The 57,671-nt window shown below is 69.3% G+C and carries 46 protein-coding genes (2 of these 46 running past the window's edge); 24 read left to right on the forward strand and 22 right to left on the reverse strand.

Annotated elements, in window-relative coordinates; genetic code table 11:
* Both BIX52_RS16950 and BIX52_RS16955 read left to right on the forward strand, forming a co-directional pair.
* On the forward strand, positions 1-2,067 hold the 3' portion of the coding sequence (locus BIX52_RS16950) for a cellulose biosynthesis cyclic di-GMP-binding regulatory protein BcsB (protein ID WP_075222272.1). It extends 648 nt beyond the left edge of the window; only the last 2,067 of its 2,715 coding nucleotides appear in the window; its start codon lies beyond the left edge, outside the window; its stop codon occupies positions 2,065-2,067.
* A gap of 246 nt (positions 2,068-2,313) precedes the next feature.
* Entirely contained in the window at positions 2,314-5,223 is a 2,910-nt protein-coding gene (locus BIX52_RS16955) for a hypothetical protein (RefSeq protein ID WP_075222273.1), read from the forward strand.
* Between the two features lie 66 nt (positions 5,224-5,289).
* Here BIX52_RS16955 and BIX52_RS16960 read toward each other — a convergent pair whose 3' ends face one another.
* Positions 5,290-6,141, reverse strand: a complete 852-nt coding sequence (locus BIX52_RS16960; protein ID WP_075222274.1) for a PhzF family phenazine biosynthesis protein — start codon at positions 6,139-6,141, stop codon at positions 5,290-5,292.
* Between the two features lie 91 nt (positions 6,142-6,232).
* On the opposite strand from BIX52_RS16960, the gene BIX52_RS16965 reads away from it, so the two are divergent.
* Complete coding sequence (locus BIX52_RS16965; RefSeq protein WP_075222275.1) at positions 6,233-7,036, forward strand: lytic murein transglycosylase; 804 nt, start codon at positions 6,233-6,235, stop codon at positions 7,034-7,036.
* Between the two features lie 29 nt (positions 7,037-7,065).
* Here BIX52_RS16965 and uvrC read toward each other — a convergent pair whose 3' ends face one another.
* Both uvrC and BIX52_RS16975 read right to left on the reverse strand, forming a co-directional pair.
* The gene (gene uvrC / locus BIX52_RS16970; protein WP_075222351.1) at positions 7,066-9,096 is read right to left on the reverse strand and encodes an excinuclease ABC subunit UvrC; all 2,031 of its coding nucleotides are present in this window, start codon (positions 9,094-9,096) and stop codon (positions 7,066-7,068) included.
* A gap of 170 nt (positions 9,097-9,266) precedes the next feature.
* A complete protein-coding gene (locus BIX52_RS16975; protein WP_075222276.1) occupies positions 9,267-9,758 on the reverse strand; it encodes a YbaK/EbsC family protein in 492 nt (163 codons plus the stop codon).
* 122 nt (positions 9,759-9,880) lie between these two features.
* On the opposite strand from BIX52_RS16975, the gene BIX52_RS16980 reads away from it, so the two are divergent.
* From BIX52_RS16980 to BIX52_RS16985, 3 genes are all read left to right on the forward strand, one after another.
* Positions 9,881-10,660 carry an SDR family NAD(P)-dependent oxidoreductase gene (locus BIX52_RS16980; RefSeq protein WP_075222277.1) on the forward strand — a complete coding sequence of 260 codons (780 nt, stop codon included), beginning with the start codon at positions 9,881-9,883 and terminating at the stop codon, positions 10,658-10,660.
* Positions 10,661-10,762: 102 nt separating this feature from the next.
* Positions 10,763-10,990, forward strand: coding sequence for a hypothetical protein (locus tag BIX52_RS22955; protein ID WP_139312796.1), 228 nt, complete (start codon positions 10,763-10,765; stop codon positions 10,988-10,990).
* A 302-nt stretch (positions 10,991-11,292) separates the two neighbouring features.
* Positions 11,293-11,523 carry a hypothetical protein gene (locus tag BIX52_RS16985; protein WP_075222278.1) on the forward strand — a complete coding sequence of 77 codons (231 nt, stop codon included), beginning with the start codon at positions 11,293-11,295 and terminating at the stop codon, positions 11,521-11,523.
* Between the two features lie 70 nt (positions 11,524-11,593).
* Here BIX52_RS16985 and BIX52_RS16990 read toward each other — a convergent pair whose 3' ends face one another.
* Positions 11,594-11,857, reverse strand: coding sequence for a BolA family protein (locus BIX52_RS16990; RefSeq protein WP_075222279.1), 264 nt, complete (start codon positions 11,855-11,857; stop codon positions 11,594-11,596).
* 422 nt (positions 11,858-12,279) lie between these two features.
* Here BIX52_RS16990 and BIX52_RS16995 point away from each other — a divergent pair, with 422 nt between their 5' ends.
* Both BIX52_RS16995 and BIX52_RS17000 read left to right on the forward strand, forming a co-directional pair.
* Positions 12,280-13,995, forward strand: coding sequence for a D-alanyl-D-alanine carboxypeptidase family protein (locus BIX52_RS16995; protein WP_170126429.1), 1,716 nt, complete (start codon positions 12,280-12,282; stop codon positions 13,993-13,995).
* A gap of 90 nt (positions 13,996-14,085) precedes the next feature.
* A complete protein-coding gene (locus BIX52_RS17000; protein WP_083660409.1) occupies positions 14,086-14,565 on the forward strand; it encodes a YraN family protein in 480 nt (159 codons plus the stop codon).
* Positions 14,566-15,271: 706 nt separating this feature from the next.
* Here BIX52_RS17000 and BIX52_RS17005 read toward each other — a convergent pair.
* Positions 15,272-16,915 carry a long-chain fatty acid--CoA ligase gene (locus BIX52_RS17005; RefSeq protein ID WP_075222281.1) on the reverse strand — a complete coding sequence of 548 codons (1,644 nt, stop codon included), beginning with the start codon at positions 16,913-16,915 and terminating at the stop codon, positions 15,272-15,274.
* 270 nt (positions 16,916-17,185) lie between these two features.
* Here BIX52_RS17005 and BIX52_RS17010 point away from each other — a divergent pair, with 270 nt between their 5' ends.
* The 3 genes from BIX52_RS17010 to BIX52_RS17020 are packed head-to-tail and all read left to right on the forward strand — an operon-like array spanning position 17,186 to position 19,800.
* Positions 17,186-17,896 carry an aspartate/glutamate racemase family protein gene (locus BIX52_RS17010; RefSeq protein WP_075222282.1) on the forward strand — a complete coding sequence of 237 codons (711 nt, stop codon included), beginning with the start codon at positions 17,186-17,188 and terminating at the stop codon, positions 17,894-17,896.
* Between the two features lie 56 nt (positions 17,897-17,952).
* Positions 17,953-19,005 (forward strand): NADP-dependent oxidoreductase, encoded by a 1,053-nt coding sequence (locus BIX52_RS17015; RefSeq protein ID WP_108676596.1) that lies wholly within the window; start codon positions 17,953-17,955, stop codon positions 19,003-19,005.
* 30 nt (positions 19,006-19,035) lie between these two features.
* Positions 19,036-19,800, forward strand: coding sequence for an SDR family NAD(P)-dependent oxidoreductase (locus BIX52_RS17020; RefSeq protein WP_075222353.1), 765 nt, complete (start codon positions 19,036-19,038; stop codon positions 19,798-19,800).
* 51 nt (positions 19,801-19,851) lie between these two features.
* On the opposite strand, the gene putA is transcribed toward BIX52_RS17020, so the two are convergent.
* The 3 genes from putA to BIX52_RS17035 form a co-directional block, all read right to left on the reverse strand.
* Positions 19,852-23,325: a bifunctional proline dehydrogenase/L-glutamate gamma-semialdehyde dehydrogenase PutA gene (gene putA / locus BIX52_RS17025; RefSeq protein WP_075222284.1), complete on the reverse strand. Its 3,474-nt coding sequence runs from the start codon at positions 23,323-23,325 to the stop codon at positions 19,852-19,854.
* A gap of 154 nt (positions 23,326-23,479) precedes the next feature.
* A complete protein-coding gene (locus tag BIX52_RS17030) occupies positions 23,480-24,382 on the reverse strand; it encodes a D-alanyl-D-alanine carboxypeptidase family protein (protein ID WP_083660411.1) in 903 nt (300 codons plus the stop codon).
* 185 nt (positions 24,383-24,567) lie between these two features.
* Positions 24,568-25,440, reverse strand: coding sequence for a LysR family transcriptional regulator (locus BIX52_RS17035; RefSeq protein WP_075222285.1), 873 nt, complete (start codon positions 25,438-25,440; stop codon positions 24,568-24,570).
* Positions 25,441-25,859: 419 nt separating this feature from the next.
* Between BIX52_RS17035 and BIX52_RS17040 the strand changes: the two genes are divergently transcribed.
* Positions 25,860-27,458 carry a calcium-binding protein gene (locus tag BIX52_RS17040; RefSeq protein WP_108676595.1) on the forward strand — a complete coding sequence of 533 codons (1,599 nt, stop codon included), beginning with the start codon at positions 25,860-25,862 and terminating at the stop codon, positions 27,456-27,458.
* 33 nt (positions 27,459-27,491) lie between these two features.
* Here BIX52_RS17040 and BIX52_RS17045 read toward each other — a convergent pair whose 3' ends face one another.
* A complete protein-coding gene (locus BIX52_RS17045; protein WP_075222287.1) occupies positions 27,492-28,901 on the reverse strand; it encodes a dihydrolipoyl dehydrogenase in 1,410 nt (469 codons plus the stop codon).
* A gap of 157 nt (positions 28,902-29,058) precedes the next feature.
* Between BIX52_RS17045 and BIX52_RS17050 the strand changes: the two genes are divergently transcribed.
* Positions 29,059-29,574 carry a CAP domain-containing protein gene (locus BIX52_RS17050; protein WP_075222288.1) on the forward strand — a complete coding sequence of 172 codons (516 nt, stop codon included), beginning with the start codon at positions 29,059-29,061 and terminating at the stop codon, positions 29,572-29,574.
* A gap of 60 nt (positions 29,575-29,634) precedes the next feature.
* Here the strand turns inward: BIX52_RS17050 and BIX52_RS17055 are convergent, their stop codons facing one another.
* Entirely contained in the window at positions 29,635-30,444 is an 810-nt protein-coding gene (locus tag BIX52_RS17055; protein ID WP_075222289.1) for a hypothetical protein, read from the reverse strand.
* A gap of 222 nt (positions 30,445-30,666) precedes the next feature.
* Between BIX52_RS17055 and BIX52_RS17060 the strand changes: the two genes are divergently transcribed.
* From BIX52_RS17060 to BIX52_RS17070, 3 genes are all read left to right on the forward strand, one after another.
* Complete coding sequence (locus tag BIX52_RS17060; protein ID WP_108676605.1) at positions 30,667-31,413, forward strand: ComF family protein; 747 nt, start codon at positions 30,667-30,669, stop codon at positions 31,411-31,413.
* Positions 31,414-31,549: 136 nt separating this feature from the next.
* Positions 31,550-31,816 carry a glutaredoxin 3 gene (grxC, locus tag BIX52_RS17065; protein WP_075222290.1) on the forward strand — a complete coding sequence of 89 codons (267 nt, stop codon included), beginning with the start codon at positions 31,550-31,552 and terminating at the stop codon, positions 31,814-31,816.
* 85 nt (positions 31,817-31,901) lie between these two features.
* Positions 31,902-32,447 (forward strand): DUF1178 family protein, encoded by a 546-nt coding sequence (locus tag BIX52_RS17070; protein ID WP_075222291.1) that lies wholly within the window; start codon positions 31,902-31,904, stop codon positions 32,445-32,447.
* Positions 32,448-32,462: 15 nt separating this feature from the next.
* Here the strand turns inward: BIX52_RS17070 and metW are convergent, their stop codons facing one another.
* Positions 32,463-33,086, reverse strand: coding sequence for a methionine biosynthesis protein MetW (metW, locus tag BIX52_RS17075; protein ID WP_075222292.1), 624 nt, complete (start codon positions 33,084-33,086; stop codon positions 32,463-32,465).
* A gap of 7 nt (positions 33,087-33,093) precedes the next feature.
* The gene (gene metX, locus BIX52_RS17080; protein WP_075222293.1) at positions 33,094-34,317 is read right to left on the reverse strand and encodes a homoserine O-acetyltransferase MetX; all 1,224 of its coding nucleotides are present in this window, start codon (positions 34,315-34,317) and stop codon (positions 33,094-33,096) included.
* Between the two features lie 154 nt (positions 34,318-34,471).
* Between metX and BIX52_RS17085 the strand changes: the two genes are divergently transcribed.
* The 3 genes from BIX52_RS17085 to BIX52_RS17095 are packed head-to-tail and all read left to right on the forward strand — an operon-like array spanning position 34,472 to position 37,252.
* Positions 34,472-35,122 carry a chorismate mutase gene (locus BIX52_RS17085; protein ID WP_170126428.1) on the forward strand — a complete coding sequence of 217 codons (651 nt, stop codon included), beginning with the start codon at positions 34,472-34,474 and terminating at the stop codon, positions 35,120-35,122.
* On the forward strand, positions 35,119-36,237 hold the full coding sequence (hisC, locus tag BIX52_RS17090; protein ID WP_075222295.1) for a histidinol-phosphate transaminase: 1,119 nt from the start codon (positions 35,119-35,121) through the stop codon (positions 36,235-36,237). The genes BIX52_RS17085 and hisC overlap by 4 nt, the downstream gene beginning before the upstream one ends.
* Positions 36,230-37,252, forward strand: a complete 1,023-nt coding sequence (locus tag BIX52_RS17095) for a prephenate/arogenate dehydrogenase family protein (protein WP_075222296.1) — start codon at positions 36,230-36,232, stop codon at positions 37,250-37,252. Before hisC ends, BIX52_RS17095 begins: the two co-directional genes overlap by 8 nt.
* Positions 37,253-37,298: 46 nt before the next feature.
* On the opposite strand, the gene BIX52_RS17100 is transcribed toward BIX52_RS17095, so the two are convergent.
* Positions 37,299-38,312 carry a DUF2125 domain-containing protein gene (locus BIX52_RS17100; RefSeq protein ID WP_075222297.1) on the reverse strand — a complete coding sequence of 338 codons (1,014 nt, stop codon included), beginning with the start codon at positions 38,310-38,312 and terminating at the stop codon, positions 37,299-37,301.
* 130 nt (positions 38,313-38,442) lie between these two features.
* Between BIX52_RS17100 and BIX52_RS17105 the strand changes: the two genes are divergently transcribed.
* Positions 38,443-38,970 carry a gamma-glutamylcyclotransferase gene (locus BIX52_RS17105; RefSeq protein WP_075222298.1) on the forward strand — a complete coding sequence of 176 codons (528 nt, stop codon included), beginning with the start codon at positions 38,443-38,445 and terminating at the stop codon, positions 38,968-38,970.
* Here the strand turns inward: BIX52_RS17105 and BIX52_RS17110 are convergent.
* The 8 genes from BIX52_RS17110 to argH all read right to left on the reverse strand — a co-directional run bounded on the left by BIX52_RS17110 (position 38,952) and on the right by argH (position 49,278).
* Positions 38,952-39,758: a lysophospholipid acyltransferase family protein gene (locus BIX52_RS17110; RefSeq protein WP_083660415.1), complete on the reverse strand. Its 807-nt coding sequence runs from the start codon at positions 39,756-39,758 to the stop codon at positions 38,952-38,954. The two genes, BIX52_RS17105 and BIX52_RS17110, sit on opposite strands and share 19 nt — an antisense overlap.
* Positions 39,755-40,855, reverse strand: coding sequence for a cell division protein FtsX (locus tag BIX52_RS17115; protein ID WP_075222299.1), 1,101 nt, complete (start codon positions 40,853-40,855; stop codon positions 39,755-39,757). The genes BIX52_RS17110 and BIX52_RS17115 overlap by 4 nt, the downstream gene beginning before the upstream one ends.
* Before the next feature lie 974 nt (positions 40,856-41,829).
* Complete coding sequence (locus BIX52_RS17120; protein ID WP_075222300.1) at positions 41,830-42,078, reverse strand: hypothetical protein; 249 nt, start codon at positions 42,076-42,078, stop codon at positions 41,830-41,832.
* Entirely contained in the window at positions 42,075-42,734 is a 660-nt protein-coding gene (ftsE, locus tag BIX52_RS17125) for a cell division ATP-binding protein FtsE (RefSeq protein ID WP_075222301.1), read from the reverse strand. The genes BIX52_RS17120 and ftsE overlap by 4 nt, the downstream gene beginning before the upstream one ends.
* 547 nt (positions 42,735-43,281) lie before the next feature.
* Entirely contained in the window at positions 43,282-45,957 is a 2,676-nt protein-coding gene (locus BIX52_RS17130; RefSeq protein WP_075222302.1) for a TIGR02302 family protein, read from the reverse strand.
* A gap of 383 nt (positions 45,958-46,340) precedes the next feature.
* Positions 46,341-47,645, reverse strand: a complete 1,305-nt coding sequence (gene lysA / locus BIX52_RS17135; RefSeq protein ID WP_075222303.1) for a diaminopimelate decarboxylase — start codon at positions 47,643-47,645, stop codon at positions 46,341-46,343.
* Complete coding sequence (locus tag BIX52_RS17140) at positions 47,645-47,872, reverse strand: hypothetical protein (protein ID WP_108676594.1); 228 nt, start codon at positions 47,870-47,872, stop codon at positions 47,645-47,647. The genes lysA and BIX52_RS17140 overlap by 1 nt, the downstream gene beginning before the upstream one ends.
* Positions 47,869-49,278, reverse strand: a complete 1,410-nt coding sequence (gene argH / locus BIX52_RS17145; RefSeq protein ID WP_075222305.1) for an argininosuccinate lyase — start codon at positions 49,276-49,278, stop codon at positions 47,869-47,871. The genes BIX52_RS17140 and argH overlap by 4 nt, the downstream gene beginning before the upstream one ends.
* A gap of 53 nt (positions 49,279-49,331) precedes the next feature.
* Here argH and BIX52_RS17150 point away from each other — a divergent pair, with 53 nt between their 5' ends.
* Both BIX52_RS17150 and BIX52_RS17155 read left to right on the forward strand, forming a co-directional pair.
* Positions 49,332-49,970: a TlpA disulfide reductase family protein gene (locus tag BIX52_RS17150; RefSeq protein ID WP_139312797.1), complete on the forward strand. Its 639-nt coding sequence runs from the start codon at positions 49,332-49,334 to the stop codon at positions 49,968-49,970.
* Between the two features lie 266 nt (positions 49,971-50,236).
* Entirely contained in the window at positions 50,237-50,680 is a 444-nt protein-coding gene (locus BIX52_RS17155) for a L,D-transpeptidase (protein ID WP_075222307.1), read from the forward strand.
* Positions 50,681-50,689: 9 nt separating this feature from the next.
* Here the strand turns inward: BIX52_RS17155 and BIX52_RS17160 are convergent, their stop codons facing one another.
* Positions 50,690-51,559 (reverse strand): ion channel, encoded by an 870-nt coding sequence (locus tag BIX52_RS17160; protein ID WP_245803224.1) that lies wholly within the window; start codon positions 51,557-51,559, stop codon positions 50,690-50,692.
* A 99-nt stretch (positions 51,560-51,658) separates the two neighbouring features.
* Between BIX52_RS17160 and BIX52_RS17165 the strand changes: the two genes are divergently transcribed.
* Both BIX52_RS17165 and pbpC read left to right on the forward strand, forming a co-directional pair.
* On the forward strand, positions 51,659-57,046 hold the full coding sequence (locus BIX52_RS17165; RefSeq protein ID WP_075222308.1) for an alpha-2-macroglobulin family protein: 5,388 nt from the start codon (positions 51,659-51,661) through the stop codon (positions 57,044-57,046).
* 119 nt (positions 57,047-57,165) lie between these two features.
* On the forward strand, positions 57,166-57,671 hold the start of the coding sequence (pbpC, locus tag BIX52_RS17170) for a penicillin-binding protein 1C (protein WP_083660417.1). Its footprint extends 1,453 nt past the window's final position; 506 of the gene's 1,959 nt are visible here — the first part of the coding sequence; the start codon lies at positions 57,166-57,168; its stop codon lies beyond the right edge, outside the window.

Raw genomic sequence — 57,671 nt, forward strand, 5'->3', positions numbered from 1 at the left:
CGCCTGACCCTCAACGGTCAGCAGATCATGGAAACGGCGATCGATTCGCCGGACCGCACCAAAGTCATCACGCTGCCCGTCTCCTCCAGCCTGCTGCGGCCGGGCGAGAACACCTTCCGCATCGAATCGGAGATGCGCCACCGCATCGACTGCTCGGTCAACGCGACCTACGAGCTGTGGACCCGCATCGACACGCGCCTGACCGGCTTCTCGGCCCAGGGGCTCGAGACCCCGGTGTCGGGCCTGCCGGACATCCCGGCGATCGGCGTCGGCACCAACGGCGCCACGCGGCTTCGCGTCATCATGGACCAGCCGTCCAACCCGACGCAGATCGACCGCATGTTGAAGGTCGTGCAGGCGGTTGCCATCCGCGGCCGCTTCCGCCAGCCGCTGGTGGAGATCGTCGCCCCCGGCACCGACCTCGAGCCGGTCGTCGGCACGCTCAACATCGCCATGGGACCGGCGGCGACCATCAACCGCGTCATCTCCGATGCGCCGTCCGCGGCCAATATCGGCCCCACCGTGGAGCTGGTGAACGACGAAATCGGGCCGACGATCGTCATCTCCGGCCCCACGGCCCGCGACGTCGACAGCGCGCTTCGCGAGTTCACCACACTGGAAGACGCCGGCCCGATGGGCTCCACCAACGGACCGCTGATCGACGGCCGCACGTCGATCACCCTGTCCCAGCTCGGCTTCGATACGATCGACTTCAGCGGGCGCCGCTTCCGCGCCGGCTTCAACGTCACGCTTCCGCCCGACTTCTACGCTGCCGCCTACGGTGAGGCGCAGATGCTCCTGGACGCGGCCTATTCGGAATCGATCGACCCGAACAGCCAGATGGTGATCTACGTCAACGGCGTGTCGTCGACGTCGGTCAACTTCGTGCAGGCCGACCGGAGGCGCTTCGAGCAATATCCGATCCAGCTCGGCATGCAGTCCTTCAAGCCGGGCGTGAACCGGATCGAGCTCGTCGCCGAACTGCGATCGGTGGACGATACGGCCTGCCTCCCCGGCGCCACCGCCCAGTCGGACGACCGCTTCGCCATCTTGTCCTCCACGCGCCTCAACTTCCCGGACTTCGCGCGGATCGGCCAGCTTCCCAACCTCGCCTCCTTCACGGCGGACGGCTTCCCCTATGCGCTGCGCGGCGACCCCGTGCGCGTGATGATCGGCGGCACCGCGCTCGACACGGTGGGCGCGGCGGGCACGCTGCTCAGCCGCATCGCCATCGGCCACGGCACGCCGCTCAACACCAACGTGGTCGATCAGGTGGAGCCGGCGCGGGACCAGGGCCTCATCGTCGTCGCGCCGATGCAGGACGTTCCGAGCCAGGTGCTGCAGGCGACCGGAACCGACAACGTGATCCCGTCGAGCTGGGACTCGCCGCTGGCCGGTGGTGCGAGCGGGGTCGAGGCGCAGGGGCTGGAGCAATATGACGAGGTGCTGCGCCGTCTGCGCCGTCAGCTTCGCCAGGAGGACGCCCAGCTCAACCGTGCCGCAACCAACCTCGGCGACACGGACACCACCAGCACCCAGCGCGGCGGAAGCTGGTTCGACACGGGCGAGCAGGAAAGCACCGGCGGCATCAGCGATATCCTCCGCCCGCTGCGCAATGCCTTCAATCTCAACTTCGACTTCGACCTCAACATCTTCGGCAACGGGACCGACGAGCTGACCCCCGGCTCGATCCCCGACAGCGCCTCGTTGTTGATGGTCCAGAGCGTCGCCCCGGACAACAACTCGGCGGCCTGGACCGTGGTGACGGCGCCCAATGCCGGCCTCCTCTCCACCTCCATCGCCGCCGTGACGATCCCGGAGGCGTGGGACCAGATCAGCGGGCGCGCCGCCGCCTTCACGCTGGAGACCAACGCGGTAGACACCGTGCGGGCGAACAAGGTGAGCTACATCGCGACCCTCCCGCCCTCCTTCACCAACATGCGCTTGATCGCCGCCAACTGGTTCTCGATCAACAACGGCGTCTATGCCATCGCCCTCGTCATCGCCGCCGTGCTCCTCGGCTTCGTCACCTGGCTCCTGGTTCGGCCGATGGGTCGAATGAACTGAGCGACGAACGAGCCGTGGGCCGCCTCTTCGGCGGCGGCTCGATCCCATGATCCTCGCCCCGCTCCGGCGGTGCGGGGTCCTTCGACGGAAGCCACCCGCAAGAGTGGCAAAAGCAACAAAGGCCTGGTCCGCTCACACCAATCATTAACCGTATTCGTTCAGGGTTACGCCGAAGAGTAGACCCAGGCTTCGGTCAGAATGAGCCTGGCTGGCAGTTGGGTGGCGGCTGAAGCTTCGCGAGGGTGTATGGTTAAGGACAAGACCAAGTACCAGGACATCGAGCCGCCCTTCGCGCTCCGTCCGACACAGACTATCCCGGTGAAGACGGCGTCAGACAGACTGTTGTCCGCATTCCGCCGTAAAAGTCCCACGGCCTCCTGGGCCACGGCGCCGGCGTTCAAGCCGGTCGCACTCGGAACCGCTGCGGCCATCGCCTTCAGCTTCGTCTTCGACATCGGCCCGTGGGACGCGCTGACCGGGCGAATCAACGGGTCCGCCGACGCGCAAGAAGCACCGCAGACCTCGGCGAACGCCTTCGCCGAGCCGTCGGAAGCCGACCGCGCGGCGCTCCGCTACTTCGCCCGCGAAGGCGCGACCGAGCGGCTTGAGGCCGAATTGCGCCGTCTGCGCGTGCTCTATCCGGGCTGGACGCCGCCGCGCGACCTTCTCGACCCCGACGGCGAAGACGTCGAGCTGCAGCGCATCTACGACCTCGTGGGCGACCAGAATTTCGAGGAGGCGCGGCGGCTGATCGCCGATCGCCAGCGCCGCGACCCGACCTTCCAGACGCCGCCCCGCCTGCAGGCGCTGCTCGAACTCGCCGAAGCGCGCGCCACCCTCAGGACGGCGTCGGACGCACGCAACTTCGCGCAAGTGCTGCAGATCGCCGAGGCCAACGAGCAGATCCTCACCTGCGAAGACCCCGATTCGATCTGGCGTGTCGCCGAAGCCTTCGCCGAGACCGGCCGGCCGCAACGCGCGTTCGACGCCTACGTCTATGTGATCGAGACCTGCGACGAGCAGGGCATTCGCGCCGCGTCCTTGCAGAAGGCGTCCGAGGAGCTGGACCCGAGCTACGTCACGCAACTCTTCAGCTATGTAACGCAGAGCGAGGACGGCCAGCTCACGGCGATGGGCGAGGCCCAGCTCGACATCATCCGCGGCCTGATCGCCCAGGCGGGTCAGGAAAATGCGCAAGGCATGCTGGTCCCGCAGGATTGGATCACCATCCTCGCCAACTTCGCGCGCACCGGGGAAAACCTCGATGACGCGATGCTGATCGGGTACTACCTCTACCGCCAGGGCGCCCCGGCGGACGCGGCCCAGTGGTTCCGCTTCGCGCTCGACAACGGGCTCGGCTCGGACGCGGCGGAGGGCTACATCATCGCCCTGCGCGCGACCGGCGACCGCGAGGACTCCTTCCTCGCCCGCGAGGTGGCCTACCAGTGGCGCGAGCAGACGCCCGAGCTGATGGAAGCCTATCTCGACGCGGTGGCGACGATCCTCACCGCGGACGAATATGGCGAAACCTCCATCGAGGACGTCGAGCAGACCGCCGTCGACCGCTTCGCGCCGATCGTGATCGAGCAGCGCGACGCCAACGGCGCGCAGGCGCTCGGCTGGTACGCCTTCAACACCTGCCAGTTCATCATCGCCGAAGAGTGGTTCATCTCCTCGGCGAACTGGGTGCCGACCGAAGCGGCGATGTTCGGCCTCGCTCTGTCGCGTCTGCGGCTCGGCGACATGGCCGGCTTCCAGGAAGTCGTCGACGAGTGGGGCCCGCTCTACCCGGCGGTGCAGAACCTTGCGACCGGCCTCGGCCCGGACCAGCCGGAAGACCCGGTCTCCGGCGCGCTCGACGATCCGAGCGACGAGGTCGGCGTCGACAGCCTCATCTGCGATCCCGAGGAGCGCCGCCGCCTGCGTGCGCTCATCGTCGAACAGCAGGAGCGCACCCAGGGCGGTGACCGGCTGAGCTTCACCCAGGCCGGTTCGCTGACCGCCGCGCAGGTCCGCCCCATGACCTCGCGTCCCGAGGGCGCCGTGCGTCCGGCGATCCCCCGCCGCTCGGTGGTGATCGATCCCACACGCCGCTCGCCCGAAAGCATCCTGCGCAGGGTCCAGCTCGAACTTCCTCTGCCGACGCCCGGGCAGCAGCAGATCGAGCCGGTGCCCGTGCAGCCCTCCCCGTCCACCGTTGCGCCGCCGCTGACGGCAGCGCCGCCGGCCGGGGTCCGGCCGCAGCCGATCACGCCGGCTCCGGTGACCCAGGCGCCCGGCCTCGGCGCCCCGGTGACCGCGACGCCGGGCGCCGGCCAGCCGGTGCGGATCACCCGCTCGCCCACCGCTCCGGCCCAGGCGGTCTCACCGCGCACGGCGACTCCGGCGCGCATCCGCACCGCGAGCCCGTCCACCGCGACCCTCTACGGCGATACAGTGGAGCGCCGCGTGCGCGCCGGTCTGCCGACCGCGACGGATGATCAGGTGATGCAGATCATCAACGCCCCCGTGCGCACCAGAACCGTCGGCGGCGGGGGTGGCGGCGGCGGTGGCACAGCCGCCCAGCGGGCGCTGACAGCACGCAATTATTCGCGCTGCATCGCCATCACCGATGCCGGCATCCGCGACGGCCGCCTGTCGGCCGAGGACGCCTCGGCGCGCGGTTTCTGCCTGTTGCAGCTCAACCGTCCGGTGGAGGCGGCGCAGGCCTTCCAGCTCGCCAAGCTGCGCACCCGCGTCGGCACCAGCGAGAAGGCGGACGCGGTCTACGGGTCGACCCTCGCCTACATCGCCGCCAACCTCACCAAAGAGGCGGCCATCGCGGCGACCCAGTCGCCCCTGTCGCGCCCGCGCCGCACGGAGCTGCAGACGCAGATCCTGACCCAGCGCGCGCTCGCCGCCAACCGCGACGGCCGCTATATCGAGGCGCTCTACTTCCTCGACCAGCGCAACAAGATCGCGCCGCTGCAGAAGGACCTGATGCTGCTGCAGGGCTTCGCCTACCGTGACGCCGGCAACTACCGCGCCGCCCAGCAGATCTTCGAGGCGCTGGACAAGGCCGGGTCCACCAAGGACACCCGCGCCGGGCTCTACGCCAACGCGGTCTCCAACCGCCGGCCGATCGGCGGGGCGATCATCAGAGTGCAGGCCGAATAATCAGCGCCTCGCGTTGCATCCAAAGCCGCCTCGCGGATTCCCGCGGGGCGGCTTTTTCGTGCCCGCTCAGTCGAGAAGCAGCGTGCCCTGGGCAACGATCACCGCCTCGCCGGCGAGGCGCACGCGGGTGAGCGCGCCGCCCGATACCTCGGCCACCAGCTCGATCGCGGACGGGCGCCCCATCTCGATCCCCTGGGCGATGGAGATGACGTGGCGCCCCTCGCCGAGCGGCGCCGACTGCAGCGCAACGGCGGCGAAGGCGACCGCCGCCGCGCCCGTCGCCGGGTCTTCGGCGATGCCGAAATCGGGGGCGATCATCCGCGCCTGGTAGCCGCCGGCGGTGGGCGTCACCGGATAGATGGCGCGCGGCGCATCGCCCAGCGCCGCCTCCCCCGCCGCGTCGTAACGCACGCGCCCCAGCGCCTCGACGCTGGCGAGGGGGATCGCCGTGAAGGCCGGACCGCTCGACATGCGCATCGCCGGCCCGGCGATGTCGGCGGGGGTGAGGCCGAGGAGCCTTGCGAGGTCGGCCGCGGAGACGGCAAGCGGTTCGGCGGTCGGCAGAACCGGCGCGTCGAACTCCGCCCGCCGCACCGTGTCACCGGTCAGCGTCACGTCCACCGGCCCGGCGGGGAGAGACAGCGCGACATGGTCGGTGCCGGAGCGAAGGCCGAGCGCGATGGAGCCGCCCACCGTCGGATGGCCCGCGAACGGCATCTCGTGCGCGGGGGTGAAGATGCGCGCCGGGGTGCGGCCGTCCACCGCCGCGTGCATGAAGATCGTCTCCGACAGGTTGAACTCGCGCGTGATGGCCTGCATCCGCTCGATCGAGAGGCCGTCCGCCTCGTAGACCACGGCGAGCGGGTTGCCGGTCAACGGCGTGTCGGTGAAGACGTCGAGAATGTCGTAGGGTCGCATGGCGCTCCTCATCCGTGCGGGCCCTTTCCGGCCCCGTCAAATCGCCACACATGTACGAAGAGCGTCAGGCCGGGTCACGGAGGTTTCGGACATGTTTCGCATCGCTTGCGCAGTTGTGATGGCCCTGGCGCTGGGAGGGACGGCCACCGCCGCCACCTGCGGCGACGGTCCGGGCGGCTTCAACCGCTGGATGGCCGAGTTCAAGGCCGAGGCGGTGGCGGCCGGCATCCGCCCCGCGACGGTGGAGAGTTCGCTCGCGGGCGTCACCTACTCCAGCCGCATCATCGGCTACGACCGGAACCAGAAGTCGTTCAAGCTATCGTTCGACCAGTTCTGGGCGCGGCGGGTGAACCAGGCGATGATCAACCGCGGCCGCAAATATCTGCGCGACAATGCGGCGATGATGGGCCGGATCGAACAGCGCTACGGCGTGCCGGGGGCGCTGGTGGTGGCGGTTTGGGCGCTGGAGTCGGGCTTCGGGCGCGACAGCGGCAACCTTCCGATCATGCGCTCGCTGGCGACGCTTGCCTACGACTGCCGGCGCTCCGAGTTCTTCACGCGCGAGCTGATAGCGGCGCTGAAGATCGTCGATCGGGGCGACATGCGGGCCGCCGACATGAAGGGCGCCTGGGCGGGCGAGATCGGCCAGACGCAGTTTCTCGCCGAGCGATACCTCAACTACGCCGTGGACTTCGACGGTGACGGACGGCGCGATCTGATGCGCTCTGTGCCGGACGTCCTCGCCTCCACCGCCAACTGGTTCGCCCGCAACGGCTGGCGCACGGGGCAGCCCTGGGGGCCGGGGACGGCGAACTACAACGTCATCGGCGAGTGGAACAGGGCCGAGGTCTACAAGCAGACCATCGCCCGGCTGGCGAGCGAGCTGGCGCAGTAGAGGCCGCCCGCGCCCTCAGCGCCGCCCCCTCAGCGTGACGAGGGGGCGTTTTCGGCGTGGAAGTGGTCGTAGACCTTCTGCGCCACGCTTTCCGAGATGCCGTCGACGGCGACGAGATCGTCGATCCCCGCCTTCGCCACGGCCTTGGCCGTGCCGAAGTGCTTCAGCAGAGCGCGCTTGCGGGCGGCGCCGATGCCGGCGATCTCGTCCAGCGGGTTGGCGGTCAGCGCCTTCTTGCGCTTGGCCCGGTGCGCGCCGATGGCGAAGCGGTGCGCCTCGTCGCGCAGGCGCTGGATGAAGTAGAGCACCGGGTCGCGCGGCGGCAGGCGGAAGGGCTGGTGGCCGCGCTGGTGGAACTCCTCGCGCCCCGCGTCGCGGTCGACGCCCTTGGCGACGCCGACCATCGGCACATCGGTGATGCCGAGCTCGTCCAGCACCGCGAGGGCGGCGGCGAGCTGCCCAGCGCCGCCGTCGATGAGGACGAGGTCGGGCCAAGGGCCGAGCGTGTCCTCGGCGCCCTCGACGTCGCCCGCCTCATCGTCCGGCGGCGCGCCCGTTATGGCGTCGGCAGACGCATCGCGCGGGTTCTCCTTCAAGAGGCGCGAGAAGCGGCGCGTCAACACCTCCTTCATCATGCCGAAGTCGTCGCCGGGGGTGAGGTCCTCGGACTTGATGTTGAACTTGCGGTAGTGCGGCTTGGAGAAGCCCTCCGGACCCGCCACGATCATCCCGCCCACCGCGTTGGTGCCCATGATGTGCGAGTTGTCGTAGACCTCCACGCGCCGGGGCGGCCGCTCCAGCCCGAACGTCTCGGCAAGGCCGGCGAGGAGCTTGTTCTGGCTCGACTTCTCGGCGAGACGCCGGCCCAGCGCCTCGCGCGCATTGGCGAGGGCGTGGTCCACCAGCTCCCGCTTGCCGCCGCGCTGGGGCACGGCAACCTCCACCTTGCGCCCCGCCTTCTCGGCGAAGGCGAGCGCCAGAAGCTCGCGGTCCGGCACCTCGTGCGACAGGAAGACGACGCGCGGAACCGGCTTGTCGTCATAGAACTGCGCCACGAAGGCCTCCAGAACCTCGCCCGCCTCGAGCCCCTCGTCGCGCGGATGGTAGGCGCGGTTGCCCCAGTTCTGGCCGGTGCGGAAGAAGAACACCTGAACGCAGGTCTCCCCGCCCTCCTGGTGGACGGCGAACACGTCCGCCTCCTCCACCCCTTGGGTGTTGATGCCCTGGTGGCTGTCCACATGGCTGAGTGCGGCGAGACGGTCGCGGATGCGCGCGGCCCGCTCGAACTCCAGCGCCTCGGCGGCGGCCTCCATCTCGGCGCCCATGTGCTTGCGGATCGCTTGGCTCTTGCCGGACAGGAAGGCCTTCGCCTCGCCCACCAGCGCGCCGTAATCCTCCACCGCGATCTCCTTGGTGCAGGGGCCGGAGCACCGCTTGATCTGGAACAGCAGGCAGGGCCGCGTGCGCTGCTCGTACACCGCATCGGTGCAGGAGCGGATGAGGAAGGCCTTCTGCAGCGCGTTGATGGTCCGGTCCACCGCCCCCGCCGAGGCGAAGGGGCCGAAATAGTCGCCTTTGCGCGAATGGGCGCCGCGGTGCTTCAGGATCTGCGGCGCCTCGTGGTCGCCGGTCAAAAGGATGTAGGGGAACGACTTGTCGTCCCGCAGCAGCACGTTGTAGCGCGGGCGGAAGCGCTTGATGAGGTTGGCTTCCAGGAGAAGCGCCTCGGTCTCGGTGTTGGTGCGCACGAACTCCATGGCGACGGTGCGGTTCACCATCGACATCAGCCGCGATGACAGGCCCGTCGGCCGCGAATAGCTGACCACGCGCTTCTTCAGGCTGCGCGCCTTGCCGACGTAGAGCACGTCGCCCGCGTCGTCGATCATCCGGTAGACGCCGGGCGCGTTGGGAAGCCGCTTCACCGTCTCGGCGATCAGCTCGAAGCCGGTCTTCTCGATCTGCGTGCGGCGGAATCGGACCTCCTCGGCGCCTCCCCCGGCCCGCCGCTCGGCTCCGGACTGCGGCACCGCGCGCACGCGGGTCGGCACGCCGGCAGGCATGTCCACCTCGACCAGCGCGTCGGTAAAGGCATCCGTCTCCAACTCCTCACCGGGCAGGATGTCCTCGCCGGGCTGGCCGTCCTCTCCCGGATGAGCGTCCTCGCCCGAATAACCGTCCTCGCGGGGCTCGATGTCGGCGAGGATGGTTGCCTCACCGTCGCGGCCCGCCATCAGTGCGGCCCCACGGGGACGACGGTGGCACCCAGCGCATCCCTCAGCGCCGAAGGGTCGACGCTGAAGATGCTGTCCGGCCGGCCGGCGGCGCACCACACCACCGGGAAGACGAGAAGCGCCTCGTCCATCACCACCGGAAGCGGCGTCAGGTGGCCGATCGGGGCGACGCCGCCGATGGCGAATCCGGTCACGTCGCGCACGCGGCGGGCGTCGCAGCGGTCCAGCGGCCGGCCGATGCGGGCGGACACGGCGGCAAGGTCCGCGTTGTGCGCGCCGGAGACGAGGACGAGGATCAGCCCCTCACCGCTGGCGAAGACGAGCGATTTGACGATCTGCGCCACATCGCACCCGGCGGCCGCCGCGGCATCGGCGGCGGTGCGGGTGGAGGCGTCCATCCGCCTGATGTCGATGGCGAGGCCGAGGCGGGCCGCATCGGCCGCCACGCGGTCGATCGAGGCTTTGGGGGGCGATGGGGCGGGTGCGTTCATGGGCCCAATCTGGCGTCTCACCCGGCCGGCTGCAATCCGCGCATGGGCGCCCCGCTGGAACGAACCACCGCGCATCGCTCTTTTTGCACAAACGCAAAATCACTCGCCTCGAAGGACAGAGCATGGATCTGAAGATCAACGGCAAGCGCGCCCTCGTCACCGGCGGCAGCGGCGGACTTGGTGCAGCCGCCGCCGCGGTGCTGGCCGACGCCGGCGCCGAGATATGGCTGACCGACATCGACGAAGAGAAGGTGGCCGAGACCGCCGCGAAGATCGGCGCGAAGAGCGTGGCGGCGGACCTTTCGACCACCGAGGGAGCGCAGGCGCTGTTCCAGGCGACGGGAGAGGTGGACATCCTCGTTCACGCCGCCGGGGTCACCGGCGCCAAGGGCGACCCGCTGGAGATGACCGACGAGGATTGGAACGAGGCGCTTCAGGTCGACTTCATGTCGGCGGTTCGGGTCGCGCGGCTCTACGGCCCGGCGATGCTGAAGGCCGGCTGGGGGCGGATGGTGTTCGTCACGTCCGAGAACGCGGCGCAGCCCTACCCGGACGAGACGGTCTACAATGTCGCCAAGATCGGCGTGGCGAGCTTCGCCAAGTCGATTTCGATGGCGCACGCCGGCAAGGGGCTCCTCGCCAATTGCGTGGCGCCCGCCTTCATCGAAACGCCGATGACGGACGGGATGATGGAGAAGGAGGCGAAGAAGCGCGGTGTCAGCCGCGAGGAGGCCGTGAAGGCCTTCCTGGACGAAGAGCGTCCCTACCTTGCGTTGAAGCGGCGCGGACGCCCGGAGGAGGTCGCGCCTGTCATCGCGCTCCTCGCGTCGGAGCTGGCCAGTTTCGTCGCCGGAGCCAATTGGCGCGTCGACGGCGGGTCCGTGGGAAGTATTGAAATATAAAACCACAGAATGTTAAGCAGGCATTGCAATCTGTGATTGACAGTCGGCGTATTTTTTTGTCTGATATATGTGCGCGCAAAGTTTAACAAGGCAGATTGCATAATGACGGATGACAATGGTGACCGGCACGAAAAATTTCGCGACGCTGCCGTTCGACGCGTGCGAAATGTTGAAACAACGTTGCGTCGTGTTCGCAATTTATCCAACCCCCATTCCTATGCCTACACAGAGGAAGAGGTGGAGCGGATCTTCAGCCATCTGCAAACGGTGCTGGACCGGACACGGGAAAGTTTCATCCGCCCGCTCGACCGCAGCGAGTTCACGCTGTGAGTCGCCGCGCGCGAGCGGGGGCGTGCCGGCATTGAGTGACCGTCTTCCGGGCTGACCGACTTCCGGCCTCACCGTCTTCTGGTGCGCCGATCGCCGCCCCGCCGCGATGAAGGGGCGGCGGTAGCCCGGCCTGAGCGTGACGGTCGCCCTCGCGACCTTACCCGTCGTGGCCCGCATTGCGCGGCGGGTCATTATGGCGCCGAAGCGTGTCTCCGGGCGGTGCGGGGCGCCGAGGTGTGATGGCGATCACAGGGCGCTCGCAGCCGCCGTCTTATCTCCGGCTCATCGCAGGAGAACGAGACATGAAGACCCTCATCGCCGCCATCATCGCCATGGCGCTCAGTTTGATGGCGGTTGTCGCCCAAGTGGCGGCCCACGCCGCCCCGCTCCCTTCACAGCGGACAGCAACGTCGCTCCGCGCTGCAACCGGAGTGCCGATCGACCGCCGCGCCCTCGCGGCGGAGTCGGCGATCGCACTCGGCGCTCATCCGCTCGGGCTGGTTTTCACCGCCAGCGCCGCGGGGGTGAAGTAGGCCCGTCTGGTCCCGACCGGCCGGCGTCGATGCCGCCGGAGCCGGATGGAGCCGACCCGAGGTCTGTCGATCAGGGCGCGTCGGCGTGGATGGCGAGGGCGTGGACCGGCCCGGCCAGCTCGTCGGCGACGGCGCTGTTCACCATCCTGTGACGTTCCAGCCGCGTCTTGCCGCGAAAGGCGTCCGCGACGATGCGCACGCGAAAATGGGTCTCGCCTTCTGGACGGGCGCCCATATGTCCCGCGTGGAGGTGGGACTCGTCGCTGATTTCGAGCGCGGCGGGCTGAAATTGAGACGTCAGCGCCTGACGCAGACGCTGTTGCACTGGGCCCATGGTCACCTTGCCGACCTTTCTTCGTTGGTCTCGGTTGGAGCGGGGCCGGACCGGCCCCTGACTTGGATCGGGGCCGAAGCGGCCCCTGAGTTGGATCGGGCCGGAACGGCCCTGGCTTGGATCAAGGCCGGAGCGGCCCCTGGCGCGGCCGGCCCTTCTGCCGCAGGGCCGCCCCCATTGACATCGGTGCTGTTCAGCCGCGACCACAAGAGGGCTGCCATCCTTTTGCGCCCGTGTCACCTTCGACAGTGTCACATCGTGGTGGTGTCACTGGTCGCGGATGCTTCGATGGCACCCCGTCCGTTTCCTTGCGGGAGCTTTCGATGCTTTTTTCGCGTCTCGCCCCACTGCTGTCCTCCTCGCTGCGGCCGTCCTCTTCGCGGTCGTCCTCGTTGCGGTTCGCTATGTTGCGGCTCTCTTCGTTGCGACGGTCGTTCGGGCGCTTCGGCCCTGCGCTTCTGCTGGCGCTGGCGGCGATCCTCGCGCGACCGGAACCGCTGCGTGCCGAAATCGGCTCCTACCTTCTCTTCGACATGGCTGACGGCCGGATCCTCGCCGCCCACGAGCCGACGGCGCTGTGGTACCCGGCCTCGATCACCAAGTTGATGACCGCCTACGCCACCTTCCAGGCGGTGAAACGGGGCGAGATCAAGTTGACGTCGCCGGTGACCATTTCGCCCCAGGCCAATCAGCAGCCGCCGAGCCGCATGGGATTTCCCGTCGGGACCGTTCTCACGGTGGAGACGGCGCTACGTATATTGATGACCAAGTCGGCCAACGACGTCGCCTTTGCGCTGGCCGAGGCGGTCGGCGGAACGCTCGCCGGGTTCATCGACCGGATGAACGCCGCCGCGGCCGAGATCGGCATGACGGCGAGCTTCTACGACAATCCGCACGGCCTGCCGAACGAGAAGCAGGTGACCACGGCCCGCGACATCGCCCTTCTGATGAAGGGGCTGGCCGAGGATTTTCCCGAGCGCGCCGACTTCTTCTCGATGAATGCGGTGCGGCTCGGCTCGCGCAACATCGTCAACCACAACGCGCTGCTGCGCCAGGTGCCAGGGGCGGACGGGTTCAAGACGGGCTTCATCTGCGCGTCCGGGTTCAACGTGGCGGCGTCCGCGACGCGGAACGGCCGGAGGCTCGGCGCCGTGGTTCTCGGCGGCCTCACGACGCGGGAGCGCAACGAGCGGACGGCCGAGCTTCTGGAGAAGGGATTTGAGGCACTCACCGAAGGCGGCTCGGTTGCGCTCGACGGGTTCGACGAGCCGGACGGGCGGCTCGATCTGCGCCCCGTCTCCGGCACGACGCTCCCCCTCGGGACGGTCGAGGATCTCGGAACGGTGAGTGGTCTCGTCAACCCGGCCGACGCCGAGGCGGTGGATCGCCGGGCGGAGGTGTGCGGCGCCCGTCGGCCGATCACCCGCTACTCCGACGGGACGGTCGGCTCGGTCGCGGAGGTGGAGGCGCAGCGGGCCAAGGTCGCAGCGTACCGCCTGAAGGCGGCGGCACGTGAGAGCCTGCGCGCCGAGGTCCTGTCCGCCCCGCGCCCCGCCCCGGTCGCCTTCGCGGCGCCCGCTGAAGGTTCCGCTGCCGCCCCCCGCCGCCTCGCCGACGCTGCCTTCATTCCCGCCGGCTGGTCCCCTGCGGCCGATGGCAGCCTCCCTCCCCTCCACCCGTCCCGTCCGCTCGCGGCCTCTTCCGACCCGAACGCGGACGCGGCGGCGCCTCCCCCAACGCAAGCCGGGACCGTCTTTGCCGATGCGTCCGGCACGTCGACGCCTCCCGCTGCAACGGCTTCGGCGGGTGCAGCGCCGTCCGGTTCGCCGAACCCCGATCGTCTCGCGCCTGCGGACTGGGTCCCCTCCCCCGCCTTCCCTATCCCGAACCCCCTCGAAGTCGCCGACCTGCGCAGCGCCCCGACGCCGCCTGATGCCGAGATGCCCCTGACCTATCTCAGCGCGACCGTTCAATTGAACCCTTTCCCGATCGCGCTCGGCGGTGCGGACACCGAGCGCCCCGAGCCCCTCTCCGGCACCATCGTCGGCGGAGGAAGAGCCCCGATCCCCCTGCTCCGCCCTCTGCGAGAAGCAACACCCGCGGAGGGTGAGACGGACCGACAAGGGAACACGGGTTAGAGAAATTTGAGCGGTTTGCCGCCGGGGCCTTGTGAATCGGCGCGAGAAATGCAACCATAACGGGAGTTTCAGGCGTCACGGAGCTTCAAGATGTTGGGATGCACGGCTCAACTTGTCGGTTCGCCGCAGATTCACCGCCCCGTTGCCGCCTCTGCGTCCCCCGCGGCTCCTTCGCGGCGCATTCGCACCCATCGCTCACGCACCGCCGCCTATGATTTCGGCGTCGAGGCCGAACGCCATGTCGCGTTCTATCTGAATGCCGGCGGCTACCAGATCCTCGGACGCCGGGTCCGCGTCCGTGGAGGCGAGATCGACATCGTTGCCGTGCGGGACGATACGGTCGCCTTGGTCGAAGTCAAAGCTCGCCGCCAAGGGTGGGACGGCCTTCTGTCCGTCGATATGCGAAAGCAGCGCCGCCTCTCGCGCGCCGCAGACTCCTGGCTCTCCCAGAACGAGCACTTCGCCGGCTTTTCGATCCGGTTCGACGTCGCTCTGGTCTGGCAGAACCGCGAGATCGAGTATCTGGAAAATGCGTTCGACCATATCGAGGCGGACGATTTCGTCTGGTAGCAACGAGGCGGTGTCGATCGGCGAGGCATGTCGGGGAGCGCGCCGTGGGGCGGCGGCGCACCTCATCCACGGATCTCTTCCATCGCCAGACTATCGCATCATCCACCTGCTGTATGGACGATGCACGGTCGCTTGAGGTTGCTTCACCCACGCGCTCCGTTGCCTGGGTGAAGCACCGCCCACGCGGCTCGTAGTCTGCTGCTTACTTCACCTGCAGGTGAATTCGCCTGCAGGACACCTCGCCCGCTGGTCGGCTCGCTCCCGCGCCACGGCGCCATCTCGCGGGACTGGTTGCGTGCGCCTCGCCTGCACGTCGCGGCACCCGCCCACCTCATCGCCGAACGTGGCGGAGGGGGCGAGGCCTGCCGAATGTCACCGCGCGGATTGGTCAAGTGTGACGGATAGGGCGCAACTTTGGCACGGTCTATCGCGGAACCGGATGACCTCCACGTTGTGCACCCAATTGGCTGTGCCGATAATCCGCATTTAGTGCAGCGGCGCGGAAGCGGTGCAGCAGCGGGGGAAGGGGTCCAGCGGCGAGTGAGCGGTTAAGTGGTTAAGCGGCGCAACATCGGTGCGGCGCGTCGCCTTGCAGCGACACAACAGCGGTTCAGCGGCGCGACAGCCGTGCAGCGCCACGGGAGGAATGCAGCGCCGCAACGGTGCAACAACGGGACATCGGCGCGCCGCCGCGCCGCACGCAGCGTCAGCTTGCCCGCGCGGGCACCGCATCGGGCAAGGCGTAGTCCTTGAACTCCTGCCGGAGCGTCAGCTTCGAGACCTTGCCTGTCGCCGTCAGCGGCAGGGTCTCCACGAACACAACATCATCCGGAAGCTGCCACTTGGCGAGGTGCTGCGCCAGAAGCGCGATCAACTCCTCCTTCGCCGGCGGCTCCCCCTGAGGCGTCACGATCAACAAAGGCCGCTCCTCCCACTTCGGATGCGGCACCGCCACAACCGCGCAGTTGGCCACCTTCGGATGCGCCATCACGATGGTCTCGAGGTCCAGCGACGAGATCCACTCGCCGCCCGACTTGATGAGATCCTTCGCCCGGTCCGTGATCGTCAAAATTCCGTCGGCAGAGATGTGCGCAACGTCGCCGGTGCCGAACCAGCCTTCCTCGTCGACCGCCTTCGCCGTCGCCGCGTCGTTCTTGAAATAGCCGGCGACGATCGTGTTGCCGCGAACGTGGAGCTCACCCACGGTCTTGCCGTCGTGGGGCAGGCGCTTGCCCGCCTCGTCGACGATCTTGAACTCCACGTTGAAGACACGCCGCCCCTGGCGCGCCTTCCAGTCGAGCAGCTTGTCCTTCGGCCAGGCCTCCATCCCAGCGATCTGCTGGCCGGTGGTGCCGATCGGGCTCATCTCCGTCATGCCCCACGCATGGCAGACGTCGACGCCCAGGTTCTCGAACTTCTCCACCATCGGCCGCGGCGCCGCCGAGCCGCCGACCACCATGTGGCCGAACCCTTCGGGAGGACGGCCCTGCTTGTCGATCTCGTTGAGGAGGCCCAGCCACACGGTCGGCACGCCCCAAGCGGACCAGACCTTCTCGCGGTCCATCAGCTCGAACAGGCTCGGCCCGTCGAGCTTCGGCCCCGGATAAACCAGCGTGGCGCCCGAGATCGGCGCGGTATAGGGCGTGCCCCAGGCGTTGACGTGGAACAGCGGCACCACAGGCAAGATCTTGCGCCCCGGCGCGAACACGCCCGGCATCGAAAGGGGCACGATCAAGGTGTGAAGCACCGTCGAGCGGTGAGAGTAGAGCGCGCCCTTCGGATCACCCGTGGTGCCGGACGTGTAGCACAGCCCCGCCGCAGTGTTCTCGTCGAACTCCGGCCAGTCGAAGGTCGCCGGCTGCCCGTGCAGAAGCTCCTCATAACACAGCGCATTCAAGCTGTTCTCGGGCATGTGGGCCCGGTCCGTCATGATGACGAAGGTGAGGTTCGCCGGCAGCGCGTCCTTCAGCTTCTCCAGGATCGGCACGAAGGTCAGGTCCACGAAGATGACCCGGTCCTCCGCATGGTTGACGATATAGGTCATCTGCTCGGCCGAGAGGCGCGGATTGATCGTATGACAGATCGAGCCTATGCCGGAGATGGCGTAGTAGAGCTCGAGATGGCGGTAGCCGTTCCAGGCGAGCGTTGCGACGCGCTCACCGAAACCCACCCCCATCGCCTGAAGCGCGTGCGCCAGCTGCGCCACGCGGCCGGCCGTCTCTCTATAGTTTGTTCGGTGAAGATCGCCTTCGGTGCGCACCGAAACGATCTCGCTGTCGGGATAGACCTCGGCGGCGAAGGTCAGAATGTCCGCGATGCGCAGCGGACGGTGCATCATCATACCCTTCATCGGGCTCTCCCGTACTTTCTTGTCTTGTGGCCCCATATCGGAGGGTATCCGCCTCAAACACAAGGATGAAATTAAGCCTGCGGCCCTCCCGGCTCCGGTGTCGGCACGGCGAGAGGCGAACCGCCCCCGGCACCCGCGATCAGGTCCAAGCCGCCGCCCTTGACCGCGACACCGCCGCGCAGCCCAGGGCCGAACGCCGCCCCGGTTTGCGCCTTGCTGTTGCCCGAACGATCACTTACGCGTTTCGTGACAGAATGCGGGGAGCGCACCATGCATATCGGCCTCGTGGGTGGTGTCGGCGTCGCGGCGACCGTCGTCTATTATCAACGTCTTACCGCGGCAGTGGCGGCGATGGACGGCCCGCCCCTCGACCTCACCATTTCCCACGGTGACATTCAAACGCTGATCCGCAATGTTCAGGCCGGTGCGAAACGACCCCAGGCCGAGGTCTTCGCCGCCCAGGTGGCACGCCTGAAGGCGGCCGGCGCCGACGTCGCCGCGGTCACCTCGCTCGGCGGCCACTTCTGCTTCGACGAACTCGCCGCCATCAGCCCTCTGCCCCTCATCTCGGCCGTAACCCCGGTCGACTCCGCGCTGGGCGCAAGGGGAATCCGCCGCGTAGGGCTCCTCGGCACCCGCGTCGTGATGGATAGCCGGCTCTACGGCCAACTCAAGGCGACCGTGCCCGTGGTGCTGGACGACGAGATCGAGGAACTGGGCCAGACCTACCAGGACATCGCCGTCGCCGGCCACTGCACGACGGGCCAACGTTCCGCCCTCGTGGATGCCGGGCAGCGCATGATCGACGAGCTGGGCGCCGACGCCGTGCTTCTCGCCGGAACCGACCTCAACCTCGCGTTCGACGATGCCGATCCGGGCTACACCGTCATCGACGCGCTCGATGTTCATGTCGACGTTCTCGCCCGGCTGGCGACGGGGCGCTTGACGCTCGACGCGGTGGCGGTCGGTGGCGGCTTGTGACGGACAGTCCCGGACCGTAGCTTCAGCCCAGATATTATAAACGCCGGGAGACTTCCTTGCTCATTCCCATGCAGCGCATCGTGCTCGCCCGCCGGCCGGACGGGGCGCCGAGCGAGGCCGACTTCCGCCTCGAAGACACCACGCTCCGCGAGCTCGGCGAGAAGGAGGTGGCGGTCGAAAACCTCTACCTTTCGCTGGACCCCTACATGCGCGGCCGGATGGACGACGCGAAGTCCTACGCCAAGCCTGTGCCGATCGGCGGCACCATGGAGGGCGGCACGGTGGGGCGTGTGATCGCCTCGACCTCGCCGCGCTTTGTCGAGGGCGACATCGTCGTCGGCCAATTCGGCTGGGCCACCCATGGTGTTCTCCCCGCGCGCGAGGTGCGCAAGGCGGCCACCGATTACGCCCCGCCGTCCGCCTCGCTCGGCGTCCTCGGCATGCCGGGCTTCACCGGCTGGTACGGGCTGAAGGAGCTGGGCCGGCCGCAAAAGGGCGAGACGCTGGTCGTCGCCGCCGCAACGGGCCCGGTGGGGCAGATGGTCGGCCAGCTCGGCAAGGCGCTCGGCCTCTACGTGGTCGGCGTCGCCGGCGGGGCGGACAAGTGCCGCTTCGCCGTGGAAACGCTCGGCTTCGACATGTGCGTCGACCACCGCGATTACGACGACGCCGCGGCGCTGCGCGTGGCGCTGGCGGAAGCGTGCCCGGACGGCATCGACGTCTACTACGAGAATGTCGGCGGCATGGTGCTGGAGGCCGTCATCGGCCTCATGAACCCGTTCGGGCGCATGCCGGTGTGCGGCACCATCGCCTACTACAATCTCGGCGGCCTCGGCGCGGGCGATGCCCCCGGCCCCAACATGCTGCCGCGCATGATGCGGGCGATCCTCGTCAACAAGCTGAACGTCCACGGCTTCATCATCATGGACCATTGGGACCGCTACGGCGACTTCCTCGCCGAGGTGGGGCCGATGGTGAAGGACGGGCGCATCCGCTACCAGGAGGACGTGGCCGACGGCCTCGCCGCCGCCCCGGCCAATTTCCTCGCCATGCTGAAGGGCGGCAACTTCGGCAAGACCATCGTCAGGCTGGCCGGAGATGGCGCATGAGGAGGAATGGCGCATGAAAAGGGTCGGCGCATGAGGCTGTTCGACCTTTCGGGCAAGACGGCGCTCGTCACCGGGTCCACCAAGGGGATCGGCAAGGCGATCGCGGTGGCGCTGGCGGAGGCCGGCGCGCGCGTCGTCATCTCCAGCCGCAAGGCCGAGGCGTGCGAGGCGGTGGCTGCGGAAATCGGCGCCACCGGGGCGACGGCGGTGGCGATCCCGGCTAACATCTCGCGCGACGAGGAGATCGACGCGCTGGTGGCCCGCACGACCGAGACGCTGGGCGCCCCTGACATCCTCGTCTGCAACGCGGCGGTGAACCCCTATTATGGGCCGTTCCTCGACACGCCGGACGATGCGTTCGAGAAGACGATCCGCGTCAACGTCCGCTCCAACATGCGGCTGTGCAAGCTGTGCATCCCGGCGATGCAGGAGAAGCGCGACGGGGCGATCGTCGTCGTCTCGTCCATCGCCGCATTCAAGGGCTCGGATTATCTCGGCATCTACGCGCTGACGAAGGCGGCGGACGCGCAGCTCGTGCGCAACCTCGCGGTGACCTACGGCAAGGACAACATCCGCGTGAACGGGATCGCCCCGGCGCTGGTGAAGACGGATTTCGCGCGCGCCCTGTGGGAGGACCCTGAGCGGGCGGACAATGTGGCGCAGCATTACGCCCTGCAGCGCCTCGGCGAGCCGGACGACATCGCGGGCGCCGCGGTCTATTTCGCCTCACCCGCGGGCGCTTGGACCACGGGTCAGGTGCTCCTGATCGACGGCGGCCGCTCCGTTCAGGAGTAGCCGCCCGCCGTCCTCCGCCCGGATCGGACCGCCACGGTTCAGGCGGCCCGGTCAGGCCGCCATGTCGTCCTCGGTGGAGGACATGAGCTGCGCGTTGCCGCCGGCCGCCGCGGTGTCGATGCACAGATGCCGCTCGATGACGATCTCGTCGGCGGCGCACACCACGGGGATGATCGGCCCGGCGCGGGCGGCGAGCGCGCGGCGGACCGGCCCCGCGTCCTCGCCCTCGTAGGCCACCGCGTCGATGCCGGTGAGGGTGGTGAGGGCGGTGGGGTCCAGCACACCGTCGATCCCCTCGCCCGCGCCCTTCACCACCACCACGGCGCCGTTGCCGGACGCGCGCGCGGCGGCGGCCTGCCGCTCGGCCAGCGGCCAGGTGGGGCCGAGGCAAAGGACGACGCCCCGCGGCAGCACCGAGAGGCGGTTGGATTCGCCCGTCGGTCCCGGCATGTCGTCCACCCGCAGCGGCTCCTCGGACGGGCGCGCGGCGGTGATCAGCGCCTGCACCTCGGAGACCGGTGCGGCGGGGCCGGTGTCGGCCGGCAGGCGGCGCGCGGCGCGACGGGCGACACGGGCGACGGTGCGTGGCCCGCCCGCCTTGGGCCCCGTGCCGGACAGCCCCTCGCCGCCGAAGGGCTGCGAGCCGACGATGGCGCCGATCTGATTGCGGTTCACATAGATGTTGCCGACCTTCACCTGGCTGACGATCTCTTCCACGCGGTCGTCGATCCGCGTGTGGAGGCCGAAGGTGAGGCCGAAGCCTTTCGCATTGATCGCCGCGATCACATCGTCGAGCTGATGCGATTTGTAGGTGGCGATGTGGAGGACGGGGCCGAAGATCTCCTCGTCGAGCGCGGCGATGCCCGGAATGTCGATGATCGTCGGCGGCACGAAGAGGCCGTCACCCTTCACGGGAAGGCCGTTCGCCTTCACGTGCTCGTCGATCCTGGCGCGGGCTTCGGCGTCGATCACCGGGCCGATATCGGTGGAGACGGCCCAGGGGTCGCCCATCTGCATCGCGGCGACGGCGCCCTTCAGCATGGTGACCACCTTGGGCGCCACGTCCTCCTGCAGATAGAGGACGCGCAGCGCCGAGCAGCGCTGCCCCGCGCTCTGGAAGGCGGACGCCACGATGTCGCGCACCGCCTGCTCGGGCAGCGCGGTGGAGTCGACGATCATGGCGTTGAGCCCGCCAGTCTCGGCGACGAAGAAGGCGTCCGGCGAGGTCTGCGCCAACTGCTTGTCGATGATCTTCGCCGTTGACGTTGAGCCGGTGAAGGCGACGCCTGCGAGGCCCCGCACGGCGCACAGCGCGCCGCCCACCTCGCCGCCGCCCGGCGTCAGTTGCAGCGCGGCATGGGGAACGCCCGCCTCGTGCATCAGGTGCGCGGCGCGGCAGGCGATCAGCGAGGTCTGCTCAGCGGGTTTGGCCACCACGGCGTTGCCCGCCGCGAGCGACGCCGCGACCTGGCCGGTGAAGATGGCGAGCGGGAAATTCCAAGGCGAGATGGCGACGACGACGCCCGCCCCGTTCGGCGTCAGGCGCTCCGCCTCGGCGGCGTAGAAGCGCAGGAAGTCTACCGCCTCGCGCAGCTCGGCGATGGCGTCGAGCGCGATCTTCCCCGCCTCGCGGGCGCAGAGCGCGAAGAGCTCGCCGGCGTGGACTTCGTAGAGGTCGGCGGCGCGGCGCAGGATGGCGGCGCGCTCCTTGGGCTCAGCCCAGTCCACCGCCTTGCGGGCCGCGTCCACCACCGCGGTTGCGGCGGCGGGGTCGAGGTCGGTCACCGCGCCCACCGTGTCGCCGGGTTTGGCGGGGTTCATCACATCGCGCGAGGCGCCGCCGGTGCCGGTGGGCACGGTGAGGGGCGCGGCGGTCCACGTCGCGTTGCGGAAGGGGGCGCGGGCGTCCTCGAAGGCGTCCAGCACCACGGGGTCGTAGATGTCCCAGCCGGCGGAGTTGCGGCGGGCGGCGCCGTAGAGCTTCGGCGGCTGGCGTAGCCGCGGATTGACCGCAGGGCCAGAGGCGAGAGTGATGAACGGGTCTTCGGCGACCTTCTCCGGCGGCACGCGCTGGTCCACCACTTGGTTGGCGAAGGAGGAGTTGGCCCCGTTCTCCAGCAGCCGGCGGACGAGGTAGGCGAGCAGGTCCTCATGGGCGCCGACCGGGGCGTAGATGCGCACCGGCACCTTCTTGCCCCCGCCCTCCGCAGTCTCGGCGCGGATCGTCTCGTAAAGCGCCTCGCCCATGCCGTGCAGGCGCTGGAATTCGAAATTCTCGCCGTTCGCCATCGCCAGCACCGAGGCGACGGTGTGGGCATTGTGGGTGGCGAACTGCGGATAGAGCCGGTCCGCCCGGTCGAGCAGCGCCCGCGCGCAGGCCGCGTAGGAGACGTCGCTGGAGCACTTGCGGGTGAAGACCGGGAAGGTCGGCGTGCCGGTGACCTGGGCGCGCTTGATCTCGGTGTCCCAATAGGCGCCCTTCACGAGCCGGACCATGATGCGCCGGCCGGTCTCCTGCGCCAGCGCGTCGAGCCAGCGGATGACGGGGAGCGCACGCCGCCCGTAGCCCTGGACGACGACGCCGAAGCCCTGCCAATCCTTCAGCGCCGGGTCGGCGGCCACCGCGGCGATGATGTCGAGCGAGATGTCGAGCCGGTCCTGCTCCTCGGCGTCGATGTTGAAGCCGAGGTTGCCGGCCGAGGCCTTCTTGGCGAGGTCCGTGACGATGTCGATGAGGGCGGGAACGCAGGTCGCCTTCTGCAACGTCTCGTAACGTGGGTGGAGCGCGGAGAGCTTGATGGAGATGCCGGGATTTTCCTCCGGCATGACGTCGGACCGGGAGCGCTTGGCGATGGCGGCGATCGCCTTCTCGTAGTCCTTGCGGTAGCGGGCGGCGTCCTCGAAGGTGCGGGCGGCCTCGCCCAGCATGTCGTAGGAGTAGGTGTAGCCCTTGGCCTCCATACCGGCGGCGCGCTTCATGGCCCCGTCGATCGTCTCGCCCAGCACGAACTGGCGGCCGAGACGGCGCATCGCCTCCCCCACCGCGGCGCGGATCACGGGTTCGCCGAGCCGCTTCAGCGCCCCGCGGAGGGACTTGGCCATGCCGGTGCCGCGCTCGTCCAGCACGCGCCCGGTGAGGAGCAGCGCCCATGTGGAGGCGTTGACGAGGGAGGACGACGAGCGGCCGAGGTGCTTGCCCCAGTCGGACGGGGCGATCTTGTCCTCGATCAGCGCGTCGATCGTATCGGCGTCGGGCACGCGCAGGAGCGCCTCGGCGAGGCACATCAAGGCGATGCCCTCGTCCGTCGACAGGCCGTATTCTGCGAGGAAGGTCTCCATCAGGCCCGGCGAAGCGTCGGCGCGGACCTTGCGCACGATGGCGGCGGCACGGTCGGCGGCCCGCCTGCGAGTGGTCTCGTCAAGTCGGGCGGCGGACACGAGCCGGTCCAGCAGCGCGGCCTCGTCCGCGAAGGTGTGCTCGCGAATGTCGACGCGGGCGATCGACAGGGTGGTCGAGGCGGTCATTCGGTCCTCCAAACGCGCAAGGCCGACAATATTATCGAGATTTCAGCCCCGCGCGAGGGGGTGGGGCCGGACCAAAGGGTCGCGCGGCGCCCAATTGATGCGCACGTCACTCAAATATAAGGCAATCGCCACCCCAGCCGATTGCATGACGCAACTAGAAGCCGAACAGGCCACCACCGGATGCCTCGGGCATATAAGTCTCGATCAGCTTCTCCATCTGCGCATTGCGCGTGGCGCCGGAGCGGCCACCGATGATGCAGGCGATGAGATGCTTGCCGTCCCGCTTCACCGACGTGCAAAGATTGTAGCCGGAGTTGCGGATGTAGCCGGTCTTGATGCCGTTCATCCCGCGCACTTTGGTGAGCAGCTTGTTGGTGTTCTTCCAGGTGCGCCCGCCGTACGAGATCTCCTTGGTGGAGAAGTAGCCGAACCAGCGCGGGAAACGATCGGACAGCGCCTTGCCGAGGATCGCCATGTCGCGGGCCGAGGTATATTGCCGGTCGTCCGGCAGGCCGGAAGCGTTGACGAAGCTCGTCTGGCTCATGCCCAATGCACGCGCCTTGGCGGTCATCTGCCGCGCGAAGGCGTCTTCGGACCCGGCGATGTTTTCGGCGATCACCACCGCCACATCGTTGGCCGAGCGCACGGCGAGCGCGCGCACGGCCGTGTCCACGGTGATCGACGTTCCGGCCTTCACGCCGAGCTTGGCCGGCGGGCGCCCGGCGGCCTCCTCGCTGACCGTCAGCGCCGTGTTGCGGCTCCACTGCCCCGAATCCAGCTTCTCGAACACCAGATAGAGCGTCATCATCTTGGTGAGGGAGGCGGGATAGCGCAGCCCGGTGGCGTCCTCGTCGTGCAGCACCTTGCCGGTCTTCGCGTCGACGACGATGGCCGAGTAGGCCCGCTGCGGGACGATCGGGACCTGATATTCGTTCAGCGTCGGCTGCGGCGCGGACAGCGCGACGGGCGCGGCGGCAAGTTGCGGCTCGCTCCCCGTGCTCCCGGAGGAGCACCCCGCCAGCATCGCGACACACAACAAAATAACTAAGCCACGCATGGCGTCCTCCGGAACGCGAACGTGGCAGTTATGGCGCGGCACAGGGTTGGTGTCGCGGGCACGCGCCGGGGTTGTGAGGGGGTGCCGAAGCGAATGTTCGGGAGCGTTGCAGGAATGCCCCGCCCCGCTCGGGCGGCCGCTCAGACGCAGATCAGACGCGGTTCAGACGCCCGGTCGACCGCGGCTCAGAGCGGCGCCATCTCGTTCACCACCGCCAGGAAACGGTGGGCGATGGTGGGCGCGGAGTGGGACAGGTGGAAGGCATATTCGTCCCACGGCTTGTGCATTTCGCGCACCTTCACGCGGCGGATATTCTCCGTGCGCGAGCTGCCGTTGTTCCACACGAAGCCGACGCCGAGATTGTTGGCCACCGCCTCCAGCATCGAGTCGCGCGTGTCCACCACGACGGACGCCGACGGCTCCAACATGGCCGCGGTGAAGGCCGCGTCGACGACCCGCTGCACGTAGGACTGCTTCGTGCGGAAGATCAGCGGCTGCTCGATCAGCTCGCCGATCTCGATCTCGTCCTTGTTGGCGAAGGCATGGTCGGGATGAACCAGCGCCACCACCGACTGGCTGGAGCAGCGCGCGCGGGTGAAACGCGGCTCGTCCGGCACCTCGGGAATGATCGCGACGTCGATGTTCTGCGTCAGCACCGACTCCATCAGGCGGCTCCAGGGGCCGGTCTCGATGTTGAGCGCAACGGTGGGATGCTTCGCGCGAAAGGCCGATATGTAGCGCATGGCCGGCATCGCATTGCCGATGCCGATGCGAAGCGGACCGAAGTCCATCTCGTCATGACGCGCGAGCAAGCGCAGCGCATCGTCTTCACGGCGGCGGATATCGGATGTGATCCGGTATAATTCACGGCACAGCGGCGTAGGAACGATGGCGCCGCGGCGCTTCTCGAACAGGGCCACCTGGAACTCGGTCTGCAGTTCGCGCACATGCTGCGTCACTGCAGGCTGGGACACTCCGAGCCGCCGCGCGGCCGCCGTAAATCCGCCCTCCTCGACTACCGCATTCAATGCGCGGATTTTGGAAGAGGTCAGACTCATCGGGGTTCTACTCCTGTTGTGTGGGCGGTTCGGGACTAGCGGCTCGGGCTGATATAAACGAATGTTTTAATTCACGGTTTTGGCTATGGCAGTTTGCCATCAGCAGCATGAGGCTGTGTTGTCCGTTCCGGATATTGAAACACGAATTTACGCAGCCTGAACGCCAGCGCACATGTCGTGCGGGGGCTCATGCCGCGTCAGCGCGATCAGTTCAAGCCTGAACGACGAATCTGCCGCGGTTATTTATGGCATTCCGTTTGCCACGCAAGAGGCGCGATCACGGATCCGTCAGATAGACGTGTTAACCACACGCATAGAAAAGCGTCGCTTTCAGCTATAAATGCGCGCAGTCATGGAGCGTGCGCGACGGCTGCCAGTCGTCGAGGTGCGCCCAACAACCGCGGAGCTGCTTGTAGATTATGGCGCGCGCTACTTCATTCTCGATGGAAAGTTTCACCGTCGCCGGTGGTTACGCAATCACCGAAATCAATGAGACGGTAAACCGCTTCGCGTTCCGCCAGTTCCTCGAGAACCTCGAGGATGCGCGCGGCGGAATTTACCTCGGCTTTCCGCAGCCCATCGGCGGGGACGCCCTCTATCAGATCTTTTCGCAGATCCGAGGCGTGCCCATCACCGACGGCACGGTCGCCATCGACATCGGCGGCGTGATCCCGACCATCGACTACGTCAACGCCAACGGCGGCTGGGGCGAGACGTGGGTGATCGGCAACGATCGCGGCGGCGGTCTGCGCGGCACCACGGGTGACGACGTCATCCTCGGCGGGCGCGGTGACGACGTGGTCCTCAGCCGCACCGGCAACGATTTCGTCAATGCCGGCGACGGGGACGACCTCGTCGGCGGCGGCAACGGCGCGGACACCCTGTTCGGCAGCGACGGCGACGACCGAATCCGCGGCCGCGGCGGCGACGACATCCTGCAGGGCGGCGCGGGCGAGGATACGCTGGTGGGCGGCCCCGGCGCCGACACCTTCATGTTCACCGACCTCGACTTCCAGGGCCCCCGCACGGTCGACGTCATCCGCGATTATCGCCCGCAGCAGGGCGACCAGATCGTCGACACGACGGCGCTCCTCGAAGTGGTCGAGTTCGGCCGCATCGAGGGCTACGGCCGCGCGACGCTGTTGGAGAACAGCCTCACCGGCCATCAGGTCGTTGTCTATGGGGCCCGCGTCTTCGACAAGGCGATCCTCAACGCTTACGAGGAGCCGAGCGCCAACCCGCCGTCCGCCCGCTCCGAGCCCGCGAAGGGCATCTATGTCGGCGGCGAGGTCGCGCAGATCAATCCGAACCTCTCGTTCCGCGTCGAGCGGATCGACGGCATCCAGGACGGCGACCAGTTCATCGAAAGCTTCCGCGTCTTCGTGACGAACGGCAGCGAGAAGACGCTGATCAACACCAACGACCTCGACCTCAAGCTGGCGGGCGGCTCGTTCGACGTGCTGCCGGGCAGCGTGTTCGGCGGCAGCTATGCCGGGGGCAGCTTCGACCTGTCGTCGGGCGGCCGGCGCGCGTTGCCGGCGGGCGAGGAAGTCAGCGTCCTGCAGTTCTCGGTCGCCAATCGCCCGGTGTTCGAGACCGTCACCATCGACCCGACCAGCACGCAGACCTTCCGCCCCGAATATGCCGGGGGTGGGACGCAATATTATCAACCCGCCTTCCAGATCGAGGTGCGCTTTTCGGATACGGAAGGGGACACCGGCGACGCCGAGATTTTCATCACCAACATCGGCACCGGGCAGCTCAAGAACCTCGACAATCTGGAGTTCAGCTTCAACGATCCGGACGTGGCGGTTCAGAACAACCCCTGGGGCGCGGTGTTCTACAACGACACCTTCGCTGTGGAGCCCTGGGGCACTGATGCGGCGCACGCCGACCTTGCCGCCGGCGAAACCATCAAGCTGTTCGGCTTCTCCTACGAGATCGCACCGACGAGCGACGCGGAAATCACCGTTTCCGATTTCCGCCTCACGAGCCCCTTCGCCGACCTCATCGCCTAAGCGGGCACATCGCCCTTCCCCGGCTCGCCACCCTCACTCGGCGGCGAGCCGCTCGCCCGACAACTGACTTGCTGCGTCTTCCAGCGCCGTGCCGAGCCCCTCCTCGAATGTGGGATGGTAGAGCGGCGCACGCAGCATCTCGGTGACGCCGAGGCGCGCGGTCATCGCCAGCGCCAGATGGTGGCCGATATGCTCGGCGCGCGGGCCGATCATCTCCGCGCCCAGGATGCGCCCGGTCGATCCGTCCGCATAAAGGCTGAGTGTGCCGGCGGCCTCACCCATGATCCGCGCACGCCCCTGCGCGGCCCAATCCACCTTGCCGGTGACGAACGCCGCCTTGCGCTCCTCGAGCTCGCGGAAGGTCTCGCCCACCATGGCGATCTGCGGTTCGCAATAGACGACGGAGAAGGGCACCGTGCGTTCGGCCGACGGTGCCGTGTCGTCGGCGGCGCGGCGCCCGGCAAGGCGCCCGGTCGCGCTCGCCTCGTGGAGAAGCGGCGCATCGTTCATCGCATCCCCGGCGATGAAAATGGGACTGTCGCCGCATCGCCCGGTGGTGCGGTCGAAGGACGGCACGCCGCCCTCCCCCAGCTCCAGGCCCGTCGTCGAAAGATCGAGCCCCGCAACGTTCGGCGTGCGCCCGATCGCCACCAGCACCCGCTCGAAAGTACCCGAATAGGCCCGCTCCCCGTCCGCGTAGTCGACGGTGATCCCGGTGCCCTTGCCGCGCAAAGCCGCCAGCTCATAATGCGGCACGAAGTCGAGCCGCTCGCCCATCGTGTCGCGCGCGGCGCCGAGCACGGCGGGGTCGGTCAGCGGACCGACGAGGCCGTCCTTGCCGAACAGGCGCACCCGCACGCCGAGCCGCGCCAACGCCTGGCCGAGCTCCAGGCCGATGATCCCGTTGCCGAACACCGCCGCCGAGGACGGCAGGCGCGTCCACTCGAACAGGGTGTCGCTGGTATCGGGGCGCACGGTCTTGAAGGTGTCCGGCACCAGCGGTTCGGAGCCGGTGGCGATGACGATGCGCTTCGCGCGGACACGGGTGCGTCCCTCCGGCCCGTCGACCACGAGCGCGTCGGCGCCCTCGAACCGCGCGTGCCCGCGCAGCTTGGTCTGCGCCGGCAGGTTCGCCACGTCCTCGAGGATCGCCGCGACGAAGCTGTCGCGCATGCGGCGGACGCGCTCCATCACCGCGGCGCCGTCGATGTCGGGAAGGCTGGCGTGGATGCCGAACTCCGGAGCGACGCGGACGGCCTCTGCCGCGTTGGCGGCGGCGATGAGGAGTTTGGACGGCATGCAGCCGACCCGCGCACAGGTGGTGCCATAGGCGCCGCGCTCGATGAGGAGGACATTCTCCGTCGAGGCGCGGGCCGCCTTGTAGGCCGCAAGTCCGGCCGTCCCAGCGCCGATGATCGCGACATCGACGATCCGTTCCGTCATGGGGGTCTCCAGCTGAGGCTCCGGGCAACTTGGAGAACAACCCGCGACGCGCCTCCGCCGTTCCGCTGCTGCACGGCGCGCTGCCACACGAGCGCCGGAATCGAGCTGCGGCGCGACGCCGCTTGAAGTGCCGTGACGCGCCCGCTAAGGAGCGCCCATGCTGAAGCCCGTCTCGGTCGTCCTCGCCCTTTCGCTCGCTTTGTCCGGCTGCGGCATGCTCGGCTTCGGCGGCAACGAGGACGCGCCCGCATTGACCGTGCCGCGCGTCGCCCGTGAGCGGACGGTGAACCCGGCGCAGGCGGCCGAGCTCATCAACGCCCACCGCCGCGCCAAGGGCCTGTCCGCGCTGACGGTCGACCCGCGGCTCAACGCGATCGCCGCGGACACAGCGCGCGAGCTTGCCCGTCGCGACCGGCTGAAGACCGAGATGCACACCGCGGGCGGCCTCGGCGCGCGCCTTTCCAAGGCCGGCTATTCGGCGAGCCGCGCCGCCGAAAATCTGGGCGCCGGCTACCCCACCTTGGCGATGACCGTGGAGGGCTGGGAGAACTCGCCCGGCCACAACAAGAACCTCCTCAACGGCGAGATGACCCACATGGGCATCGGCCTCGCCCTCACCGACAAGGGCAAGTTCCACTCTTATTGGGTCTTGCTGCTGGCGCTTCCCGACTGAGCCGCCCGCCGACGCGCGGCGGGACCGCGGCCCTCGCCCCACACGGTCGCCGTACCGGCTTCAGGGCTTCAGCGCGTCCACCAGGCTGACCTTGCCCGACCCGCGCCGCGCCGGCTTCTGCTGTCCCGGATCAGGCGCCCAGCCGGAAAGAAAGGCGAAGACGAAGGTCGCCTTCAGCCGCCCTTTCGGGTCGGCGTGGTGGGCGCGGTAGTGCGCCTCCGCCGCCGCGAACAGGCCGCGCGGTGCGGGCACACGGCTCGCCAGAATGCCGCGCAGGCCCGCCGCCTTCAGGTCCGCCATCAGTCCGCCCAGGCTGCGATAGGTGACCGGCACCGCAACCTCGTCCACCACCGGGAGCGCGAATCCGGCGCGGGCCATGGCGTCGCCCCACTTGCGCACGTCGCCGAACGGGGCGACGCGCATCGCCGCTCCGCCGGTGAGCTCGGCCTCCGCATGGAGCAGCGAATCGGAGAGTTCGGCCAAGGTGCCGCTCGACGCCGCCGCCCCGAGGAAGAGGCCGTCCGGCTTCAGCGTGCCGCGCATCTGGCCGAGCGCCGCGACGGGATCGTTCGCGAGCGCGAGGTCGTTGATGGAAATGGCGAGGTCGAACGCGCGCAGGAAGGGCTGGTCGATGTCGGCGACCACGTCCGGTCGCTCCGCCGCCGCGGGGGAAACGCGCACCGCCGGCACGCCCAACCCCTGCCACACCGCGTCGATGTCCGGCGTCACCGGCCCGGCGATCAGCGCGCGCGTGAACGAGCGGTTCACGAGGGCGAGGCGCGCGGCGATCTCGTCGGCGAGGCGGGCGTGGACGATGTCGGCCTCGCCGAAGCGGGCGCGCGTGCGGATGCGGGTGCGGTCGAACAGCATAGGCGAGTGGTACAGCGATCCGCGAGATTCAACTACACTCTTAGATTGAAACGGTTTACATTGCCGCGCATGTCGATCACCCACCCGCCTCCCAGCACCGTGGATGTTCCCGCCCCCGCCGCGCCGCGGGGGATCGGCGCGCGCGCTTCGGCCGCGGCGGGATCGCGGCTCCGCGCTGCCGTGGGACGGCTCGGCGCTACCGGCGCAACGGTCCGCGCAAAGGTGGGCGCCGCCGGCACGCGGCTCGGCGCGGCGGCGGCCGACCTCGTCGTTCCGCCGCTCTGCCTCGGGTGCCGCCGGCCACTGGTGGATCCGCGGACCCTGTGCGGCCCGTGCCGGCGCGGGCTGGAGGTCATCGCCGCGCCTTTCTGCGACATCATGGGGACCCCCCTCGCGTTCGACGCGGGGCCTGGCGCCCGCTCGCCCGAGCTGCGCTGGAACCACCCGCTCTACGACCGCGCCAGAGCCGCCGCCGTGTTCGGCCCGGTGAGCCAACGCCTCGTCCACCAGCTCAAATATCACGACGTGCCCGGCGTGGCCGCATTGATGGCCCGCCTGATGGCCCCGGCGATGGCCGACCTCTTGGCGGACGGCGACATCCTCGTCCCCGTCCCGCTCCACCGGCGCCGGCTGCTCTCAAGACGCTACAACCAGTCGGTGCTGATCGCCGATCGGCTGGCGCCACTCGTGGGGCTGCCCGTGGCGCGCGACGCGGTGCGCCGGGTGCGCAACACCCCGCATCAAGTGGGACTGAGCCGCGAGCAGCGGGCGGACAATCTCTACGGCGCCTTCCGCGTCGTGCGGCCGGAGGCGATCGCCGGACGCGGCGTCATCCTGGTGGACGACGTCTTGACCTCCGGCGCGACGGCGGACGCGCTCGCGGTCACACTGCGCGCGGCGGGGGCACGGGCGGTCAGCGTGGCGGTGTTCGCGCGCGTGGTGGGCGAGGCCAACCGTGAACCGGCCTGACCCCGGCCGCGCCTGCAAAAAAGCGGCGCGGTCCCATCATCCGGCCAACACTTCACCGGCAAAACATTGCCCGATCTGTTGCGACGCTTGGCCGCCTGCCTATATCCTTTGCCTTGAGCCTGAAGGAGTTCGCTCAATGGTCAAGGTTGAAGTCTATACTCGCGATCTTTGCGGTTTCTGCACGCGGGCAAAGCGCCTCCTCGACGAGAAGGGCATCGCCTACGTCGAGCACAATGCGTCCGTCGATCCGCAAGCGCGCGAGACGATGATGAAGCGCAGCGGCGCGCGGACCTTCCCCCAGGTCTTCGTGGGCGACATCCACATCGGCGGGTGTGACGATCTTTTCGCCGCCGATCGCTCCGGCAAGCTTGACGCCGCCCTTGCGGGTGAAGTTGCACATTAGGCCGCGCCCGGTCCGAAGCCTGGTTTCGGAGCGCCGCAGCCACGACGTTCCGCGCTGACGGCGCGCCCGACAAGGTGAGCGAGAGTTGATCCACTACACGGTACGCTGCGAGAACGGCCACGCCTTCGACGGCTGGTTCGCATCGTCGAACGCATTTGACGACCAGGTCGCGCGCGGCCTCGTGACGTGCCCGTCCTGCAACTCCGCCACGGTGGAGCGCGGGATGATGGCCCCCGCGGTACAGTCCGCCCGAAAGGCCGACGTCCGCGCCGCGGCGGCCGCCGCCGAGGCGAGCGCACCGACTACCGGCACCGCCCCGACCGGAAGCGCCGCAACGGCGGGCGCGCCCAACGCGAAAGGCGTTCCATCCGTGCCCAAACCCGCCGACGTCGCGCTGGTGGACGAGAGGACGCACAAGCTGCGCGCCTTGATCAGCGCTATGCACGAGGCGGTGAAGGCGAACGGGGTCGACGTCGGCACCCGCTTCGCCGAAGAGGCCCGGCGGATCCACTATGGCGAGGCCGAAGCGCGCGGCATCTACGGCCAAGCCGACATCGACGAGGCGCGGGCCCTCATCGACGAGGGGATCGACATCCTGCCGCTGCCGATGCTGCCCGACGACCAGAACTGACGCGACGACGCGCCCTCAGCGGCGCAGCAGAAACACCGCCTGCTCGCCGAACAGGTTCCAGAACCACCACGGCGCGTTGAGCGGAATGCGACGGCCGGACGAGTTCAGCGCGATCTGCGCCTCCACCGTCACTCCCATCTCGTCGCACAGCTCCACGAAATCGCGGATCGTGCAGAAGTGGATGTTGCTGGTCCGCCACCACGGCTCGGGCAGCAGGTCCGTCTTCGGCATCTTGCCCGTCGTCAGAAGCTGCAACCGCATGCGGTAGTAGGCGAAGTTCGGGAACGAGACGATGCCCCGCTCGCCGATGCGCAACATGTTCTCCAGCACCTTGTGCGGATCGCGCATCGCCTGCAGCGACTGGCTGAGGATCACGTAGTCGAACGACTTGTCCGTATAGGCGTCGAGGTCGGTGTCGGCGTCGCCCTGGATCACGGAGAGGCCGCGCGCCACCGCGTCGTTCACGCCGGTCTGCGACAGCTCGATCCCCGAGGCGCGCACGCCGAGCGTCCTGCGCAGCAGCGACATCAGCAGCCCGTCGCCGCAACCGACGTCGAGAATGCGCGTGCCGGGCTCCACCAGCTCGCGGATGATACGGAAGTCGACCCGCTGTTCAGCGGCTGGAATCACATCGCTCATGGTAATCTCAGGCCGCGGGCGCGGGGACCGCGATGCCGCGCGAGCGCGCCGCACCGGTGAGGAATCCGCGCACGACACGGTGGAATTCGGGTTCCATCAAGAGGAAGGCGTCGTGGCCGCGGTCGGTCTCGATCTCCACGAAGGAGACCTCCGCCCCGGCCGCGTTGAGGGCGTGGACGATGCGCCGGCTTTCCGAGGTCGGGAACAGCCAGTCCGACGTGAAGGAGATCACGCACCAGCGGCTGGGCGACCCTTTGAAGGCATGCGCAAGCTGCCCCTCGTGGTCCGCGGCGAGGTCGAAATAGTCCATCGCGCGGGTGACGTAGAGGTAGGAATTGGCGTCGAAGCGGTCGACGAAGGTGGACCCCTGGTGGCGCAGGTAGGACTCGATCTGAAAATCGGCGTCGAAGCCGTAGGACAGCCCCTCGCGATCCTGGAGCTGGCGGCCGAACTTGCGGTGCAGCGCCGCCTCGGACACGTAGGTGATGTGGGCGGCCATGCGCGCGACGCCGAGCCCCTTGCGCGGCTTCACCCCCTCGATCATGTAGCGCCCGCCGCGCCAATCGGGATCGGCCATGATCGCCTGCCGCCCGACCTCGTGGAAGGCGATGTTCTGCGGCGAGTGGCGCACCCCGGTGGCGATCGGCAAGGCGCAGAAGACGCGCTCGGGATAGCTGACGCCCCATTCCAGCACCTGCATGCCGCCCATCGATCCGCCGACCACGGCGAACAAGGTTTCGATGCCGAGCGATTCCACCAGCATCGCCTGGGCGCGGACCATGTCGCGGATGGTGAGCACCGGCATGTCGAGCGCGTAGGGCTCGGTGCCGCCGGGGCGGATGGAGGCGGGGCCAGTGGAGCCGGAACAGCCGCCGATGACATTGGCGCAGATGACGAAGAAGCGGTCCGTGTCGACAGGCCGGCCGGGTCCGACCATCGCCTCCCACCAGCCGGGGCGTCCGGTCACCGGGTGACGGTTGGCGCAGTGCTGGTCGCCGGTGAGGGCGTGGCAGACGATGACAGCGTTGGTCTTGTCCCGGTTCAGCTCGCCATACGTCTGGTACGCGATCTGCCACGGGTTTAAGCTTTGACCCGCCTCCAGCTTGAGGGGCGAATCGAAACGCGCGACCGCGCTCGACGGTTCGTCCACCTCAGCGCGGCGGCGCTGCTCACGGATATCGATGGCGTCGTCGGCCGCGATGCCGGCGTCGTCCACGAAATCGGAAGGCATAGTAAAATCCTCACTGCGCCGTCGGGCGCATCGGTAAGGTGTGCGACGCTAGGGGGCGCCGGTCCGGGCGGTCAACGTTTTCTTTGCGTCTTGTGCCCTGTCAGTCTATCCAGCCCAGTCTGTCAATGTTGTGAAGCCCATGGTGTCGCCGGTCTTGTCTCCAACGCCTGAGGATCTGTCGTCGCTGCGCGACAGGCTCGATATCGTCGATCGCGAACTGCATCGCCTTTTGCAAGAGCGCTTCGCCATCGTCGAGGCGATCGGCCGAACAAAAGGTGCGGACGAGGCGATCATCCGCCCCGACCGCGAGGTCGATGTGGTGACCAACCGCCTCGCCCTGCACGATGGCGCCATGCCGCAGGAAACGCTGATCCACATCTGGCGCGTGCTGATCGGCGGCGCCTGCGCGGTGCAGCGCCCTTACCGGATCCACGTCACCGACACGCTGGACGCCGCGCGTTACCTCTACGGCCCGGTGGATGTGGTGCGATGGCCCACCGCGTCCGACGCCATCGCCGCGCTGGCCGACAAGCCGGACGACGTTGCGGTGCTGCCGGACGCTTCGGCCTGGTGGGTGGACGGGGCGATCGCCCCGGCGGCCCACGCCTTCGCCCGCTTCACCCAGTCGGACGGGACGAAGATCACCATCCTCGGCGGCGCCCGCGTCGGCGCCAGCACCGGCCCGAAGGTGCTCTGCCTGCGCCACGGCGCCTTTTACGAGTGCGACGCATCCGACCTCGCCGGGACCGACACCGTCCTCGGCCGCTACGCCCCCTCCCCCTTCACGATCCCGGTGGCCCAATGAGTGCTCCGCTCCCCACGCGCCCGCAACCCCGTGACGCGATCATGCGCATCGCCCCTTACGTGCCGGGCCGCGCCACCGCCGGCAGCACGGGGAAGCAATACAAGCTCTCGGCCAACGAAAACCCGCTCGGCCCCAGCCCTGCGGCGCGCGAAGCCTTCATCGCCGCCGCCTCCAACCTCGAGGCCTATCCGGACGGCGGCGCGTCGCTGCTGCGCGAGGCGATCGCCGCGACCTACGGCCTCAACGTCGACCGGCTGATCTGCGGCAACGGCTCGGACGAGATCCTGTCGATGATCGGCCACGCCTTCCTCAGCGAAGGCGACGAGGCGATCTTCACCGAGCACGCTTTCCTCATGTACCGCATCGTCACACTGGCGGCGGGCGCGACCCCGGTGGTGGTGCCCGAGCCCGGCATGCAGTGCGACATCGACCTGATCCTGGGCGCCGTCACCGAGCGCACGAAGATCGTCTTCCTCGCCAACCCGAACAATCCGACCGGCTCTTACACTCCGGCCTCGGAAGTGAAGCGGCTGCGTGAGGGCCTGCCCGGCCACGTGCTCCTCGTCATAGACGCGGCCTACGCCGAGTATGTGCGCAAGAACGACTATGAAAGCGGGATCGAGCTCGTCGCGACGCGCAACGACACGATCATGACTCGCACCTTCTCCAAGATCCACGGTCTGGCGGCGATCCGGCTCGGCTGGGCCTACGCCCCGGCGGCGGTGATCGAGGCTCTGCACCGCGTGCGCGGCCCGTTCAACGTCAACGCCCCGGCGATCGCCGCCGGTGTCGCCGCGCTCGCCGACCGCGCCCATGTGGAGACGGCCGTCGACCACAACCAATATTGGCTGCCCGAGGTGTCGCGCCGGATCCGCGAGATCGGCTTCGGCGTGCCGGACTCGGTCGGCAATTTCATCCTGATCGACTTTTCCACCGTCCCCGGCGCCGATGCGGCGGAGGCCGACGCCTTCCTCGGCGCGCGCGGCTGCGTCCTGCGCAGCGTGGCGGGCTACGGCCTGCCGCACATGCTGCGCATGACCATCGGCGACGAGGAGGCCAACGCCGCCGTCATCGCCGCACTGACCGCTTACAGAGAAGGACTTTCCGGTGCCTGACAGCGAGTTTGCCAGCGAGGATGCCGGATTTTTCTTCGACAGCGTCGCCATCATCGGCATCGGCCTGATCGGATCGTCGCTGGCTCAGGCGCTACGGGCCAACGGGTTCACGGGACCGATCGCCATCGCCGACCGCAACGGCGATGCGCTGCGCGACGCGGAGGCGATGGGCCTCGGCAACAGCTACCACGTCAGCGCCGCGAAGGCGGTGACGGGGGCGGACATGGTCATCCTGTGCGTGCCCGTCGGCGCGATGGGGGCAACGGCACGCGCAATCGCCCCGGCGCTTGCCAAGCACGCCGTCATCACCGATGTCGGCTCCGTCAAAGGCGCCGTCGCGCGGGCCGTCTCCGCAGCGATCCCAGACCGCACCCGCTTCGTGCCCGGCCACCCCATCGCCGGGTCCGAGCAGTCCGGCCCGAAAGCCGGTTGGGCGACGCTCTTTCAGCACCGCTGGTCCATCATCACCCCCACCGACCACAGCGCCGAAGACGCGATCGAGAAGGTCGCCGCCATGTGGCGCGCCATGGGCGCCGAAGTGGAGTTCATGGACATCGAGCGGCACGACCTGGTGCTCGCCATCACCAGCCACGTGCCGCACCTGATCGCCTACAACATCGTGCGCACCGCGTCGGACATGGAGTCGGTGGCCGAGTCGGAGGTGATCAAGTTCTCCGCCGGCGGTTTCCGCGACTCCACCCGTCTCGCCGCATCGGATCCGACGATGTGGCGCGACATCTTCCTGAACAACAAGACCGCGGTGATCGAGACGCTGGGGCGGTTCATGGAAGACCTCGCCATGCTGCAGCGGGCGATCCGCTGGGGCGACGGCGAGCAGCTCTTCGACCTTTTCCAGCGGACCCGCAACATCCGCATGGCGATCGTGGAGGCCGGTCAGGAGACCGCGGCGCCCGACTTCGGCCGCCCGCGCGAGGCGCCGGGCGAGGCCGCCCGCACCCGCCCCGCCGAGCACCACCACCACGAGGGCGAGAGCGGCTGGGACGAGGACGACTGAGGCCGGCGATCCTGGCCCGGCCGCGCGCGTCAGCCCGAGGCGCGGTTCAGTAGAAGCGGAACGGCAGCGGCGGGATCGTCCCGACGGTGAACCAGCCGCCCGGCTTGATTCGTCCGTCGTCGATGGTGATGGAAATGCTGCGCGCTTCCTTGTTGCCCACCATCGTCACCGGCGCGTTGGCGAAGAAGTTGGTCAACAACGTCGTCAGCACCATTTCGGCGTGCGGGTTCATGGTACTCACATAAGGCAGCCCCGCCTCGTAACCGGCGACGGCGACATCGACCGTCCCGTCGATCAACCCGTCGGGCTTGATGCCGAGCGTGCCCTTCAGCGTCACCACCATGTCGCCGCACGCGAATTCCGCCGCTTCGATGATGATCGGCAGGCCGTCCACCGCGGCGCGCTGGGCAAGGTCGCGCGGTGCGCCCTGCAGCAGCGCCGAGCCCCCGGCCACCTGTCCCCGCAGGATGAAATCGAACGGCTCCAGCCCTTCGCGCGGCACCGCATCGCGGACTTGCAGCGCGATGTCGAGGTTGTCCGGCATGTCCGGATTGCGCCTCAAGCTGAGGTCGAGCTCGGCGACGGCGAGGGTCGCCGGCCCGGCGGACATCCCCATGTCGACGATCTCGGCCACGAGCTGGCGCAGGGCGCCGGACGACAGGTCGATCTGCGCGCTGGCATGGGCGAGCCCGAAGTTGGCCTCGATCTCCGCACCGTTGGCGAAATGCAGGCGGGCCGGCGTATCCACCCGCGCAATGATGTGGGCCGGGTCATAGACCTGTGCCGCGACCGTCAGCCCGCCGAGCGCGATCTTGCGCCCGTTGGCGCCCACCTTGCTGCCACTTTCACACCGCACGACGACCCGGAAGGGATAACCCGTGACATGCCGCTCGGCACAGACGAGGATGGCGTCGCGGTCGAGCGCCATCTTTTCGGCGCGCGCGATCTGCCGGTCGACGATGGTCGCTGCCACGAACCAGACGATGGACCAGACGACGAGTGCCGCGAGAATCCCCGCGAGCAGGTACTTGAATCGTCTCGTCGCAGAGCGAGCGGCCATATTCCTCCCTCATCCGGACCCGCTCCGGCGGGCATCGTTGGATATTTGAACCATCAACCGAGTGGACACTAACACCGATCCCGCCGATATGGGCGGGGCGAAAGCGCACGGGTACAGGGGGTGCGAACCGATGTCACTGTTCGTCTTCGGCTACGGCTCATTGATGTGGCGGCCGGGCTTCGAGTTTGAAGACAAGGCCTTCGCCACGGTGCGCGGCAGGCACCGGCGGCTGTGCGTCTATTCCTGGGTGCACCGCGGCACGCAGGAACGCCCCGGCCTGGTGATGGGCCTGGACCGCGGCGGCGCCTGCCGCGGGATCGTGTACCGCGTTGCCGAGAAAAACCGCGATGCCGTGATCGACTATCTGCGCGCCCGCGAGCAGGTGACCATGGTCTATCTGGAGACCACCGTCACCGCCCGGCTGGACGATGGGACGAGCGTCGCCGCCCTCACCTACATCGTCGACCGCAAGCATCCCCAATATGCCGGCGCCTTGTCCGACGATGCCACCTTCGCCCAGGTGAAGGGCGCGGTCGGCCAGTCCGGCCCCAACGAGGACTATGTGTTGTCCACCGCCGACCTCCTCACCGAGGCCGGCATCTCGGACCCGCGCCTTCACACTCTGGCCGCGAGACTGCGTCAGGCCGAGGCGGCCTGAGCCTCGGCGACCAGCCGGGCCGTTTCGGTCTCCACCGCCTCCAGAAGCCGCGCCTTCACCTCCGCCTTCGGTAGCCCCGGCGGGATCGGCGGAAGGAAGCTCACCGTGATCGTCCCCGGATATTTGACGTAGGCGCCCCGCGGCCAGAAGACGCCCGAATTCAGCGCCACCGGCACCAGCGGCACATTCAGCTTGTCGTAGAGGAAGATCGCGCCCGGCTTATAGTCCGGCGGTGCGCCCAGAGGCCGGCGCGTGCCTTCGGGGAAGATGACGATCTGCTTGCCGGTCGCCATCGCCTTCTGCCCGTCGACCGCCAACTGTTTCAGCGCGGACGCACCGGCATCACGGTCCACCGGGATCATCCCATAATGCTTCGCGTACCAGCCATAGAGCGGGATTTTGAGAAGCTCTTTCTTCAATATGATGACGCCTTTCGGCAGCATCGGCACCAGGGCCATCGTCTCCCATTCCGCCTGATGCTTGGCGCCGACCAGAGCCGGCCCCGTAGGGATGTTCTCAGGGTGGAGGATCCTGACGCGCTGACCCACCGTCCACCGCAAGATGACGAGGTCCGCCCCGGCCCAGAAGCGCAGCATGTAGCGCGTCTTGTCGGACGGAAAGAGCAGGATGGGCGAGGACAAAATGGTGACGACGACGAAGAAGACCGTCGCCAAGATCGAGTAGATCACCGTGCGCACGAAGGCGACGGCATGCGCGATGCCGCTGCGTTTGGGCGGAACGGTACGGGCGGACGGGCTGCCGGGGACGGGGTCGCTCGGTTGGCTCAATGGACCATTCTCTCAAGGTGGTGGCGGACCGCGCGGGTCGAGGTCACGGCGACGGTGAGCGTCACGCCCGCCGCCACCGCGAGGAGGATGAGGTAGCCTTTGAGGCCGATACCGGGATCCCCCAAGAGGGCGCGCGATTGGGCCGACTGGGCGCCGCTGGAGAGGGCCGACCACAGCTCCAGCCCGCCGAACAGCAGCAGCGCTGCCGAGAGGCCGATCGCAGCGCCCCGCGCGCCGATGGCGACGAACCGCCGCCCGAAGGCGCGGGTGATGAAGCGGTCCTCCGCGCCGAGTGCGGCCAGCACCTCCACCGTCGCCGCGTTGGTGGCGATGGCCGAGCGCGTGGCGAAGACGATGCACATGGCCGTGGCGCAAAGCATCAGGAGAAGCGCGGCGATGGCCCCGCCCGCCACCGCCGATGCCATGGCGGACAGCCTCTCGCTCCACCCGCTGTGGTCGTCGAGCGATGTGCCGGCGATCGCGGTCAGCTCGCGCGTGAGGGCGTCGGTGTCGATGTCGCCGCCGCGCCGGGCGGTGACGAGGCGCGGGATGGGGAGCGGTGACAGGTCGATCCCCTCGCCGAGCCACGGCTCCAGCAGCGCCTCGGACTCCGCCGCGCTGACGATGGCGACGTCGTCGACCCCCGGCGCGGCGGAGAGGATTGCGGCGGCACGGTCGAGCCGGCCCTCGATCGGGTCCCCGTCGAGCGGGAGCACGGTGACGGTGATCTCGTCCAGCACGGTGGCGCTCCACGCCCCTGCCGCGCGGTCGATGATGACGGCGCTGCCGGCGAGCAGGGCGCACAGGAAGGTCATGATGGCGACGACGGCGACGAGTCCGCGCCCGGCGATGGAGCGTGGCGAGACGATGGGGCCGTCCTCGGTGGGCCGGTCCTGGTCCTCGCCGGGGTCGACCGGTCTGGCACGGCCGCGCACCTTGCGCCGCGGCTTGGCGGGCCGGCTGGGGCTGTAGGCGGAGGTCATGGCCTCGCGAACGTCATTCTCCGCGCCGCGGCGGGGGGACGTGTCCGGCGCGGCGCGCGCCTCCGCGCCGCCGTCCGCCGCTGCGGTGCCAGCGAGCTCGTCGGCGTCGTCCACGAGGCTTCCGGCGGCGGCCTGTCCGCTGGCGGCGCGGCCGCTTTGTTCGGCGCCTCCCTGCCCGGTGCGTCCCCGTCCTGCGCTCCCCTGCCCGGCCCCGCCTTGCCCTGCGCGGCCTTGTCCCGCGCCGCTTTGTCCGGCACCGCCTTGTCCCGCTTCGTGGTCTGTCCGCCTTCCGCCGGCGTGTCCCGTCGCGGCCTGTCGCGTGCGGCCCGTTCCCGTGCTGCCCTGTCCGTCGTGGCGTGGCGCATCCGTGGCTGACGGCTCCGTTCCGCGCCGGTCGCCGCCGCCGTCCGGGTCCGCTGCGCGGGCATCGCGGTCAGTGCGCTGCCTGTCCCCCTGTGCCGCATGAGGGTCCCGCGCGGGCGCGCCGCGGGAGGGGGCGGGCCTCTCCCCCGCGCGGTCGGCGGAGGGGCGGGGCGCCACAGAGGGGTCCGCCGCGCCGTGCGGATCACGGCGGCGCGGGGCGCGCATCGCATCACGCCGCGGGACGTAGCCTTCGTCGGGAAGGCCGCGCGGCGGCGGCGGCGGAGCGGCAGGCTCCTCCGGCGGGGTGGGGGTCAGGCGGCGCGGACGCGGCGGCGCGTCGTCCCGACTCGCCACCGGAACGGGACGCGGCGCGGACGGGGCGCCGCGCGTATAGCGTGAGGCGGTCGGTGCCGGGGCACGCCCGTTGCGCTCGCCGCCGCCCTCCTGACCGTCTCCCCTCGGCGCGCCGGGGCGAGCGTCGTCACGTCCGCGCTCCTGTGGAGCCCGGCGGTCCTGCGGAACACGGCCATCGGCCTCGCGGTCACGAGGCGCGCGTTCGGCCGGCGGGCGACTGGATGCGGGAAGCTGAGGCGTCGCGCGCGAGCGTTCCGGACGCGGCGGACGGCCGCCCCCCTCGCCCGGTCCGGCCCAGCCGTCGCGCGGTGCATCCTCGTCGGGCCGGCGCCCTGGTGCGGTGCGGCGCCGGTCGAACTCGCCCCCCTCCATCAGCCGTGCCCCCGTGCGGCGGTGCGGCTCGCGCCGGCCCGTGCGCCCGCAGTCGCCGTCGTCGTCGTCGTCGTCGTCGTGACGGCGTCGACGCTCGCCCCCAAGGCGGCCATGGCGCACCCGGCGGGCGCCTGCGTGGTCAGGGCGCGCGCGAACGCGCTGCTGACGATCTCGGCACACGTGGCGGTGGACCCGGCGGTGCCGTCCCTCCCGCTCTTGTCCCTCCTGATGATCGCCCTTTCGATCATGGTGAGGTCTCGAGCTGGCCATCGAACAGGATCAGGCGGCGCGCGTCGATCTGGTCCATGAGCGCGATGTCGTGCGTTGCGATCACCACCGATGTCCCCAGCCGGTTCAGCTCCAGGAACAGCCGCAGCAAGCGCTTTGCCATCGGCGGGTCCACGTTGCCGGTCGGCTCGTCGGCCAGCAGCACGTCCGGCTGCGTGACGAGGGCGCGGGCGATGGCGACGCGCTGCTTCTCGCCGCCCGACAGCACCGGCGGGAAGGCGTGGCGCTGATCGGCAAGGCCCACCCATTTCAGAAGCTCGCCCACGTCCGCACGGTAGCTGTCCGGCTCGCGGCCCTGGATGCGCAGGGGGAGCGCCACGTTGTCATAGGTGGACAGGTGGTCGAGCAGGCGGAAATCCTGGAACACCACGCCGATGCGGCGTTTGAGGGCCGGCACCTCCTTGCGCGTCACGGTCGACACGTCGGCCCCGAACAGGCTCATGAAGCCGCGCGACGGGGTGAGGGAGAGTGACAGGAGACGCATGAGCGTGGTCTTGCCCGCGCCCGAGGGGCCGGTGAGGAACTGGAACGAGCGCGGCGGGATCTGGAACGACAGGTCGCGCAAGATCTCCGGGCCATTTCCGTAGCGCAGACCGACATTCTCCAGCGTGATCATGTGCCTCCCCGCTGGCCGGTCCACCGTGCCGCGTGCTTTGGTCCGGCGCGCCTGTGACCCGTTGGCGCGCGGCTGGATGCCCGCCGACGGAGACTTTTCCCGCCCCGATGTTGCGGCTCCACCGGATGAACGCGAGCCGAAACTGCCACGGGGTCCGAGCGGGCCAAATTACCACAGTCGTCCGCCGCCCGTCCGTTCGGGCGGCGTCGTCCACAATGGCGATATCGGCCCGAGGGGTGAAGACGCAAGTTCAATCAACGCGGAGGCGATGGACCGGCCGGGACACCGGCGGCTGTGCGGCGGGCGGCCAGGCCCCCAGCGGACGGCAGGGGTAAGCCGCGAAGGCGCATCGCTCGGCAGCGCCAGCGCGAAAGGCCATGGCACCGCTCCGCAGATGGCGGTGGCCAAATCTTCCGCGCAAGGGCGGCGGGCCGTCGCTGAACCGGCGGCGGCGGGTGCCGCCCCCGTCCGTCAGGTGGCGGTCGATCTCAGCGTCAGGCCGGGGCCGGGGGCGTCCGGCCTCGGCGCCGCCTCGGCACGCCGGAGGTCAGGGCAGGAGGCGCTCCAGGTAGTCGCGTTCGAGGCGCGGCAGGGACATGTCGCCGAGGCGGTCGCGCAGCATCTGCAGAATGCGGCGGGCGGCCTGGGTGTCGATCTCGTCCGGCACGCCGACGCGGCTGGTATCGGCATAGGTGCCCTCGCGGCGCTGGCGGCCGAGGGGGTCGCGGCCGGGGCCGGGCTGGCCCTGCCCCATCTGGTCGCCGTCCTGGCCGCCCTGCTGCTGTTGCTGCGCCTCGGCGAGCTGGCGGGCCATGTCCTGGGCGCCCTCGCGCAGCGCCTGCAGCGCCTCGGACTGATCGCCGACGGCCTGCCCGGCGCGGTTCTCGCCCAGCGCCTCGCCGGCCTCGCCCATGCGGCGCTGCGCATCGCCCATCCGCTCGCCGGGCTCGAAGCCGCGCTCCGTGAGGCGGTCCATCAGCTCCTGAAGTTGCTGCTGCAACGCCTGCTGGTCGCGCTGGAGGCGCTGCATGGCCTCGGCACGCTGCTGCGGCGTCATTCCGTCCTGCTGACCGTTACCGCCGGGCTGGCCCTGGTTCGGCTGACCCTGCTGGCCGAAGGGCTGCCCCTGCTGGCCGAAAGGCTGGTTCTGGAACGGGCTGGAGGGCTGGCCGAAGGGGCTGCGCTGCTGTCCGAACGGGCCGTTCTGCTGGCCGAAACCCTGCTGACCCTGCTGGCCCTGTTGCCCTTGCTGGCCCTGTTGACCCTGGTTCATGCCATAGGTCTCGTCCATCAGCTCCTGCTGGCGCTGGATCATGCGGCCGAGCTCGTCCAGCGTCTGGCCCTCCTCGCCCATCTGCCCCTGTTGGCCTTGCTGGCCCTGCCCTTGTTGGCCCTGACCCTGCTGGCCCTGCGCCATCTGCAGGTTCTGCATCATCTGCTGCATCTCGGCGAGCAGCGCCTCCGCCTCAGCATGGCGGCCTTCGCGGGCCAACTCCTCGATGCGCTTCAGCATCTCGTCGAGGTCGTTCTGGGTGATCATCTGCGCATTGGGGTCCATCTGCCCCTGCTGCTGCGGATTGTTCTGCATGTTCTCGGCGAGGGCGCGCATATAGTCCTGCATCGCCTGGCGCAGCTCCTGCGTCAGGCGGGCGATCTCCTCCTCCGAGGCGCCGTCCTCCAGCGCGCGGCGCAACCGCTCCTGCGCGGCCTTCAGTGCACGCTCGGCGTCGGACAGGCCGTCGTCTTCGAGCAGCACCGCGAGTTCCCAAAGCTGGTCGAGCATGTCCCGCAACTCGTCGTCGGTGCGGGCGGCGGCAAGCTCGGCATAGGCGACGCGGGCGGCGAGATAATGCCCCGCGCTGGCGAGGACGCCGGGGTCGAGCAGGATGAGGTCCATCGCATCGACCACGCGGGCGACGGCACCGGCATCCATCGCGAGTGCGGCGCGCTGCTCGATCACCGCGCGGGCGACCTCGTTGGTGAAGGGGCGCGCGGGAAGGCGGAAGGTTTGCCCCTCGCTGACGCCGGTCTGGCCTCGCCCGTCCGTCGCCTTCAGGGTGAAGACGACCTCCTGTCCGGCATAGGGGTGGGAGGTCAGATCGTGGACGGTGCGCGCCTGGCCGCGCATCCCCGCTCCGCCCGGCAGCGTGAGAGGAAAGGCCGGATCCTCTACCAGGGGCCGCCGGTCGCCGTTGGCGCCCACGGGCGCGGCGGTCGCCTCGGCGGAGGCGATGCCATAATCGTCGTCGAGCTGGTAGCGCAGCTCGAACGTGTCGCCCTGGGCGTTGGTCGGCGCTTCGGTGAAGCGCACGCGCGGCGCTTCGTCCGGCACGGCGGAGAAGGTCCAGGTCTCCAGCGCCTCACCGTCGCGCAGGACGGCGACGGACATGGCACCGTCGATCGTCACCGTCCCTTCCATGGCGCTGGCGGACTGAGCGTCCGCCCCGTCCAGCAGGGTCATGGCTTGTTCGCCGGCGGCCGTCCCGCCGCTGACGACGAGGCTCACCCCGCCCATCCCTTGCGTGCGCACGGTGAGGATGGAGCCGGTCGGAACTCGGATGCCGTCGCCGGTCTCCACCCGCGTCGCCGAGGACAGGAAGAGCGGCGAGCGGCCGGTATAGGCGGGCGGCGTGACCCAAGCGTCGAGCCGGAATTGGGGGCCGGCGGCGACTTCGACGGGGACGGTGAAGTCGAACGGGGTGATGAGGCGCTCGGCCAGCGCACCGGCGCCGACGACGAGGCCGATGAAACCGACGATGCCCACCGCGGCGCGCAGCGCATAGGGGTCGTGGGGGACGAGGTCGGCGCGCGGCAGCGGCGTTTTCAGCGCGGCGAGGCGGGCTTCGGCGCGGCGGCGGTGCGCCTGCCAGATCTTCTCGGCGAAGGCGTCGCCGCCGGGGGCGAGGCGGTCCTCGTAGGTGTTGAGGGGCTGGTGATCGAGCGCGGCGTCGGCCTCGAGCCGGCGCATGGCTTCGGTTCGGCCGGGCATCGTCACCTTGAGGAGGCGCCAGCCGGCGAGCACGAAGAGGACGGCGAAGGCGGCGAGCCCCACCAGCTTGGCGGTGACGGAGAGGCCGACCCAAAGCCCCATCCACGCCGAGGCGAGGAAGAGGATGACCACCCCGACCATGGGGGCGAGTGCGGGCCAAAGCCGCTCCCAGGCGATGGCTGCACGCGCGGACAGGATGAGCCGCGACAGTCTCGTCGTGAGCGGTGAGGCCATTCTACACGTCCCCTTTGATACGCCGGCCCTCCGTTACGCGGGACCACGCGGACCGGACGGCGCCCCGTCACGCGGCAACCGTCGCCACGCGGAACGCCCGTCCGGCGGCCCCCCGGACCAGAACATGACCGCGGAGAAACCTTGCCAAGATTAAACGCGGGAATGCAGGCGACAAGCCATCCGCCGGTTAAACACGTCACATATCCGTGCCGGTGGCTGTGGCGGATGGTCCCGCATCGGCGGCGTGCGCATTATCCTTGCGCAAAATCGGCCGAGCCTTGCCGGTCCGGTGACGGCGCCGCGGCAGGACGCAAAAGAGCGGGGGAAAAATCGGCCCGCCCGCGCCGCGGATGGCGCGGTGCCTTGTGGGGTCCGCTGCCTGGTTAGACGTCGCCGTCCACGGGCGCGCGGCGGGCGGCCTCGGCGATCCAGTCCGGCACCGTGTCGCGGGCGATCTGCTCGGCCACCGACAGAGGCGGGCGCACCACGGCGTAGCGCTCGCCCGACACCAGAACCTCCGGCACCAGGACGCGGGTGTTGTAGGTTGACGCCTGTACCGCACCGTAGGCGCCCGCGCTCATGATGGCGAGGAGGTCGCCCCGCTCCACCGGCGGCATGTCGCGCCCGAGCGCCAGATAATCGCCCGTCTCGCACACCGGCCCGACTACGTCGACGGTGGCCTTCGCCCCCGGCCGCGGCACCACCGGCACGATCTCGTGGTGGGCGTCGTAGAGCGTCGGGCGGATGAGGTCGTTCATCGCCGCGTCGGCGATGACGAAGCGCTTGGCCTCGCCGTCCTTGGTGTGGACGACGCGCGTCACCAGAATGCCCGCGTTGGCGGCGATCATCCGCCCCGGCTCCAGCACCACGCGGCAACCGAAGCGGTTGGCATGGCGCGCGACCAGGGCGGCATAGTCCGTCGGCAGCGGCGGATCGGGATTGGCCGGATCATAGGGCACGCCGAGCCCGCCGCCGACGTCGATATGGTCGATGGTGTGGCCGTCGCCGCGCAGGGTGTCGAGGAGGTCGCCGAGCACGGTGAAGGCCGCGTCGAACGGCTCCAGCGCGGTGATCTGCGAGCCGATGTGCATGTCGACGCCGCACACCCTGAGGCCCGGCAGCTTGGCCGCCTCGGCATAGATGCCGCGGGCGCGCGAGGCGGGGATACCGAACTTGGTTTCCGAGGCGCCGGTGGCGATCTTCTTGTGTGTCTTCGCGTCGACGTCCGGGTTCACGCGCAGCGACACCGGGGCGGTGACACCCATCTCGGTGGCGATGGCGGAAATCCGGCGCAGCTCGCTTTCCGATTCGGCGTTGAAGCAGAGGATCCTGGCGCCCAGCGCGGCGGCAATCTCGGCATCCGTCTTGCCGACGCCGGAGAAGACGATGCGTTCGCCGGGCACCCCGGCCGCCAGCGCGCGGGCAAGCTCGCCGCCCGAGACGACGTCCATCCCCGCGCCGAGTTCGGCCAGCAGCGACAGCACGGCCTGGTTGGAGTTCGCCTTCATGGCGAAGCACACGAGGGTCGGCACGCCCGCCGCCGACAGCGCATCGGCGAACACGCGGTAGTGCCGCGTCAGCGTGGCGGAGGAGTAGACGTAGACCGGCGTGCCGACGGCCTCGGCGATTTCGGTCAGCGGGACGTCTTCGGCGTGGAGCGTCCCGTCGCGGTCGGCAAAATGGTGCATTATTGAAGGATCGGATCGAGAACGAACTTGCGGTCCGGCACTTCGTCGGTGCCCGGATCGTGCGGGAAGCGGTCGACCATCGGCATGGTTTCGATCGTGACCGGGGCTTCACCCGAGCCGCGACGGCCGCAGGCGCCAAGCGCGAGCGCGGCGGCGAGTGCCGGGACGAGGAGAAGGACGCCCGATCGTTTCAGCACGGCGCGGTTCTGTAAGGGGCTGCGGCTCATGGACGGCTCCCGAGGATCTCGCGCCAGCGGGCGGCCTCCTGGCGGACCCGTTCGGGCGCCGTGCCGCCAAGCGACATGCGGCTCGCCACCGACGCGTCCACCGTGAGGACGCCGAGCGCGGCCTCGGTAATGCGCGGGTCGACGAATTGCAGCTCGTCGAGGGTCAGATCGGAAAGCTCCTTGCCGGCCTTGTCGGCGGCGAGGACGCAGGCGCCGGTGACGTGGTGGGCATCGCGGAACGGCATCCCGACCTCACGCACCAGCCAGTCGGCAAGGTCGGTGGCGGTGGTGTGACCCTTCACCGCGAGCGCCCGCATGGCGGCGGTGTTGGGGGTGAGGTCCCGGACCATCCCGGCGGAGGCGCGCACGCAGAGCGACAGCGCCGGCATCGCGTCGAACAGCGGCGGCTTGTCCTCCTGCATGTCCTTCGAATAGGTCAGCGGCACGCCCTTCATGACGATGAGCAGCGTGTTCAGCGCGCCGACGATGCGGCCCACCTTCGCGCGCACCAGCTCCGCCGCGTCCGGGTTCTTCTTCTGCGGCATGATCGACGAGCCGGTGGTGAACTCGTCCGACAGCTTGATGAAGCCGAACGGTGCCGAGCACCAGATGACGATCTCTTCGGCGAGGCGCGACAGGTTCACCGCGCAGATCGACGCCATCGCCAGCGCCTCCAGCGCGAAGTCGCGCGCCGACACGGCGTCGAGCGAGTTGCGGGCGGGGCCGTCGAACCCCAGCGCGCGAGCGGTCATCTCGCGGTCGATTGGGAAGGCGGTGCCGGCCAGAGCCGCGGCGCCCAGCGGCGAGGTGTTCATGCGGGCCCGCGCGTCGGCGAGGCGGCCGCGGTCGCGCGCGATCATCTCCACATAGGCCAGCATGTGGTGGCCGAAGGTGATCGGCTGGGCGGACTGCAGGTGCGTGAAGCCGGGCATCACCGTCCCGGCGAACTCCTCGGCGCGCTCGACGAAGGCGTGCTGCAGGTCGAGAAGCTCACCGTCCAGCGCGTCCAGCGCCTCGCGCACCCAGAGCTTGAAGTCGGTCGCAACCTGGTCGTTGCGCGAGCGGGCGGTGTGCAGGCGGCCCGCCGCGTCGCCGACGATCTCCTTCAGGCGCGACTCGATGTTCATGTGGATGTCTTCGAGGGCGCGGCTGAAGGGGAAGGACCCCGCCGCGATCTCGGCCGAGATCTGGTGCAGACCGGTGGTGATCGCCGCCGCGTCCTCGTGCGACACGATACCGGTCTCGGCAAGCATCGCCACATGTGCCAAGGAACCGGCGATGTCCTGGGTGGCAAGCGCCTTGTCGACGTCGATCGAGGCGTTGATCTCCTCCATGATGGCGCCGGGTCCCGCCTCGAATCGACCGCCCCAGAGAGCATTTCCGGCGGGGGTCAGCGGGCGGTTCATGGGTGCCTCCAGTGAGGGTGGCCCGGTTCGGGCCGGAGCGAAAGGAATGGAACGTGCCGAGACATTGGCTGACTTACGCAATGGCCGCGCTCGGCGCGTTGGTGATCTTCGTGGCCACGGTGGTCTTCACCGCGCGTCCGACACTCTTTAGTGACCTCGTCCGCGGCCCGCAATGCCAGGCCAGCACGGCGATCGCCGAGGCGGTCGCCCCGTTCGCCAAAGGGCAGATGGCCGCCTTCCGCACCGTCACCCCCGCCAACGCCGAGACGCTGCCCTTCGACGGCACCGGCGATGACGTCACCACCCTCGCCGCGCTGAAGGGCAAGGTCACCCTCCTCAACCTGTGGGCCACATGGTGCGCCCCGTGCCGCGCCGAAATGCCGTCGCTCGCCGCGCTGCACGAGGCGAAGAGCGGGCCGGACTTCGCGGTCGTCGCCACCTCGATCGACGACAAGGACCGCGGCCGGCCGGAGGATTTCCTGGCCGAAACCGGCGCCACCGCCCTCGCCTACCACCGTGAGCCGACGCTGACCCTCTTCAATTCGCTGCGTCAGGCCGGGCTGACGGAGGGCATGCCGACGACGCTTCTTTTGGGGCCGGACGGCTGCATCGCCGGCGTGTTGGCGGGCGCCGCCGCTTGGGACGGGCCCGACGCGAAGGCGCTGGTGGACGCCGCCCGCGGCGCGATCTGACCGGCCCGACCGGCGACGCCCGCGCGGAGCCGACGCTGAGACCCACGCGATCACGATGTCGTGCGCGGCCGTGTGCGCAGCGTGAAGAGACCGCAAGTCTTCATCAAGACCAATGAACAAACGAGGTTAATACCTGGATCCGCGCGATGCAAAAGCGCAACAAGAGAGCCTCAATCGCGAAGCTTTCACATCTTTTTGGATTGCTCACCCTGCCCGGCTGCGGAACACTTTCAAAAATTGATGCCACAATGATTGGGAGTGACGCCATGCGTCGGTATATAATCCGCCTGTTCACGGCCGGCCTGCTGGCCGCTGGGCTCGGAACCAGCCTCGCCGCCCCGGCCGAGGCCGCCCGCGTCACCGCCACCGTCGACCTGTCGGCGCAGCTCATGTACGTCAGCGTCGGCAACACCCACGCCTATACATGGAAGATCTCGTCCGGCCGCAAAGGCTTCCGCACCCCCACCGGCACGTACAAGCCGACGCGGATGTACCGCAAATATTTCTCCCGCAAGTATGACGGCTCGCCGATGCCGAACTCTATCTTCTTCCGCGGCGGCTATGCCATCCACGGTACCGGCTACACCAAGAGCCTCGGCCGCCCCGCCTCGCACGGCTGCGTGCGGCTGCATCCGGAAAACGCCCGCACGCTCTACAACCTCGTCAACAGCCACGGCCGCGCCAACACGCGCATCCGCATCAAGTATTGAGGCAAGAGGTTACAGCGCCCCCTCGGTGGGAATGTTGATGACCTCGCCGCAATGCTTGCAGTGCACCGCGTCGAGGTCATGCTTTTCGAGGCCGCACTTGGGGCACTCGAACGCCACCTTGTTGGGCCGGAACAGCGTCTGAATGAGCCGCAGGAACAAGCCGACGCCGAACACCATGATGACGATCGTCAGCGCCCGCCCCCACGTGTCGCTGACGACGATGTCGCCGAAGCCGGTCGTCGTCAGCGTGGCGATGGTGAAATAAAGCGCGTCGACGAAGGTCGTGATTTCGGGATTGACCGGCCGTTCGATGACGTAGACCAGCGCCGTCGTGATGAAGAGGAAAACGGTGAGGTTGAGCGCCGCCTCCACCACCTCCTCGCGCTGGCGGAACCACTTGTAGTCCCGCCTCAGATCCACCACCAGGCGGTAGGACCGCAGCACGCGCAGGATGCGCAGCACCCGCACCAGCGCCAGATCCGGCGCGATCAACGCCCCGAACAGGGCGATGATCACGACGAGGTCGAGATAGAACATCAGACTGCGCAACTGCACGATGGACCGGCGCATGGCGATGGTGCGCGCCGCGAGATCCAGCGTCAGGCAGATGCCGATGACGATGTCGATGATCGGCAGCGTCGTGCTTCCGCTCACCGTGGTGATGACGAAATAGCTGATCGTCACCACGTCGAAGGCGAGCATGGCGAAACGGAAGCGGCGCGACAGCGGCGAAAATCCGAAATAGCACTCCCGCACCAGGCGCAACGCCCGCTGCCACCGCGTGTCCGGCTCGTCGCGGATGCCGCGGGCGAGACCGCTGCGCGGCATCTCCCCCACCGTCCCATGATCGTCCGCCATCCCGTCCGCCCGGTCGTTCATCCGCCATTCTCCCCGTTCCCCTCACCATGCGTTGAACGGACGCATCGTTCCACCGGCTGACGAAAGTCGGTAAATTCGGGGCGATCGGGGGGAAAGACGATGATAATAAATGCATTTGGCCGCCGCGCGCCCTGGCTCGCCGCCATCGCCGCAGCGCTGACACTCGCGGCAAGCCACGGCGCGCTTGCCGACCGCACCCTCGAAAGCCTCGCCGGTTTCGACCTGCCGGGGGGCGACTACCGCACCCTGCGCTCGGTGCCGCTGGAGGAATGCGAGAGCGTGTGCCTCGCCGACACCGCCTGCGCCGCCTTCACCTATAACGAGCGCGCCCGCTGGTGCTTCCTGAAGTCGAGTGCGGGGGAGCGCGTCGCCTATCCGGGTGCGACCTCCGCCATCGTGCGCGAGAGCACCTCGGTCGACGCGCTGCCGCTGCCGGACATCGCCTTCCTTCCCGGCTCCATCGTCGCCGACGCGGCGCGGCTGGAGGCGCAGATCTCCGCCGTCAACCGCACAATGCGCCAGGTGGGGGTGATCACCCCTGCGCTGGCCGGCCCCGCCGCCGCCCAACGGTCGGACACCTATCTCGACCTCGCCCGCTCGCTCCGCGCCGCCAGCTTCGACGATTATTCCGACCGCATGGATGCGCAGGCGATGGCGGGCGCGGCGGCCTATCTCGGCCTCAAGACGGCCACCGCGCCGCTGCAGCAGGGCCGCGCCCTCGCCCTCCTCTCGCGGGTGATGGAGAGCCAGGGCCTGTTCCGCCCGGCGATCGAATCCTCCGCCGCCAGCCTCGCCTTCGCGCCCGACGCCGCCGAGGCCGAGCGGCTCGAAACCCTGCGCGCCGAACACGGCTTCCGCGTGCTCGACTATGAGGTCGATTCCGAAAGCCTGTCGCCGCGCCTCTGCGTGCAATTCTCCGAACCCCTGTCCGGCGACGCGGTGGCGCTGCAACGCTTCGTCACGCTGGACGGGGCGTCCGACCCCACGCTGTCGGTCGAGAACCAGCAGCTCTGCGTGGAAGGGCTGACCCACGGCGAACGCTACATCGTCTCGCTGCGCGCAGGCGTCCCCTCCACCGTCGGCGAGACCTTGCGCCAGCCGTCCGAATTCCGCGCCTACGTGCGCGACCGCGCCCCGATCGCCCGGTTCGAGACCAACCGCTACGTCCTCCCCGCCGCCGCCGAGGGGATCCCCGTCACCTCCGTCAACACGGACGAGCTGGAGCTGGCGCTCTACCGCGTCAACGACCGCAACATCGCCGACGTCGTGCGGCGCGACGAGTTCAAGCGCGCGCTCTATCCGTGGGAGGTCAGCGACATCGCCGACGACCGCGGCGCGCTGGTGTGGGAGGGCCGCCTCACCACCGCATCGGAACGCAACACCGAGGTGCGCACCCTCATCCCGCTCGGCGAGGTGCTGCCGCGGACCGAACCCGGCGTCTACGTGATGACGGCCACCCCGGCCGAGCTTGCCGACCGCTCGAACCAGACGGCGACGCAGTGGTTCATCGTCTCCGACCTCGGCCTCTCCACCTTCTCCTCCGGCCCTACGGTGGACGTGTTCGTGCGCTCGCTCGCCTCGGCGGGGGCGCGCGCCGGTGTCGAGGTGGCTCTCCTCGCCCGCAACGACGATGTGCTGGCCACCGCCGTCACCGACGCTGAAGGCCACGCCCGCCTCACCTCCACCGCGCCGGTGAGCGGCAGCCAGGCCCCCACCCTCGTCACCGCCAGCGACGGCGAGGACTACGCCTTCCTCTCCCTCGTCGGCGGCGCCTTCGAGCTGACCGACCGCGGCGTCGCCGGCCGCACCGCCCCCGGCCCGATCGACGCCTTCCTGGCGACCGAGCGCGGCGTCTATCGCGGCGGCGAGACGGTTCACCTCACCGCCCTCCTGCGTGACGATACCGCCCGCGCCCTCTCCCTCCCCCTCACCATCCGCCTGGAGCGGCCGGACGGTGTCGTGTCCCGCGCGATCACCACCCGCGCGGACGATGCCGGCGGCACGGCGCTCGCCATGGACCTGACCACCAACGCCGCCACCGGCACGTGGACCGTCTCCGCCCACGTCGACCCGAACGGCCCCGCCGTCGGCCAGACCACCTTCCTGGTGGAGGACTACGTTCCGCAGCGCATCGCCGTCGACATCACCAGCGAGGCCACCGAGGCCGTCGCGGGCGAGACCCTCACCGCCGACCTCAGCGCGAAATTCCTCTACGGCGCGCCCGCCGCCGACCTCGTCACCGAAGGCACGCTGATCGTACGCCCCGCCACCGGGATCGCGGGGTTCGAGGGCTATCAGTTCGGTCTCGTCCAGGAGCCCTTCACCCCCACCCGCACGCCGCTGTTCGACATGCCGCGCACAGGCGCGGACGGCTCGGCCACCCTCACCATTCCGGTCCCCGATCTGGCGGACGTCTCCGCCGCGCTGGAAGCGCGCATCGTCGTCAACGTGCGCGAGCCGGGCGGGCGGCAGGTGGGCGACGGCCTCACTCTGCCGATCCGGGCAGAGCGCCCGCTGATCGGCATCAAGCCGAAGTTCGCGGACGGCACGGTGGCCGAAGGTACCCGCGCCGGGTTCGACATCATCGCCCTCGCCCCCGACCGCAGCCGCGTGGAGACCGAGGCCGAATGGGTGCTGACCCGCATCCACCGCAATTTCCAATGGTACCGCCGCGACGGGCGCTGGTTCTACGACAGCTCCGAGCGGCTGGAGGAGGTCGCCAGCGGCACCGTCTCCATCGGCACCGAGATGCCGGCCGCGGTCTCCGTCCCGGTCGAGTGGGGCCGCTACCGGTTGGAGGTGGTGGACGCCGCCGACCCGCTCGTCGGGTCCTCCACGGCCTTCAACGCGGGCTGGGTGAGCGATACCGCCGCTGCCGACACGCCCGACATCCTGGAAGTCCACCTCGACCGCGAGACCTACGCCGCGGGCGACACGGCCACCTTGCGCATCGTCCCGCGCTTTGCCGGGACCGCCCTCGTCACGGTCTTGTCGGGTAGCGTGCAGCACTCTGAAATCGTGGACGTTCCGGCGGGCGGCGCCGAAGTGGCGCTCACCGTGGCCGAGGACTGGGGCCCCGGCGCCTACGTCGCCGCCACGCTGTTCCGCCCGGCCGAACCCACGGCGGGCGGCGCCCCTCTGCCGCAACGCGCCGTCGGCATCGCCCACATGGCGGTCGGCACTGAGATGCGCACGCTAGACGTCACGATCGGCGCCCCGGCCGCGACCCATCCGCGCCAGACGCTGGACGTACCCGTCACCCTCGCGGGCCTCGCCCCCGGTGAGAGCGCCTATGTGACACTCGCCGCCGTCGATGTCGGCATCCTCAACATCACCGGCTACACCCCGCCGGACGCGGTCGGCCACTTCCTCGGCCAGCGCCGCCTCGGCGTCGAATTGCGCGACCTTTATGGCGACCTCATCGACTCCTCGGGGGCGATGCGCAGCCGGGTGCGCTCCGGCGGCGACGGGCCGGGGTCCGGCACCGAGTCGCTCCCGCTCGCCGAGGCGCCGGTCGCCCTCTTCACCGGCGTGCTCACCGCCGGGCCGGACGGGCGGGTGAACGCCAGCCTCGACATCCCGTCCTTCAACGGCACGCTGAAGTTGATGGCCGTCGCCTGGACCGCCGACAAGGTGGGCAACGCCTCCGCCGACATGGTGGTGCGCGACCCCGTGGTGGTGGCGGGCACCCTCCCCCGCTTCCTCGCCCCCGGCGACACCACCCGCATGCGCATCGACCTCCACAACGTCGCCCACGTGGCGGGGGACTACCGTCTCAACATCATGTCCGGCGGACCGATCGTTCTCGACCGGCAGCCAAGCACCTTGCGGCTCGACGTCGGCGAGCGCAGCGCGGTGGAAATCCCGCTGTCGGCGACCGGCACCGGCGAGGCGACCATCATCGCCCAGCTCGACGGGCCGGACGGTCTCTCCATCGACAAGGATTACGTCATCACCGTGCGCCCCGCCGCCGCCGAGGTGCGCGAGAGGCGACTCTCGGTACTGAGCCCCGGCGAATCCCTGACCCTCGGCGATGATCTGCTGGCCCCATTCGACGCCGACGCCGAGCTGACCCTCTCGGCCGGCAACGGCAACCTCGACGTTGCCGGGCTCCTGACGATGCTCGACCGCTTCCCCTACGGCTGCTCCGAGCAGACGGTGAGCCGCGCCTTGCCGCTGCTTTACGTGAACGAGGTCGCCCGCGCGATCGGCATGGAGGAGGACGCGGCGCTTCCGGACCGCATCCGCCAGTCCATCTCGCGCGTTCTGGCCAACCAGTCGTCCTCGGGTGGGTTCGGCCTGTGGTCGCCGGGGTACGACCTGTGGCTGACCGCCTATGTGATGGACTTCCTCACCCGCGCAGAGGAAGCCGGCTACGACGTTCCCGAAATCGCCTTCCAATCCGGCCTCGACCGGCTGCAGTCCGTGCTCTCCTACGTGAGCGAGATCGAGGGCGAGCGCGGAACGGACATCGCCTATGCCACCTACGTCCTCGCCCGTAACGGACGCGCGGCGATCGGCGACGTGCGCTACTTCGCCGAGGAGCGGCTGGACGATTTCCCCGCCCCGCTGGCCCGCGCCCAGCTCGCCGCCTCGCTCGCCCTCGCCGGCGACGACGCGCTGGCCGAGCGACTGTTCGAGACGGCCGTGCCGGACCATATCAGCCTCGCACGGCCCGACCGCACGGACTACGGCACGCCGCTGCGCGATGCCGCCGCCATCGTGGCGCTCGCCGCCGAGGCGCGGGTGGCGCAGCCGGTCATGACGCGGCTCGAGGCCGAGCTCGACGCGCTGAAGGCCGCCACCAACCGTACCTTCTCCACCCAGGAAGCGGCGTGGCTGCTGCTGGGTGCCGAGGCGCTGCGCAGTGAGCGGCACGGCATCACCGTCGCCGGAACGCCGGAGGAGACGCCGTTCAGCCGCGCCGTCGGCCGCGCCGATCTCGGCACCGGCCTCATCATCACCAACAGCGACAGCACGCCGCTGGCGGTGGCGACCACGGTGGCGGGAACGCCGCTGACACCGCAGCCGCCGGTGTCGGCGGGGCTGACGGTGGAGCGCGCCTTCCTGTCGCTGGACGGTGAGCCTGTCGAGGTCGCCACCGTGGCGCAGAACACGCGCCTCGTGGTGAGACTGACGGTGACGAAGACGGTGGCGGACGCGATGCGCATCATGCTGACCGACCTTCTGCCCGCGGGGTTCGAGATCGAGAACCCGCGCCTGGTGGCCGAGGGGGACATCGCCGCGGTGCCGCTGGCGCGCATCGGCCAGGCGCCGGAGCATACCGAGTTCCGCGACGACCGCTTCGCCGCCGCGTGGGACCTCGGACGCGGCAACGAGAACGCGCCGATCACCGTGTCCTACATCGTGCGCGCGGTGACGCCGGGGACCTTCACCCTCCCCGCCCCCGAGGTCAGCGCGATCTACGAGCCGGCCTTCGTCGCCCGCGGCGCGGCCGGCTCCGTCACCGTGGTGCCGACCCGCTGACCGGCCCGGCCCCTCTCCCCGGCCCCGCCACGCGGCGGCTGCGGCCGCTGTCCCGCTGGTGGATCGGCGCCTTCGCGGGGGCGGCGGGCCTCGCCGCGGTCGCCGCCGCCGCGGTGCCGATGCTGGACACGGCCTTCCCGCCCGCGATCGTGCGCGCGACGCCGTCCGCCGTCGTCGTCGACCGCGAGGGCACGCTGCTGCGCGCCTTCACCGATCCCGGCGGGCGCTGGCGCCTTCCGGTGACGACCGCCGAGGTGGACGCGGGCTTCGTCCGTCTCCTCATCGCCTACGAGGACCAGCGCTTCTTCCGCCATGCCGGCGTCGACCCGCGGGCGATCCTGCGCGCGGCCGGGCAGGCACTCGCCTCCGGCCGGATCGTCTCCGGCGCCTCCACGCTGACGATGCAGACCGTGCGGCTGATGACCGATGCCCGTGACCGCACGCCCTGGCGAAAAGTGTCCGAGATGGTATCCGCCTGGCAGGTGGAGCGGCGTCTCACCAAGGACGAGATCCTCACCATCTACCTCAACCAGGCGCCCTATGGCGGCAACATCGAGGGGGTGCGCGCTGCGTCTCTGGCCTATTTCGGGCGCGAGCCGCGGCGGCTGACGCTCGCCCAGTCGGC

The sequence above is a fragment of the Acuticoccus yangtzensis genome (assembly GCF_001927245.1).
Lineage (GTDB): Bacteria > Pseudomonadota > Alphaproteobacteria > Rhizobiales > Amorphaceae > Acuticoccus > Acuticoccus yangtzensis.

Coding starts and splice junctions, on each gene's coding strand:
- BIX52_RS16955 (WP_075222273.1), top strand. CDS start 2,314: ATGGTTAAGGACAAGACCAAGTACCAGGACATCGAGCCGCCCTTCGCG.
- BIX52_RS16960 (WP_075222274.1), bottom strand. CDS start 6,141: ATGCGACCCTACGACATTCTCGACGTCTTCACCGACACGCCGTTGACC.
- BIX52_RS16965 (WP_075222275.1), top strand. CDS start 6,233: ATGTTTCGCATCGCTTGCGCAGTTGTGATGGCCCTGGCGCTGGGAGGG.
- uvrC (WP_075222351.1), bottom strand. CDS start 9,096: ATGCCTGCCGGCGTGCCGACCCGCGTGCGCGCGGTGCCGCAGTCCGGA.
- BIX52_RS16975 (WP_075222276.1), bottom strand. CDS start 9,758: ATGAACGCACCCGCCCCATCGCCCCCCAAAGCCTCGATCGACCGCGTG.
- BIX52_RS16980 (WP_075222277.1), top strand. CDS start 9,881: ATGGATCTGAAGATCAACGGCAAGCGCGCCCTCGTCACCGGCGGCAGC.
- BIX52_RS22955 (WP_139312796.1), top strand. CDS start 10,763: ATGACGGATGACAATGGTGACCGGCACGAAAAATTTCGCGACGCTGCC.
- BIX52_RS16985 (WP_075222278.1), top strand. CDS start 11,293: ATGAAGACCCTCATCGCCGCCATCATCGCCATGGCGCTCAGTTTGATG.
- BIX52_RS16990 (WP_075222279.1), bottom strand. CDS start 11,857: ATGGGCCCAGTGCAACAGCGTCTGCGTCAGGCGCTGACGTCTCAATTT.
- BIX52_RS17000 (WP_083660409.1), top strand. CDS start 14,086: ATGTTGGGATGCACGGCTCAACTTGTCGGTTCGCCGCAGATTCACCGC.
- BIX52_RS17005 (WP_075222281.1), bottom strand. CDS start 16,915: ATGAAGGGTATGATGATGCACCGTCCGCTGCGCATCGCGGACATTCTG.
- BIX52_RS17010 (WP_075222282.1), top strand. CDS start 17,186: ATGCATATCGGCCTCGTGGGTGGTGTCGGCGTCGCGGCGACCGTCGTC.
- BIX52_RS17020 (WP_075222353.1), top strand. CDS start 19,036: ATGAGGCTGTTCGACCTTTCGGGCAAGACGGCGCTCGTCACCGGGTCC.
- putA (WP_075222284.1), bottom strand. CDS start 23,325: ATGACCGCCTCGACCACCCTGTCGATCGCCCGCGTCGACATTCGCGAG.
- BIX52_RS17030 (WP_083660411.1), bottom strand. CDS start 24,382: ATGCGTGGCTTAGTTATTTTGTTGTGTGTCGCGATGCTGGCGGGGTGC.
- BIX52_RS17035 (WP_075222285.1), bottom strand. CDS start 25,440: ATGAGTCTGACCTCTTCCAAAATCCGCGCATTGAATGCGGTAGTCGAG.
- BIX52_RS17040 (WP_108676595.1), top strand. CDS start 25,860: ATGGCGCGCGCTACTTCATTCTCGATGGAAAGTTTCACCGTCGCCGGT.
- BIX52_RS17045 (WP_075222287.1), bottom strand. CDS start 28,901: ATGACGGAACGGATCGTCGATGTCGCGATCATCGGCGCTGGGACGGCC.
- BIX52_RS17050 (WP_075222288.1), top strand. CDS start 29,059: ATGCTGAAGCCCGTCTCGGTCGTCCTCGCCCTTTCGCTCGCTTTGTCC.
- BIX52_RS17055 (WP_075222289.1), bottom strand. CDS start 30,444: ATGCTGTTCGACCGCACCCGCATCCGCACGCGCGCCCGCTTCGGCGAG.
- grxC (WP_075222290.1), top strand. CDS start 31,550: ATGGTCAAGGTTGAAGTCTATACTCGCGATCTTTGCGGTTTCTGCACG.
- metW (WP_075222292.1), bottom strand. CDS start 33,086: ATGAGCGATGTGATTCCAGCCGCTGAACAGCGGGTCGACTTCCGTATC.
- metX (WP_075222293.1), bottom strand. CDS start 34,317: ATGCCTTCCGATTTCGTGGACGACGCCGGCATCGCGGCCGACGACGCC.
- hisC (WP_075222295.1), top strand. CDS start 35,119: ATGAGTGCTCCGCTCCCCACGCGCCCGCAACCCCGTGACGCGATCATG.
- BIX52_RS17100 (WP_075222297.1), bottom strand. CDS start 38,312: ATGGCCGCTCGCTCTGCGACGAGACGATTCAAGTACCTGCTCGCGGGG.
- BIX52_RS17105 (WP_075222298.1), top strand. CDS start 38,443: ATGTCACTGTTCGTCTTCGGCTACGGCTCATTGATGTGGCGGCCGGGC.
- BIX52_RS17120 (WP_075222300.1), bottom strand. CDS start 42,078: ATGATCGAAAGGGCGATCATCAGGAGGGACAAGAGCGGGAGGGACGGC.
- ftsE (WP_075222301.1), bottom strand. CDS start 42,734: ATGATCACGCTGGAGAATGTCGGTCTGCGCTACGGAAATGGCCCGGAG.
- BIX52_RS17130 (WP_075222302.1), bottom strand. CDS start 45,957: ATGGCCTCACCGCTCACGACGAGACTGTCGCGGCTCATCCTGTCCGCG.
- lysA (WP_075222303.1), bottom strand. CDS start 47,645: ATGCACCATTTTGCCGACCGCGACGGGACGCTCCACGCCGAAGACGTC.
- BIX52_RS17140 (WP_108676594.1), bottom strand. CDS start 47,872: ATGAGCCGCAGCCCCTTACAGAACCGCGCCGTGCTGAAACGATCGGGC.
- argH (WP_075222305.1), bottom strand. CDS start 49,278: ATGAACCGCCCGCTGACCCCCGCCGGAAATGCTCTCTGGGGCGGTCGA.
- BIX52_RS17155 (WP_075222307.1), top strand. CDS start 50,237: ATGCGTCGGTATATAATCCGCCTGTTCACGGCCGGCCTGCTGGCCGCT.
- BIX52_RS17160 (WP_245803224.1), bottom strand. CDS start 51,559: ATGAACGACCGGGCGGACGGGATGGCGGACGATCATGGGACGGTGGGG.
- BIX52_RS17165 (WP_075222308.1), top strand. CDS start 51,659: ATGATAATAAATGCATTTGGCCGCCGCGCGCCCTGGCTCGCCGCCATC.